General features: G+C 57.2%; 54 protein-coding genes, 1 tRNA gene and 2 pseudogenes (1 of these 57 running past the window's edge). 31 read left to right on the top strand and 26 right to left on the bottom strand.

Annotation, left to right across the window (positions count from 1 at the left end; all coding sequences use genetic code 11):
- The 17 genes and pseudogenes from fur to ftsH all read left to right on the top strand — a co-directional run.
- A protein-coding gene (gene fur / locus LG371_RS00285) for a ferric iron uptake transcriptional regulator (protein WP_067593529.1) crosses the window boundary here: on the top strand, positions 1 to 76 show its final stretch. The gene continues 353 nt to the left of window position 1, outside the view; the window shows 76 of its 429 coding nt (coding positions 354-429); its start codon lies beyond the left edge, outside the window; its stop codon occupies positions 74 to 76.
- 99 nt (positions 77 to 175) lie between these two features.
- A complete protein-coding gene (aat, locus tag LG371_RS00280) occupies positions 176 to 925 on the top strand; it encodes a leucyl/phenylalanyl-tRNA--protein transferase (RefSeq protein ID WP_225747449.1) in 750 nt (249 codons plus the stop codon).
- 124 nt (positions 926 to 1049) lie between these two features.
- A complete protein-coding gene (dapD, locus tag LG371_RS00275; RefSeq protein ID WP_067593535.1) occupies positions 1050 to 1871 on the top strand; it encodes a 2,3,4,5-tetrahydropyridine-2,6-dicarboxylate N-succinyltransferase in 822 nt (273 codons plus the stop codon).
- 120 nt (positions 1872 to 1991) lie between these two features.
- Positions 1992 to 2588 carry a bifunctional nicotinamidase/pyrazinamidase gene (gene pncA, locus LG371_RS00270; protein WP_067593536.1) on the top strand — a complete coding sequence of 199 codons (597 nt, stop codon included), beginning with the start codon at positions 1992 to 1994 and terminating at the stop codon, positions 2586 to 2588.
- Between the two features lie 143 nt (positions 2589 to 2731).
- Positions 2732 to 4432 (top strand): glutamine--tRNA ligase/YqeY domain fusion protein, encoded by a 1701-nt coding sequence (locus LG371_RS00265; RefSeq protein WP_067593539.1) that lies wholly within the window; start codon positions 2732 to 2734, stop codon positions 4430 to 4432.
- Positions 4433 to 4518: 86 nt separating this feature from the next.
- Positions 4519 to 4806: a hypothetical protein gene (locus LG371_RS00260; RefSeq protein WP_225747448.1), complete on the top strand. Its 288-nt coding sequence runs from the start codon at positions 4519 to 4521 to the stop codon at positions 4804 to 4806.
- 242 nt (positions 4807 to 5048) lie between these two features.
- A pseudogene (locus LG371_RS00255) lies at positions 5049 to 5497 on the top strand (Fe-S cluster assembly transcription factor).
- Positions 5498 to 5525: 28 nt separating this feature from the next.
- Positions 5526 to 6740, top strand: a complete 1215-nt coding sequence (locus tag LG371_RS00250) for an IscS subfamily cysteine desulfurase (RefSeq protein WP_225747446.1) — start codon at positions 5526 to 5528, stop codon at positions 6738 to 6740.
- Positions 6741 to 6744: 4 nt separating this feature from the next.
- Entirely contained in the window at positions 6745 to 7182 is a 438-nt protein-coding gene (locus LG371_RS00245) for a hypothetical protein (RefSeq protein WP_225747445.1), read from the top strand.
- Between the two features lie 208 nt (positions 7183 to 7390).
- Positions 7391 to 7522: a hypothetical protein gene (locus tag LG371_RS12180; RefSeq protein WP_255593005.1), complete on the top strand. Its 132-nt coding sequence runs from the start codon at positions 7391 to 7393 to the stop codon at positions 7520 to 7522.
- A gap of 182 nt (positions 7523 to 7704) precedes the next feature.
- On the top strand, positions 7705 to 8088 hold the full coding sequence (iscU, locus tag LG371_RS00240; RefSeq protein WP_067593552.1) for a Fe-S cluster assembly scaffold IscU: 384 nt from the start codon (positions 7705 to 7707) through the stop codon (positions 8086 to 8088).
- 1 nt (position 8089) lies between these two features.
- Entirely contained in the window at positions 8090 to 8356 is a 267-nt protein-coding gene (locus LG371_RS00235) for a DksA/TraR family C4-type zinc finger protein (RefSeq protein WP_067593555.1), read from the top strand.
- A gap of 75 nt (positions 8357 to 8431) precedes the next feature.
- The gene (locus LG371_RS00230) at positions 8432 to 8938 is read left to right on the top strand and encodes a hypothetical protein (protein ID WP_225747444.1); all 507 of its coding nucleotides are present in this window, start codon (positions 8432 to 8434) and stop codon (positions 8936 to 8938) included.
- 7 nt (positions 8939 to 8945) lie between these two features.
- Positions 8946 to 9194 carry a recombinase RecA gene (locus tag LG371_RS00225; protein ID WP_067593561.1) on the top strand — a complete coding sequence of 83 codons (249 nt, stop codon included), beginning with the start codon at positions 8946 to 8948 and terminating at the stop codon, positions 9192 to 9194.
- Positions 9195 to 9300: 106 nt separating this feature from the next.
- Positions 9301 to 9621: an iron-sulfur cluster assembly protein IscA gene (gene iscA, locus LG371_RS00220; RefSeq protein ID WP_067593564.1), complete on the top strand. Its 321-nt coding sequence runs from the start codon at positions 9301 to 9303 to the stop codon at positions 9619 to 9621.
- Positions 9622 to 9814: 193 nt separating this feature from the next.
- Positions 9815 to 10435, top strand: coding sequence for an RlmE family RNA methyltransferase (locus LG371_RS00215; protein WP_067593567.1), 621 nt, complete (start codon positions 9815 to 9817; stop codon positions 10433 to 10435).
- Between the two features lie 63 nt (positions 10436 to 10498).
- Positions 10499 to 12544, top strand: a complete 2046-nt coding sequence (ftsH, locus tag LG371_RS00210; protein WP_225747443.1) for an ATP-dependent zinc metalloprotease FtsH — start codon at positions 10499 to 10501, stop codon at positions 12542 to 12544.
- Positions 12545 to 12645: 101 nt separating this feature from the next.
- Here the strand turns inward: ftsH and LG371_RS00205 are convergent, their stop codons facing one another.
- Both LG371_RS00205 and LG371_RS00200 read right to left on the bottom strand, forming a co-directional pair.
- Positions 12646 to 13146 (bottom strand): hemerythrin domain-containing protein, encoded by a 501-nt coding sequence (locus LG371_RS00205; protein ID WP_225747442.1) that lies wholly within the window; start codon positions 13144 to 13146, stop codon positions 12646 to 12648.
- Between the two features lie 105 nt (positions 13147 to 13251).
- Positions 13252 to 13452, bottom strand: coding sequence for a bacterioferritin-associated ferredoxin (locus LG371_RS00200; RefSeq protein ID WP_225747441.1), 201 nt, complete (start codon positions 13450 to 13452; stop codon positions 13252 to 13254).
- 287 nt (positions 13453 to 13739) lie between these two features.
- Here LG371_RS00200 and lspA point away from each other — a divergent pair, with 287 nt between their 5' ends.
- Together lspA and ispH are read left to right on the top strand one after the other, a co-directional pair.
- On the top strand, positions 13740 to 14234 hold the full coding sequence (gene lspA / locus LG371_RS00195) for a signal peptidase II (RefSeq protein WP_067594303.1): 495 nt from the start codon (positions 13740 to 13742) through the stop codon (positions 14232 to 14234).
- Between the two features lie 49 nt (positions 14235 to 14283).
- Positions 14284 to 15264, top strand: a complete 981-nt coding sequence (gene ispH, locus LG371_RS00190) for a 4-hydroxy-3-methylbut-2-enyl diphosphate reductase (RefSeq protein WP_225747440.1) — start codon at positions 14284 to 14286, stop codon at positions 15262 to 15264.
- Between the two features lie 306 nt (positions 15265 to 15570).
- Here ispH and LG371_RS00180 read toward each other — a convergent pair whose 3' ends face one another.
- The 4 genes from LG371_RS00180 to leuE all read right to left on the bottom strand — a co-directional run bounded on the left by LG371_RS00180 (position 15571) and on the right by leuE (position 19573).
- Positions 15571 to 16113 (bottom strand): hypothetical protein, encoded by a 543-nt coding sequence (locus tag LG371_RS00180; RefSeq protein WP_067593581.1) that lies wholly within the window; start codon positions 16111 to 16113, stop codon positions 15571 to 15573.
- Between the two features lie 270 nt (positions 16114 to 16383).
- Complete coding sequence (groL, locus tag LG371_RS00175; protein ID WP_067593584.1) at positions 16384 to 18027, bottom strand: chaperonin GroEL; 1644 nt, start codon at positions 18025 to 18027, stop codon at positions 16384 to 16386.
- 52 nt (positions 18028 to 18079) lie between these two features.
- Positions 18080 to 18367, bottom strand: a complete 288-nt coding sequence (locus LG371_RS00170; RefSeq protein ID WP_067593587.1) for a co-chaperone GroES — start codon at positions 18365 to 18367, stop codon at positions 18080 to 18082.
- Between the two features lie 555 nt (positions 18368 to 18922).
- Positions 18923 to 19573, bottom strand: coding sequence for a leucine efflux protein LeuE (leuE, locus tag LG371_RS00165; RefSeq protein ID WP_067593590.1), 651 nt, complete (start codon positions 19571 to 19573; stop codon positions 18923 to 18925).
- A gap of 93 nt (positions 19574 to 19666) precedes the next feature.
- Here leuE and LG371_RS00160 point away from each other — a divergent pair, with 93 nt between their 5' ends.
- From LG371_RS00160 to cah, 3 genes and pseudogenes are all read left to right on the top strand, one after another.
- Positions 19667 to 20590, top strand: a complete 924-nt coding sequence (locus LG371_RS00160) for a LysR substrate-binding domain-containing protein (RefSeq protein ID WP_067593593.1) — start codon at positions 19667 to 19669, stop codon at positions 20588 to 20590.
- A 103-nt stretch (positions 20591 to 20693) separates the two neighbouring features.
- A pseudogene (locus tag LG371_RS00155) lies at positions 20694 to 21346 on the top strand (IS1595 family transposase).
- A gap of 412 nt (positions 21347 to 21758) precedes the next feature.
- On the top strand, positions 21759 to 22517 hold the full coding sequence (cah, locus tag LG371_RS00150) for a carbonic anhydrase (protein WP_370632652.1): 759 nt from the start codon (positions 21759 to 21761) through the stop codon (positions 22515 to 22517).
- Between the two features lie 116 nt (positions 22518 to 22633).
- Here cah and LG371_RS00145 read toward each other — a convergent pair whose 3' ends face one another.
- From LG371_RS00145 to uvrB, 3 genes are all read right to left on the bottom strand, one after another.
- A complete protein-coding gene (locus LG371_RS00145) occupies positions 22634 to 23182 on the bottom strand; it encodes an SMI1/KNR4 family protein (protein ID WP_225747438.1) in 549 nt (182 codons plus the stop codon).
- A gap of 300 nt (positions 23183 to 23482) precedes the next feature.
- Positions 23483 to 24391, bottom strand: a complete 909-nt coding sequence (locus tag LG371_RS00140; RefSeq protein ID WP_225747437.1) for an HNH endonuclease — start codon at positions 24389 to 24391, stop codon at positions 23483 to 23485.
- Between the two features lie 31 nt (positions 24392 to 24422).
- The gene (uvrB, locus tag LG371_RS00135) at positions 24423 to 26450 is read right to left on the bottom strand and encodes an excinuclease ABC subunit UvrB (protein WP_225747436.1); all 2028 of its coding nucleotides are present in this window, start codon (positions 26448 to 26450) and stop codon (positions 24423 to 24425) included.
- 134 nt (positions 26451 to 26584) lie between these two features.
- Here uvrB and LG371_RS00130 point away from each other — a divergent pair, with 134 nt between their 5' ends.
- Complete coding sequence (locus LG371_RS00130) at positions 26585 to 26773, top strand: hypothetical protein (RefSeq protein ID WP_225747435.1); 189 nt, start codon at positions 26585 to 26587, stop codon at positions 26771 to 26773.
- Between the two features lie 4 nt (positions 26774 to 26777).
- On the opposite strand, the gene LG371_RS00125 is transcribed toward LG371_RS00130, so the two are convergent.
- The 3 genes from LG371_RS00125 to LG371_RS00115 are packed head-to-tail and all read right to left on the bottom strand — an operon-like array spanning position 26778 to position 32850.
- Positions 26778 to 28265: an efflux transporter outer membrane subunit gene (locus LG371_RS00125; RefSeq protein ID WP_370632651.1), complete on the bottom strand. Its 1488-nt coding sequence runs from the start codon at positions 28263 to 28265 to the stop codon at positions 26778 to 26780.
- Positions 28266 to 28321: 56 nt separating this feature from the next.
- Positions 28322 to 31567, bottom strand: coding sequence for an efflux RND transporter permease subunit (locus LG371_RS00120; RefSeq protein WP_225747433.1), 3246 nt, complete (start codon positions 31565 to 31567; stop codon positions 28322 to 28324).
- 14 nt (positions 31568 to 31581) lie between these two features.
- Positions 31582 to 32850, bottom strand: coding sequence for an efflux RND transporter periplasmic adaptor subunit (locus LG371_RS00115; RefSeq protein WP_225747432.1), 1269 nt, complete (start codon positions 32848 to 32850; stop codon positions 31582 to 31584).
- A 255-nt stretch (positions 32851 to 33105) separates the two neighbouring features.
- Between LG371_RS00115 and LG371_RS00110 the strand changes: the two genes are divergently transcribed.
- From LG371_RS00110 to LG371_RS00100, 3 genes are all read left to right on the top strand, one after another.
- Positions 33106 to 33780: a TetR family transcriptional regulator gene (locus tag LG371_RS00110; RefSeq protein WP_225747431.1), complete on the top strand. Its 675-nt coding sequence runs from the start codon at positions 33106 to 33108 to the stop codon at positions 33778 to 33780.
- A 152-nt stretch (positions 33781 to 33932) separates the two neighbouring features.
- Positions 33933 to 35312 (top strand): chloride channel protein, encoded by a 1380-nt coding sequence (locus tag LG371_RS00105; protein WP_225747430.1) that lies wholly within the window; start codon positions 33933 to 33935, stop codon positions 35310 to 35312.
- Positions 35313 to 35590: 278 nt separating this feature from the next.
- On the top strand, positions 35591 to 37834 hold the full coding sequence (locus tag LG371_RS00100) for a TonB-dependent siderophore receptor (RefSeq protein WP_067592919.1): 2244 nt from the start codon (positions 35591 to 35593) through the stop codon (positions 37832 to 37834).
- Positions 37835 to 37941: 107 nt separating this feature from the next.
- On the opposite strand, the gene LG371_RS00095 is transcribed toward LG371_RS00100, so the two are convergent.
- From LG371_RS00095 to hscB, 8 genes are all read right to left on the bottom strand, one after another.
- Complete coding sequence (locus tag LG371_RS00095; protein ID WP_225747429.1) at positions 37942 to 38187, bottom strand: CsbD family protein; 246 nt, start codon at positions 38185 to 38187, stop codon at positions 37942 to 37944.
- Between the two features lie 184 nt (positions 38188 to 38371).
- A complete protein-coding gene (locus tag LG371_RS00090; RefSeq protein ID WP_067592925.1) occupies positions 38372 to 38659 on the bottom strand; it encodes a putative quinol monooxygenase in 288 nt (95 codons plus the stop codon).
- Positions 38660 to 38864: 205 nt separating this feature from the next.
- A complete protein-coding gene (gene gcvP / locus LG371_RS00085; RefSeq protein ID WP_067592928.1) occupies positions 38865 to 41717 on the bottom strand; it encodes an aminomethyl-transferring glycine dehydrogenase in 2853 nt (950 codons plus the stop codon).
- Positions 41718 to 42149: 432 nt separating this feature from the next.
- Entirely contained in the window at positions 42150 to 42752 is a 603-nt protein-coding gene (locus LG371_RS00080; protein WP_225747428.1) for a CoA pyrophosphatase, read from the bottom strand.
- Between the two features lie 241 nt (positions 42753 to 42993).
- Positions 42994 to 43458, bottom strand: a complete 465-nt coding sequence (recX, locus tag LG371_RS00075) for a recombination regulator RecX (protein WP_067592934.1) — start codon at positions 43456 to 43458, stop codon at positions 42994 to 42996.
- The gene (locus LG371_RS00070; RefSeq protein ID WP_225747427.1) at positions 43445 to 44143 is read right to left on the bottom strand and encodes a phosphoglycolate phosphatase; all 699 of its coding nucleotides are present in this window, start codon (positions 44141 to 44143) and stop codon (positions 43445 to 43447) included. Before LG371_RS00070 ends, recX begins: the two co-directional genes overlap by 14 nt.
- Positions 44144 to 44240: 97 nt before the next feature.
- Entirely contained in the window at positions 44241 to 45023 is a 783-nt protein-coding gene (locus LG371_RS00065) for a BPSS1780 family membrane protein (RefSeq protein WP_225747426.1), read from the bottom strand.
- 100 nt (positions 45024 to 45123) lie between these two features.
- Positions 45124 to 45624, bottom strand: coding sequence for a Fe-S protein assembly co-chaperone HscB (gene hscB / locus LG371_RS00060; RefSeq protein ID WP_067592943.1), 501 nt, complete (start codon positions 45622 to 45624; stop codon positions 45124 to 45126).
- Positions 45625 to 45897: 273 nt separating this feature from the next.
- Between hscB and prmA the strand changes: the two genes are divergently transcribed.
- The 4 genes from prmA (at position 45898) to LG371_RS00040 (ending at position 49001) form a co-directional block, all read left to right on the top strand.
- Positions 45898 to 46794, top strand: a complete 897-nt coding sequence (gene prmA, locus LG371_RS00055; protein ID WP_225747425.1) for a 50S ribosomal protein L11 methyltransferase — start codon at positions 45898 to 45900, stop codon at positions 46792 to 46794.
- 139 nt (positions 46795 to 46933) lie between these two features.
- A complete protein-coding gene (locus tag LG371_RS00050) occupies positions 46934 to 47758 on the top strand; it encodes a zinc-ribbon domain-containing protein (RefSeq protein ID WP_225747424.1) in 825 nt (274 codons plus the stop codon).
- Between the two features lie 99 nt (positions 47759 to 47857).
- A complete protein-coding gene (locus LG371_RS00045; RefSeq protein ID WP_225747423.1) occupies positions 47858 to 48403 on the top strand; it encodes a DUF924 family protein in 546 nt (181 codons plus the stop codon).
- A 172-nt stretch (positions 48404 to 48575) separates the two neighbouring features.
- Positions 48576 to 49001 carry a hypothetical protein gene (locus LG371_RS00040; RefSeq protein ID WP_225747422.1) on the top strand — a complete coding sequence of 142 codons (426 nt, stop codon included), beginning with the start codon at positions 48576 to 48578 and terminating at the stop codon, positions 48999 to 49001.
- Positions 49002 to 49104: 103 nt separating this feature from the next.
- Here the strand turns inward: LG371_RS00040 and LG371_RS00035 are convergent, their stop codons facing one another.
- Entirely contained in the window at positions 49105 to 49908 is an 804-nt protein-coding gene (locus LG371_RS00035) for a cytochrome c5 family protein (RefSeq protein WP_067592958.1), read from the bottom strand.
- Positions 49909 to 50125: 217 nt separating this feature from the next.
- Here LG371_RS00035 and LG371_RS00030 point away from each other — a divergent pair.
- A tRNA-Arg gene (locus LG371_RS00030) sits at positions 50126 to 50202 on the top strand.
- 82 nt (positions 50203 to 50284) lie between these two features.
- Here the strand turns inward: LG371_RS00030 and LG371_RS00025 are convergent.
- From LG371_RS00025 to LG371_RS00005, 5 genes are all read right to left on the bottom strand, one after another.
- Positions 50285 to 50941 carry a protein-L-isoaspartate O-methyltransferase gene (locus LG371_RS00025; protein ID WP_225747421.1) on the bottom strand — a complete coding sequence of 219 codons (657 nt, stop codon included), beginning with the start codon at positions 50939 to 50941 and terminating at the stop codon, positions 50285 to 50287.
- A gap of 175 nt (positions 50942 to 51116) precedes the next feature.
- The gene (locus tag LG371_RS00020; protein WP_225747420.1) at positions 51117 to 53399 is read right to left on the bottom strand and encodes an NADP-dependent malic enzyme; all 2283 of its coding nucleotides are present in this window, start codon (positions 53397 to 53399) and stop codon (positions 51117 to 51119) included.
- Positions 53400 to 53566: 167 nt separating this feature from the next.
- Complete coding sequence (locus LG371_RS00015; RefSeq protein WP_225747419.1) at positions 53567 to 54154, bottom strand: FixH family protein; 588 nt, start codon at positions 54152 to 54154, stop codon at positions 53567 to 53569.
- Between the two features lie 5 nt (positions 54155 to 54159).
- The gene (ccoG, locus tag LG371_RS00010) at positions 54160 to 55608 is read right to left on the bottom strand and encodes a cytochrome c oxidase accessory protein CcoG (protein ID WP_225747418.1); all 1449 of its coding nucleotides are present in this window, start codon (positions 55606 to 55608) and stop codon (positions 54160 to 54162) included.
- A gap of 286 nt (positions 55609 to 55894) precedes the next feature.
- A partial coding sequence (locus LG371_RS00005; RefSeq protein ID WP_225747417.1) for a Sua5/YciO/YrdC/YwlC family protein occupies positions 55895 to 56081 on the bottom strand: 187 nt, incomplete at its 5' end.

Genomic DNA, 56081 nt, shown 5'->3' with positions numbered 1-56081 from the left:
CGGCTACCGCATCGTGGATCACGCGCTGTATCTCTACGGCGTGTGCAGCGCCTGCCAGCAGAAACACCATCTTTAGGAGACGACCGCCCGGCGGCGGCTTGCCGTTTTCAGGTAGCTTTTTCGCGGAAGCAGCTCAATGCTTTGGCGATAGAAACCGCAGGCCGGGGTTCATTTAATGACCAATCAAAACCATACAGATATTCCGCTGCTCGCGGCGGACTGCCTGCAATTTCCCGACCCGCGCCCGGCCATCGCCGCACATGAGGGCTTGGTGGCGCTGAGCCGGGATTTGTCGGCAGAGCGGCTGCTGGCAGCATACAAACAGGGCATCTTCCCGTGGCATGAGGAGGGTGGCCTGTTTTTTTGGTTTGCCACCGCGCCGCGCACTGTGCTCTACCCCGAGCGGCTGCACATCGGCCGCTCGCTGGCCAAAACGCTGTGGCACAAGCCCTATGCGGTTACCGCCAATCAAAACTTCCTGGCCGTGATTGCCGCCTGCGCCGCCACGCCGCGGCCGGGGCAGGGCGGCAGTTGGATTGCGCCGAATTTTCAGGTAGCCTACACCGAGCTGCACCGGCTCGGCCGCGCGCATTCGTTTGAATGCTGGTATCCCGATGAAGACGGGCGGCTGGTGTTGGCCGGCGGGCTCTACGGCGTGCAGATCGGGCGGGTGTTTTTCGGCGAATCGATGTTTGCCTGGCAGAGCGATGCTTCCAAAATCGCCTTTGCCTGCGCGGTGCCGTTTCTGCAACGCTGCGGCATCAGGCTGATCGACTGCCAGCAGGATACGCCGCACCTGGCGCGTTTCGGCTCGCAAACCGTGCCGTTCGACGACTTCCAGGCGGCCCTCTCCGAGCTGACGGCGCAGCCGCTGGACAAGCCGATTACTTCGCACCTGCTCAAGCGGCAGGGCATAAACTGGTGAAGGCAGTTCGCAAGAAGCGTTTTGCATGGCACAATACGCCCCTTTCAGGCTACCTGAAAAATCCGATTGATCGTTTTCAGGTAGCCTTCCCTTTCCCCATCCAACCCAATCATAAGGAAAAACCATGTCATTACAAAACACCATCGAAACCGCATTTGAACAGCGCGCCGAAATCACCCCGGCCAGCGTTTCCGCCGAAGTGAAGGAAGCTGTGCTGGAAACCCTGTACCGTTTGGATTCCGGCAGCCTGCGCGTGGCCGAGCGGCTGGGCGTGGGGGAATGGAAGGTAAACGAGTGGGCGAAGAAGGCCGTGCTGCTCTCTTTCCGCATTGCAGACAATGAAGTATCCAGCGACGGCGTGAGCAAGTATTTCGACAAAGTGCCCACCAAGTTTGCCGATTGGATTCCGCAGCAGTTTCAGGTGGCCGGCTTCCGTGCGGTGCCCGGTGCGGTGGCCCGGCGCGGCAGCTTTATCGGCAAGAATGTGGTGTTGATGCCTTCTTATGTGAACATCGGCGCCTATGTGGACGAAGGCACGATGGTGGACACTTGGGCCACCGTGGGCTCCTGCGCGCAAATCGGCAAAAACGTGCACCTGAGCGGCGGCGTGGGCATCGGCGGCGTGCTGGAGCCTTTGCAGGCTTCGCCCACCATCATTGAAGACAACTGCTTCATCGGCGCACGCAGCGAAATCGTGGAAGGCGTGATTGTGGAAGAGGGCAGCGTGATTTCCATGGGCGTGTATATCGGCCAATCCACCAAGATTTTCGACCGCGAAACGGGCGAAATTCACTACGGCCGCGTGCCTGCCGGCTCGGTGGTGGTGTCCGGCAGCCTGCCGAGCAAAGACGGCTCGCACAGCCTCTACTGCGCCGTGATTGTGAAAAAGGTGGATGCGCAAACCCGCGCCAAAACCAGCGTGAACGATTTGCTGCGCGGCGTGTGATGCACTGATTTGCTGCTATAATGTTTTTCAGGTAGCCTTTCTTCGCGAACAGGCTACCTGAAAACATTAGTTTCAGCGAAGCTAAAAATATCCGCCTCACTCCACACAAAAGGAACCCCCATGCGCGCACTGCTCCTAATCGATATCCAAAACGACTTCATGCCAAGCGGCCGCCTGCCCGTGGCCGGGGGCGACGCCATCGTTGAGCCGGTAAACCGCATCATCGGCGATTACCCGCTGGTGGTCGCCTCGCAAGACTGGCACCCCGCCGGCCACGAAAGCTTCGCCTCTGCCCACCCCGGCAAACAGCCTTTCGACATCATCAACCTGCACGGCCTGGAGCAAGTGCTGTGGCCGGACCACTGCATTGCCGGCAGCAGCGGCGCCGAGTTTCACCCCGCGCTCAACACCGCGCCCATCGCCGCCGTGTTCCGCAAAGGCATGGACAAGCACACCGACAGCTACAGCGCCTTCTACGACAACGGCCGCCGCCACAACACCCGGCTCGCCGACTACCTGCGCGCCCACGGCGTAACCGATATCGATGTGGTGGGATTGGCTGCTGACTTCTGCGTGTATTTCAGCATTGCCGACGCGCTCTCCGAAGGCTTCCGCGTGCGCCTGCTGGAGCACGCCACACGCGCCATCGATGCCGAAGGCTTCGCCAAGAAAAAGGCCGAGCTGCTCGCGCACCCCAATTTCTCGCTGGCGGATTAGCCCTCAGCCCGCCATATTTTTCAGGTAGCCTTGGATGACATAGAGGCTACCTGAAAAATTTTAGCCCATGCCGCATCTGACAGCCGCCCGCGCTTTCGGGTAAAATCCGCCCCATATCATTATTTTTCAGGTAGCCCCAAACCATGCTCAACAAAGACCAATTCGCCGACAACCACTTCATCCGCACCATCATCGAAGACGACCTCAAAAGCGGCAAACACACCGCCATCCAAACCCGCTTCCCGCCCGAACCCAACGGCTACCTGCACATCGGCCACGCCAAATCCATCTGCCTGAACTTCGGTTTGGCCTATATTTATGACGGCCTGTGCAACCTGCGTTTCGACGACACCAATCCCGAAAAGGAAAACGACGAATACGTCAATGCCATTAAAGAGGATGTCGAGTGGCTCGGTTTCCATTGGGCAGGCGAGCCGCGTTTCGCATCCAACTATTTCGACCAGCTTTACGACTACGCCGTCGGTTTAATCAAAGACGGCAAAGCCTATGTCGATGATTTGACACCCGAAGAAATGCGCGAATACCGAGGCACGCTCACCGAAGCGGGCAAAAACAGCCCCTACCGCGACCGCAGCGTCGAAGAAAACCTCGACCTGTTTACGCGCATGAAAAACGGCGAATTCCCCGACGGCAGCAAAACCCTGCGCCTGAAAATCGACATGGCATCAGGCAACATCAATATGCGCGACCCCGTCATCTACCGCATCCGCCGCGCCCACCACCACAACACCGGCGACAAATGGTGCATCTACCCGATGTACGACTACACGCATTGCATTTCCGATGCCATTGAAGGCATCACGCATTCCCTGTGTACGCTCGAATTTGAAGCCCACCGCCCGCTTTACGACTGGGTGTTGGACAACATCCCCGCGCCGCACGCCACCCGCCCGCGCCAATACGAGTTTTCCCGTTTGGAGCTTTTGTATTCCATCACCTCCAAACGCAAGCTGAACCAGCTCGTTGCCGAAGGCCACGTTTCCGGCTGGGACGACCCGCGCATGCCGACCATTTCCGGTATGCGCCGCCGCGGCTACACGCCCGAAGGCCTGCGCCTGTTTGCCAAACGTGCGGGTATTTCCAAATCTGAAAACGTGGTCGATATGAGCGTGTTGGAAGGCGCAATCCGCGAAGAGTTGGAAAACTCCGCGCCGCGCATGATGGCCGTGCTCAACCCGATTAAGGTAACGCTCACCAATTATAATGAAGCTCAAACCGAAAGCCGCACCGCGCCCTACCACCCGAACAACGAAAGCATGGGCAGCCGCAGCCTGAAAATCGCCCCCGAGCTGTATATCGAAGCCGACGATTTCAGCGAAAACCCGCCCAAAGGCTGGAAACGCCTGACTTTGGGCGGCGAAGTGCGCCTGCGCCACAGCTATGTGATGAAGTGCGACGAAGTGGTGAAAGACGCGGCGGGCAATATCGTCGAGCTCAAATGCAGCATCGACTACGACACGCTGGGCAAAAACCCCGAAGGCCGCAAAGTGAAAGGCGTGATCCACTGGGTGGCCGCCGACACCGCCGTGCCCGTAACCGTGCGCCTCTACGACCGCCTGTTCACCGTGGAGCGCCCCGACGCCGTGCGCGGCGAAGACGGCCAATATCTGCCGTTTACCCAATTCCTCAACCCCGAATCGGCCAAAGAAATCACCGCCTACGCCGAGCCCGCGCCCTTTGCCAACGGCCTGCCTGCCGAAAGCCGCTGGCAGTTCGAGCGCACCGGCTACTTCGTTACCGACCGCAAAGACCACACGGCCGAGAAACCGGTGTTCAACAAAACTGTCGGCCTGCGCGACACTTGGCAGGCAAAATCCCAATAAGCCCGGCCGCATAGCAGGGCAGGGCAAAGGCTACCTGAAAACGGCTTGAATAGTTTTCAGGTAGCCTGAATCATTCCGCGATAACTATGATGAAAGCACCGTCATCCAAAGCATTGGATTATCTCGCCTATATCGGTATCGGCTGCATGCTGATTGGGTGGCTGACCGATTTCTCGTTTTCTGCCTGGCTGGGCATTCCGTGGGCGATATTCACGTTTGCAGGCGTAACCGTGCTGATGCCTTTTGTGCCCAAAATCTGGCAGCGCATGCCGGCCGGCGCATTGTGGTTTGCCACCATCCCGCTCGGCTTCGGCGTGATTTATGCGGTGAACACGATGTGGTTTCTCCAAATATTGGAAGGTTTCTCCAATTAAACGGGATTTGCTTTCGGCATTTGGCATTTTCAGGTAGTCTGTTTATCTGGTTTGGAAAAATGAGGGCTTGGGCTACCTGAAAAAGGAGAAGCCAACCATGCATCTCGAAGGCTACCTGAAAACGCGTCAAACCGTTTTCAGGTAGCCTTTTGCATTGAGAAAAACTAAGCCCGCTATACTTGACTAAATTACTTGGGTATTAGACAATCCGCCTCCCAAGACGCAGTACACACACCAGCCCTATGCGATTGACCACCAAAGGCCGTTTTGCCGTAACCGCCATGCTCGATTTGGCACTGTACGGGCGCGAAAACCCCGTCAGCCTCAACGCCGTGAGCGGCCGGCAGCATATTTCCCTCTCCTATTTGGAGCAGCTTTTCGGCAAGCTGCGGCGCGCCGGCCTGGTGGAGAGCGTGCGCGGGCCCGGCGGCGGCTACCTGCTCAGCAGAAAGCCCGAGCTCATCAACATCGGCGAAATCATCCACGCCGCCGAAGACAAGCTCGACGCCACCCATTGCGGCGGGCAAAGCAACTGCCGCGAAGGCATGCCCTGCCTCACCCACGATTTGTGGGAAAACCTAAACCGCACCATCAACGACTACCTGCACAGCGTTTCCCTGCAAGACGTGCTTGATAAAAAGCAAACCCGCCACATCATACCGCCACAGTAGATTTAACCCATATCCGATAACCACACACCACCAACCAAAGAGCCAATCATGACCAAACACGCCCCCATCTACCTCGACTACGCCGCCACCACCCCCGTTGACCAACGCGTGGCCGCAAAAATGATCCCCTATCTGACCGAAACCTTCGGCAACCCCGCCTCCAACAGCCACGCCTTCGGCTGGGTGGCGGAAGAGGCCGTGGAGAAAGCCCGTGCCGACATCGCCGCCCTGATTAACGCCGACCCGAAAGAAATCGTCTTTACCAGCGGCGCGACCGAGTCCGACAACCTCGCCATTAAAGGCGCGGCGCACTTCTACCAATCCAAAGGCAAGCACCTCATCACCGTCAAAACCGAACACAAGGCCGTGCTCGACACCATGCGCGAACTGGAACGCCAAGGCTTTGAAATAACCTATCTCGGCGTGAAAGAAAACGGCCTGATTGATTTGGACGAGCTCAAAGCCGCCATCCGCCCCGACACCATCCTGATTTCCGTGATGTGGGTGAACAACGAAATCGGCGTGGTGCAGGACATTCCCGCCATCGGCGAAATCTGCCGCGAACGCAAAATCATCTTCCATGTGGATGCCGCCCAAGCCTGCGGCAAAGTGCCGGTGGATGTGGAAGCCGGCAAAGTGGATTTATTGTCCATGTCCGGCCACAAAGTCTATGGACCCAAAGGCATCGGCGCGCTGTATGTGCGCCGCAAACCGCGCGTGCGCCTCGAAGCGCAAATGCACGGCGGCGGCCACGAACGCGGCTTCCGCAGCGGCACCCTGCCGACCCACCAAATTGTCGGCATGGGCGAAGCCTTCCGCATCGCCAAAGAAGAACTCGAACAAGACATGGCGCACTACCGCAAACTGCGCGACATCTTCCTCAAAGGCATCGAAGGCATCGAAGAAGTCTATATCAACGGCGACCTCGAACACCGCGCTCCGAACAACCTGAATGTCAGCTTCAACTTCGTGGAAGGCGAAAGCCTGATTATGGCAGTGAAGGAACTCGCCGTATCCAGCGGCTCGGCCTGCACATCGGCCAGTCTCGAACCCAGCTACGTTTTGCGCGCGCTCGGCCGCAACGACGAATTGGCGCATTCATCGCTGCGCATCACCTTCGGCCGCATGACCACCGAAGAAGAAGCTGCCTACGCCGCCGAGCTGATTAAATCCAAAATCGGCAAACTGCGCGAACTGTCGCCCTTGTGGGAGATGTTTAAGGAAGGGATTGATTTGAATACGGTGGAATGGGCAGAGCATTAAGAATATGGAACAGCAAATTATTGAACTTGGAGTTCGGTTAACGGAAACATTAACCAAAAACACTGCTTCTGCAATTTTAGCGAAAATACAATCTATAAAAATAAAAAAGGATGATAAAGAAACAATTAATCAATTAGAGGAAATTATACAAGATTTAATTGCTGATAAAAATGAATTAACTCAGATTGCTCAGGCATATCAACAAGAAATATCTGCTCAAAAAATTAATGAGAGTGAATTAAATTATATTACTTCTAGTTTAATTCCTAAGATTCAATCTTTGATGGAAGCTAATGGACAAAGTCATGAAGAATTAAATAATGCAGTGAAGATTTTATCTCCATTAGTTTCGAAAGAAACATTAACAATTCTTCAGTTATTAGGGTTTAATTTTAAAAAGGCTATTGGAGAGCCATTGACTTCTTTGGTTAGAGAGAGATGATTTTAACTAAATTGCCACCAGATACAGAGTTACAGAAACTACAGATTCACTTGCAACTAGAGCAGTTGCAAGTGATAAGTCAGAATCTAGAGTTGCTACATAAATCTAATGACTCTTGAATTGAGTAAGCATAACTTGGGTTGTAAACTCAACAAAAAGAAAACTCCTTTTTTATGTAGCCTGAAGACTAACAAACCAAGGACACTCCATGAGCCAAAAAGACGATTTAGATCTCGACAACCTCGATAGCCTGCTTGAAGACTTTGACGGCGTAACCGTAGAAGGCGGCGTCGATTCCGAAAACGACGACGGCTGCGAAGGCGGCGCGTGCAAAATCTAGCTGCCCCGTTTGCACTGCTTGGCAGTGGATATTTTTAGCTTCGTTGAAGCTGCGATTTAGCTTCGCAGAAACTCAGCCTTGCTTCGCAGGACATCGATCCACTTCGTTGAAGCTACGTTTTCAGGTAGCCTCCACACCTAAACACCACAAACCACCACATCTCAAACAAAAAGGAAACCATCATGGCATACAGCGACAAAGTCATCGATCATTATGAAAACCCCCGCAACGTCGGCACGTTCGACAAAAACGACCAATCCGTCGGCACCGGCATGGTGGGCGCGCCCGCCTGCGGCGACGTGATGCGCCTGCAAATCAAAGTGAACGACCAAGGCATCATCGAAGATGCCAAATTCAAAACCTACGGCTGCGGCTCCGCCATCGCTTCCTCCAGCCTGATTACCGAATGGGTGAAAGGCAAAAGCTTGGATGACGCACTCGCCATTAAAAACAGCGAAATCGCCGAAGAGCTGGAACTGCCTCCCGTGAAAATCCACTGCTCCATCCTCGCCGAAGACGCCGTGAAAGCCGCTGTGGCCGACTACAAAAAGAAACACGGAGCCTAAGATGGCCGGCGGCTGGGCGCCCGACGGCGCGGAACAGGCGCAAATCGACGCCAATTTAGACGACGCACTCGCCGCCGCCCGGCAAAACCTGCCCAGCGGCGAGAGCGCCCGCGAATGCGACGAATGCGGCGAGCCGATACCCGAAGCCCGCCGCCAAGCCCTGCCCGGCGTGCGCCTGTGCATTGCCTGCCAAGAAGAAGCCGACAAACAGCAGCAGTTCCGCCTCGCCTACAACCGTCGCGGCAGCAAAGACAGCCAGCTCAAATAGGCTACCTGAAAAAGGCTACCTGAAAATCCGCCGCACACCTCAGCCGATTTCCCCGTTTCACTTCGAAAGCCCACCATGAAAACACTCGCCCTCACCGCCGCCGTCTTCCTGCTCGCCTCAGGCTGCGCCATCGAAAATTTCGACAACGGCATCCCCGTCAAAACCGGCCAGCGCACCCTGTCCAACCGCGCCACCAACGCCATGAGCGCCATGCTCGTGCGCAACTCCTGCCGCAAAGTCGAAGCCGCCAACTACCCGCTGCCCGCCGGCACACCCAACGGCGCCTTCACCTCCAAACGCAACGCCCGCTACTACCGCACCGTTGCCCGCAACGGCTACGCCTCGCAGTATCTGGAAACCTTCTACGCCAACGGCAAAACCAGCGCCCGCGTCGAGCTCAACGCCAACGGCCTGGCCGAAGGCTGGTCGAACGGCTACGACGAACAAGGCAGGCTGCGCACCCGCATGCTCTACCGCGACGGCTACACCACCCGCTCGCAAGCCTACAACACCCAAAACGGCCAAATCGAGCGCGACAACCTCATCGACTGCGCCGCCGGCACCATCACCCCCGCCCGCTAAATCCGCCATGTTCTCCGCCGAAGAAACCCAATCTCTGCTCGCCGAAAAAGGCATCGGCAAAACCGTATTGCAGCGTTTGCAGCAAATGGGCTTGGACAGCGTGGCCAAGCTCGCCGCCGCCGAAGTAAACGACATGCTGGAGCAGGGCGCCGCGCTCACCGGCAGCAGCTGCTGGAAAAACAGCCCGCAATCCCGCGCCGCCATGCAAACCGCCGTGGCTTGGGCCAAGCGGCGGCAGGCGGAAAGCGCAGAGTAGGGCGGAAGGCTATCTGAAAATATCGGCACCTGCGAAGCAAGGCGCAGGCCGCACACAAACTATTTTTCAGGTAGCCTCACAACAGATTAAACCATAAGGAAACCATATGATTACCCTCACCCAAAAAGCCGCCGACCACATCAGCAGCTTCCTTTCCAAGCGCGGCAAAGGCGAAGGCATCCGCGTGGGCGTGAAAACCAGCGGCTGCTCCGGCATGGCCTACACGCTTGAATTTGTGGATGAAGTGCAGCCGGAAGACGTGGTGTTTGAAGGGCACGGCGTGAAAGTGTTCGTCGATCCCAAAAGCCTGGTGTATCTCGACGGCACCGAGCTGGACTACACCAAAGAAGGTTTGCAGGAAGGCTTCAAGTTCGCCAACCCCAACGTGAAAAACGAATGCGGCTGCGGCGAAAGCTTTAATGTCTAAACCGTTTAGCCAAACACAAAAAGGCTACCTGAAAATTTTATAGCGGATTCACTTAACTTTCGCTATGGCTTTGCAGAACCCCGCCTTTCTGTGGGAAGCCCGTTTTCAGGTAGCCTTATCGGCTACCTGAAAAACTTCGGCAGCCTTTTGCCCGTTCGGCTACAATGCAGCCGTTTTTTGCTTGGGATTTCCTATGCCGCCCCGTTCCAAATCATCCAAAACCTGGCTCAACGAGCACGTGAACGACCCTTATGTGCACCAAGCGCAGAAAGACGGCTACCGTGCCCGCGCGGCATACAAATTGCTGGAGATCAACGAGAAAGACAAGCTGATCAAAAACGGCACGGTGCTGGCCGATTTGGGCAGTGCGCCGGGCAGCTGGTCGCAGGTGGCGGCGAAGCTGGCGGGCGCGCAGGGGCAGGTGTTCGCGCTCGATATCCTGCCGATGGAGCCGGTGGCGGGTGTGTCGTTTATCCAAGGCGATTTCCGTGAAGACGAAGTGTTGGCGCAGCTGGAAAACCTGCTCGGCGGCCGTGAGCTAGACCTTGTAATTTGCGATATGGCACCCAATATGTCGGGCAATGCGGTAACCGACCAGGCGCGCAGCTATGTGTTGTGCGAGCTGGCTTTGGATTTTGCCGCCGAGCACCTGAAAACGGGCGGCAATATGCTGGTGAAAGTGTTTCAGGGCGCGGGTTTTCAGGAATATATGCAGGCCATGCGCGGGGTGTTTGCCCAAGTGTTGGTGCGCAAGCCCAAGGCTTCGCGCAGCCGTTCCAGCGAAGTGTATCTTTTGGGGAAAAATAAAAGATAGCGTTGGCATTTGTATTTTCAGTAGTTTTTATTTTTGTTGGCATTAAATTAGGAGCTGGTTACCGTGCGTAACACCGTCAGAACGATTTTGGTTTGGCTGTTTTTGGCCGGGGTGTTGATTGCCTCGACTCAAACACTGCTGGGCGGAAGAGAAAACAAACAACAAATCAACTATTCGCAGTTTATCCAGCAGGTAAACAAAGGCGAAATCGCCAAAGTGGACATGGAAGGAACGCTGCTGAACGGCTATGTGCTCAGAGGCGAGCGCACCGATAAAACCAAGTTCTACACCAATGCGCCGATAGACGACAAACTCTTGACGCTGCTGCAAGAAAAGAACGTTGATTTCCGCTATATCCCGGAAGAGAAACAGGGCATGCTAACCGGCCTGCTGTTCAACCTGCTGCCGGTGATGCTGCTGATTGGCGCGTGGTTTTACTTTATGCGCATGCAGAACGGCGGCGGTGGCAAGGGCGGGGCGTTTTCCTTCGGCAAGAGCCGCGCGCGCCTCTTGGATAAGGATGCCAACCGTGTAACCTTTGCCGATGTGGCCGGCTGCGACGAAGCCAAAGAAGAAGTGCAGGAAATCGTAGACTACCTCAAAGCGCCGAACCGCTATCAGAGCTTGGGTGGCCGCGTGCCGCGCGGCATTTTGCTGGCCGGCAGCCCGGGTACGGGTAAAACCTTGCTGGCCAAGGCGATTGCCGGTGAGGCCGGTGTGCCGTTTTTCAGCATTTCCGGCTCGGATTTTGTGGAAATGTTTGTTGGCGTGGGCGCTTCCCGCGTGCGCGATATGTTTGAGCAGGCTAAGAAAAACGCGCCCTGCATCATCTTTATCGACGAAATCGACGCAGTCGGCCGCCAGCGCGGTGCAGGCTTGGGCGGAGGCAACGACGAGCGCGAGCAAACCTTGAACCAGCTCTTGGTGGAAATGGACGGATTCGAGAGCAATCAAACCGTTATCGTGATTGCCGCCACCAACCGCCCCGACGTGCTCGACCCGGCCTTGCAGCGCCCCGGTCGTTTCGACCGCCAAGTGGTGGTGCCGCTGCCGGATATCCGCGGCCGCGAGCAGATTTTGCAGGTGCACGCCAGAAGAGTGCCGCTGGATGCTTCGGTGGATTTGATGTCGTTGGCGCGCGGTACGCCCGGTTTTTCCGGCGCCGATTTGGCCAACCTGGTGAACGAAGCCGCACTGTTTGCCGGCCGCCGCAACAAAATCAAGGTGGATCAAAGCGATTTTGAAGACGCCAAAGACAAGATCTACATGGGCCCGGAACGGCGCAGCATGGTGATGCACGAAGACGAAAAACGCGCCACCGCCTACCACGAGGCCGGCCATGCCATCGTGGCCGAGAGCCTGCCGTTTACCGATCCGGTGCACAAAGTTACCATCATGCCGCGCGGCCGGGCATTGGGTTTGACTTGGCAGCTGCCCGAGCGCGACCGCATTAGCATGTATAAAGACCAAATGCTCAGCCAGCTTTCCATCCTGTTTGGCGGGCGCATTGCCGAAGATATTTTCGTGGGCCGCATTTCCACCGGGGCTTCCAACGATTTCGAGCGGGCCACGCAGATGGCGCGAGAAATGGTCACGCGTTATGGCATGAGCGAGAAAATGGGCGTGATGGTGTATGCCGAAAATGAGGGCGAAGTGTTCCTTGGCCGCAGTGTAACCCGTTCTCAGCACATTTCCGAAAAAACCCAGCAGGAAGTGGACGCCGAAATCCGCCGTATTCTAGACGAGCAATATGCGGTGGCTTATAAGATTTTGGACGAAAACCGCGATAAGATGGAAACCATGTGCAAGGCCTTGATGGAGTGGGAAACCATTGATCGAGACCAAGTGCTGGAAATCATGGCGGGCAAGCAGCCCAGCCCGCCCAAAGATTACAGCCACAATGTGCGCGGCAACGGCGAGGGAGAAGCCCAGCCGCAGGAAGGCCAAGAGCCGGAAGGTGTGGCCGAGCCTGCCGATGTGCCCGACGAGTTGCCGCAAACCGCCAAGCTGGCGCATGAAGATGCGCCGGTAGCGGAAACTGTGGTGGCCGACAGTGCGGTTGAGGCGGAAGTTTCCAGCTTGCCGGCAGATCATTCGAGCGACAAATAAGCCATAGAAGGGGCTACCTGAAAATATTTCGGCTTCGCAGAAACTTTGCTGTGCTGCTTTTTCAGGTAGCCTCTTGCTTTGTATGCGCAGGTTTACTAGTTTCAGCCTTGCCGTCTGGCGGCCATGCGTTTGCCGATGGCTTGCAGCTCGGCTTGGGGGATTTTTTGTTCGCCGAGCTTGAACAGCTGCTCTTCGCGCGGGATGTGGAAGTCGTAGCCGGCGGTAAAGCGGGCAATCAGCTCGGGGTTGAGCGGGATGCCGTCGGCGAGGCTGGCGAGGTGTTGGTTGAGTTCATCCCAGTTGCGGTGCAGGGTGTCGTGTTCGGCTTCGAGCGCTTGGATGAGGGGGCGGGCTTCGGGGGCGTGGCGCAGCAGCAGGGGGAAGAAGTCTTCTTCGTCTTGGTGGTGCAGCGGGGCGGCGACGTTGAAGTAGTGCCGGATTTGGGCGATGCTCTGGTCGGCCACGTTGTTGTAGCCGTGCTGTTTCAGGTAGCCTTCCAGCATGTTGAGCTGGCCGCAGAAGCGCTGCACTTTGCCGTGGCAGGCGCGGAGCATGGCGGTGGGCTGTTCGAAGGTGACGGATTGGGTGTTGAATAGATCCATGGTGTTTCCCTGTGATGAGGCTACCTGAAAATATGGGCTTCTGCGGTGCTGAAAATGAAATGCTGCCGTGTGTGGGCAGCATTGTCAATGATGGGGTGGGGCGGCTTATTGCAGGTTGCCGTTGGCGGCGGGGGCAGCTTGTTGGTCGCCGTGTTTGCCGAGGTAGGCTACGGCCAAATCGGCGCAGCAGCCGCAGCAGGTGGCCACGCCGAGGGTGGCTTGCAGGTCGCTCAGGCTGTTGGCGCCGGCGGCGACGGTTTCTTGGATTTGGCGGTCGGAAACGGCATTGCAAACGCAGACGAACATGATGTGCCTCTATCGGGTGGTTGTGCTTGGATGAGAATCAGTATTGTTGCGATATGGTAATGGAGATTATTTATGATTGCAATAGTCTGCTGCGATGCTGTGGCTGTTTTTGTTTCATTGAAGCCCAAGTTTTAGCTTTGCGGAAACTTTGCCTTGGCTGCATTAAGGAATCGCTTTCAGGTAGCCTTTTGGATATGGGGCGAAACGGGTGTGGCGGGGCGATAAGTTTGGCCGCTGGCGGGCGCTTTATAGTAAAATGCGCCCACTTTTATCTGCTGAAATATGAAATGAGTACGAATAAGATTGCATGGTTCCGACTGTGGCCGTATGCGCTGCTGGCGGGTTTGGTGGTGTTTGCCGACCAGTGGAGCAAGCTGTGGGTGTTGGATCATGTGGTGTTCAACTGGCGTATTCCGGTGATCAAGGGTTTTTTCGATATCACCCATGTATACAACCCGGGCGCGGCATTCAGCTTTTTGGCCGGGGCTTCGGGCTGGCAGAAGTATTTGTTTGCCGGTTTGGCGGTGGTGGTGACGCTGTATTTGGTGTCAGGGATGCGCGCGCAGAAGTTCGGGCGCGTGGGTAATGTGGCGGCGGCGATGATTATCGGCGGTGCTATCGGCAATGTGATCGACCGCATCAACTACGGTCATGTGGTGGATTTCCTGCTGTTTTATTGGCAGAACCACTACTACCCGGCGTTTAATGTGGCCGACAGTTTCATCTGCATTGGCGCAGCATTGTTCGTTATTGACGGTTTGCGTCAGGGTAGGCACGAATAAGAATATAGGCAGAGATAGGCTACCTGAAAACGATGTCGCGCAGCCAAGGATGAGTTCCTGCAAAGCTAGACATCACAGCCACACACAAGGACAAAACATGACGAAAACCATCATGCTGGCCAACCCGCGCGGCTTTTGCGCGGGCGTGGACCGGGCCATCAATATTGTAGAGCGGGCGCTGGAGCAGTTTGGCGCGCCGATTTATGTGCGGCACGAGGTGGTGCACAACAAATTCGTGGTGGACAATTTGCGCGCAAAAGGCGCGGTTTTTGTGGAAGATTTGGTGGACGTACCGCCCGGTGCCACGCTGATTTATTCGGCGCACGGCGTATCCAAGGCGGTGCAGCAGGAGGCGGCGGAGCGCGGCTTCCGCGTGTTTGACGCCACCTGTCCGCTGGTCACCAAGGTGCACCGCGAAGTGGCGCGGTTGGACGAAAACGGCTACCAAATCATCATGATCGGCCACGCCGGCCATCCGGAAGTGGAAGGCACGATGGGGCAGTTGGCGCCGGGCAGCATGCTTTTGGTGGAAACGGCGGCAGATGTGGCGCGCTTGCAGGTGCGCAATCCAGACAAGCTGGCGCATGTGAGCCAAACCACGCTGTCGATTGATGAAACCAAAGAAATCATCGATGCCCTGCGCGCGCGTTTTCCCAACATCAAAAGCCCGCGGAAGGAAGATATTTGCTATGCCACCACCAACCGGCAGGAGGCGGTAAAGCAGCTGGCGGCGGAGTGCGACGTGGTGGTGGTAGTGGGCTCGCCCAATTCTTCCAACAGCAACCGTTTGCGCGAAGTGGCGGCGCAGCAGGGCGTGGACGCTTATATGGTGGACAATGCAGGCTACCTGAAAAAAGAATGGTTTGCCGGCAAGGAGCAGGTGGGGATTGCCGCCGGGGCTTCGGCGCCGGAAGTGTTGGTGCAGGAGGTGGTGGATACCGTGCAAGGCTGGGGCTATGCCACGGTGCGGGAAAGCGCGGGGGAGCAGGAAAGCATTGTGTTTGTGCTGCCCAAAGAATTGCGCGGTTAAGCCGCTACGGCTCAATATTTCATCCCCTGTTGCGGCTGATGCCGGGCAGGGGATGAAGTTTTTAAACCAGGGCTGTGCTGCCTCGCTTTGTTTTGATTGAAACTGAATCCATTATGGCGGATGCATAGTGGATGAAATTTAAATCAGGACAAGGCGACGAAGCCGCAGACAGTACAGGTAGTACGGCAAGGCGAGGCAACGCAGTCCTGGTTTAAAGTTAATCCACTATATTTTCAAATCTTGCAGGCAAAAAGCAGGCTACCTGAAAAATCATGGTAGCCTGAATGAACAGCTAGAGAGTAACTTTTACTGGGTGCAGATACTGCTTTCGAGCACCGGCGGAATGTCGCCGGCACAAGCCCAAATCAATTGCCCCTGAGCCTGCATCGGTAGCAGCAGTACGGCACGTTCGGCAGTGCCGCCGGCAGGAACGGCGGTAATCGCGCCCTGGCTGAGGGTGATGCTTTGCCAGAATGCTTTTTGGCCGGCGGGAACATCAATCGTTTCGTTGATTTCGTTCAGGCGCGTACCTTTGGCCAGGCGGGTTTCCACCCATACTTTGGCCATGTTCAGCGCTTCAACCGCTTGGGCATCGGTGATGAGGGGAGCGGCAGGGGCTTGCGGGGCACCGGTGCCGACTGTTTCTTCGGCAGCCGGATCGGCCAAGCCGACCAAGCCGACCAAGCCTTTGGCCTGCTCGATGATGTCCGGGTTCAGATAGGCATAAGCGCCGCCGCCAATCAGCAGGGCAGCCAACAACAAACCGACGATACGGCCTGCGCCGCCTCCGCTGTTTCTGTTGCGGGATTGTTTGCGGTTGCGTGAAAGTTTTCTGGTTGCAGTAGCCATGTAAAGGGTATCCTGAGTAGATTCTGTGTAATTGGAATTAGACGGAAGATAAAGTTCTCTAAATGGATAAGCATGAACCATGCCAAAGTTGGATTACTGGGCAGGGAGTGCTGAAAAATTGTTTTTCACTATTGATTGCAATGAATAATTTAATCCAGGCAACACAAGGCAAACATGCTATGAAGAATAGAGGCTACCTGAAAAACGGCAGGGCATAAAAAAGCACCCTCAAAGCGAGGGTGCTTTCGCATAGCGCGGGCTACAGGCCGATTACATCATGCCCATTCCGCCCATGCCTCCCATTCCGCCCATGTCGGGAGCGGCGGGTTTGTCTTCCGGAATGTCGGCCACCATGCATTCGGTGGTCAGCATCAGGCCGGCGATGGAGGCGGCGTTTTGCAGCGCGAAGCGGGTTACTTTGGCCGGGTCGATCACACCCATTTCCAGCATGTCGCCGTAGCTGTCGTTGCCGGCGTTGTAGCCGAAGTTGCCGCTGCCTTCCAGCACTTTGTTCACCACCACGCTCGGCTCGCCGCCGGCGTTGGCCACGATTTGGCGCAGCGGGGATTCAACCGCGCGCAATACGATTTGCACGCCGGCTTCCTGGTCGGCATTGGCGGTTTCCACCTTGCTCAGGGCAGAGCGGGCACGCAGCAGGGCCACGCCGCCGCCGGCCACCACGCCTTCTTCCACGGCAGCACGGGTGGCGTGCAGCGCGTCGTCCACGCGGTCTTTCTTCTCTTTCATTTCCACTTCGGTGGCTGCGCCCACTTTGATCACGGCCACGCCGCCGGCCAGTTTGGCCACGCGTTCTTGCAGTTTTTCTTTGTCGTATTCGCTGGTGGCGGTTTCAATCTGGGTACGGATTTCGCCCACGCGGGCTTCCACGGCGGCTTTGTTGCCCAAGCCGTCGATAATGGTGGTGTTTTCTTTGCCCACTTCGATGCGTTTGGCCTGGCCCAAATCTTCCAGCGTGGCTTTTTCCAAAGACAAGCCCACTTCTTCGGCAATCACGGTGCCGCCGGTGAGGATGGCGATGTCTTGCAGCATGGCTTTGCGGCGGTCGCCGAAGCCCGGTGCTTTCACGGCCACGGTTTTGAGGATGCCGCGCAGGTTGTTCACCACCAGAGTGGCCAAGGCTTCGCCTTCCACGTCTTCAGCGATAATCAAGAGCGGGCGGCTGGTTTTGGCCACTTGCTCCAACACCGGCAGCAGGTCGCGGATGTTGCTGATTTTCTTGTCGAACAACAGCACAAACGGGCTATCCAGCTCGGCCAGCTGTTTTTCCGGGTTGCTCACGAAATAGGGGGAGAGGTAGCCGCGGTCGAACTGCATACCTTTCACCACTTCCACTTCGTTTTCCAGCGATTTGCCGTCTTCTACGGTGATCACGCCTTCTTTGCCCACTTCGTTCATCGCCTGGGCGATGATGTTGCCGATGGATTCGTCGGAGTTGGCGGAAATGGAGGCCACTTGGGCGATTTCCTTGGATTTTTCCGGCACCGGCTTGGAAATGTTCTGCAACTCGGCTACCAGGGCGGCTACGGCTTTGTCGATACCGCGTTTCAGGTCGGTCGGGTTCATGCCGGCGGTTACGTATTTCATGCCTTCGGCCACGATGGATTGCGCCAGAACGGTGGCGGTGGTGGTGCCGTCGCCGGCCACGTCGTTGGTTTTGGAGGCAACTTCTTTCACCATCTGCGCGCCCATGTTTTCAAACTTGTCTTTCAGTTCGATTTCTTTGGCCACGGTTACGCCGTCTTTGGTGATGTGCGGGCCGCCGAAAGCGCGATCCAGCACCACATTGCGGCCTTTCGGGCCGAGGGTAACTTTCACGGCGTTAGACAGGGTGTTTACGCCGTTTACCATTTTCTGACGGACTTCGTTGCCGAACTGTACATCTTTTGCTGCCATGTGTATGACTCCTAAAATAAAAAATCAGAAATTATTGTCTTGATGGGTTTGCTTATTCGATGATGCCGAAGATGTCTTCTTCGCGCATCACCAGCAGCTCTTCGCCGTCCGCTTTCACGGTTTGGCCGCTGTATTTGCCGAAAATCACGCGGTCGCCCACTTTCACATCGAGCTTGCGGCGCTCGCCGCCTTTGCCCATTTTGCCGGCACCCACGGCAATCACTTCGCCCATATCGGGCTTCTCGGCGGCAGAGCCGGGCAAAACGATGCCGGAAGCGGTTTTTTCTTCGGCTTCCAGGCGCTTGATGACTACGCGGTCGTGCAGGGGACGAATTTTCATAAATCTTCTCTCCAAATTGAATGTGATGATTTGTTGCTACCCGGTTGAGGGTAAACAGAAATGTGCCGGCCAAAGCGCGGCACGCTGCTTATGCGGCGAAGGAAATAGGGCTGACGGCGGCGAATTCAAGGGCGGGAGGTGAAAAATATTCGGCGGGCAGATTGAGCGGCGGGGCGGGAGGTTTTTAACTTCGTTGAAGCTGATGCTTTCAGGTAGCCTTTGAGGCGGACGAGGCTACCTGAAAATGCTTCGGGCGGCTTGATTGGTTTTCAGGTAGCCTCTTTGCATGGCGGGCTGGGTTGGCTGAAAATCAAACGGCATTTTAGCGGGCTTGGGCAGGGTGATTGGGAGGGGAGAACGTTTGGCTCAAAGGCTACCTGAAAACTGCGGAAGAGGATGTGGATAATTTTTCAGGTAGCCTGAAAGGGCGGGAAGCGTTTGCAGCGCTGGTTGGGATAGGGAAAAAGGCTACCTGAAAAATCGCGAGGAGAGACTACCGATAGGAGTTTGAACACAAAGAACGGCGCGATTTTCCAGGTAGCGAGGAGGAGAGGGTTAGATGGCGGTGGCGAGCCACAGTTTGGCGGCGAAGAAGATAAACAGGGCGCCGGCGCTGCTTTTGCCCAATGCGGCGGCACGGCTGTATTTGGTGCCCACGCGGCCCACGGAATCGGCCATCAGAATCAGCGTGCTCATGCACAGCAGGCTGCACAGCTGGAACGTGCCGCCCAGCACCAGGAAACTCAGCTGCGGATGTTCATAGCGGATGTTGATAAACTGCACCATGATGGCGGGGAAAAACAGCAGGCTTTGCGGATTGGCCAAGGAAATAATGAGCGATTTGCGGAACACTTGCAGCCTGGTGCTTTCGGCGGCGTGGCTGTCGGCTTTGGCTGCGGCGGTGTGGCGCAGTTTGAGCCAGCCTTCGCGCAGCAGCATCACGCCCAAATAAGCCAGGTAGGCGCCGCCGGCCAGTTGCAGCGCGGTAAACAGGGAAGGGTAGGCTTGCAGCAGGGCGCTGGCGCCGAAGGCGGAGGCCACAATCAAAATGCCGTTGCCGAGGAAGATGCCGGCGAAAGCGCTCCAGCCGGGTTTCCTGCCGTATTGGCCAGCCACCGACAGGCAGTAAATCATATTCGGCCCGGGCAGCAGCACCAGCAGCAGCACGGCCAAGATATAAGCGGAAAAGTTAATGATACCGAACATTTATGTGCTCCCATTAACAAGATGTGCACACTATACAGCCGCTGTCTTGATATATAAAATACTGCCTAAAGAAGCCTGTGATAGGGAAAACAGATGATAAATTTCCGCCTCATCCGCCATTTGTGGCTGTTTCTCGCCGTGGCCGAAGAAGAACATTTCGGCCGTGCCGCCGAAAAGCTGAATATGTCGCAGCCGCCGCTCACCGAGCAGATCAAACAGCTGGAGCACGCCTTGGGCATGGTGTTGTTTGAGCGTTCGCGGCGCGGCACCAAGCTCACGGCCGCCGGCTATTCCATCCTACCAGTCGTGCGCAAATTTGCCGAGCAGATGCAGCAGCTGCAAAGCTCCGTGTATGAAATTGCCGCCGGGCGCAGCGGCATTTTGCATATCGGCGCGATTGCCGTGTCGCTGGTGGAAGTGTTGCCGCCGCTGATCGAGCACATCCACCGGCACTATCCCAACATCAGCATACAGGTGCGCGAAATTGACAGCGGCGACACCGAAGCGCTGCTGCAATCGGGCGAAATCGACCTGGCCTTCACCCGCTTAGAAATCCCGTGGGACAGCACCATCCACCTGCACACCCTGCGCCGCGAGCCGCTGGCCGTGGTGTTGCCGAAAAGCCACCCTTTCGCCTCCCGCACGGCGGTGGATTTGAAAGACTTGGCCGGCGAAGGCTTTGTGATGTTTGAGCGTGCCATCAGCCCCGATTCTTTCGACACCCTGCTGGCCGCCTGCCACCGCGCCGGCTTTTCGCCCAATATCCTGCACGAGGTGCGCACCATCGCCCTGCAGGTGGCCTTTGCCGGCTGCGGGCAGGGCGTGGCGCTGGTGCCCGCTTCGTCGGCACGCTATCTGCCGAGCAACGCCGTGCTGTTGCCGCTGAACGACGATATTTGGATCACCAGCGTGGCGCTGGCCTGGCACGAGGGGCAGCACGACCCGCTGCGGGATAATGTGTTGGCCCTAGCACGGGCATATTTTGAAGATGGGGCGGAAGGGGGAAAGGCTACCTGAAAAAAGGGAGGGGGTTCAGGTAGCCTTGGATGGGTTGGGGCTACCTGAAAAGTTGATTGGGTTTGGGGCTGACGTAGATTAGCAGCTATGCTAGGCTACGAAAATGCAAATAATCAATTGTAAACTAAGTGGGAAAATACAAAAGAAACTGCTCGAGTTTTTGTACTCGAAGTTACCGCCCGTGCCGCTGCTGATATTTTGGGCATACAGCCCAACTCTGCTATCCTGTTCTACCACAAAATCCGCCAAGTCATCAGCCATCATCTGGCACTGGCGGCCGATGAAATTTTCGCCGGCCCGGTCGAATTGGACGAAAGCTATTTCGGCGGACGCCGCAAAGGCAGGCGAGGACGTGGTGCGGCAGGCAAGGTAGTGGTATTCGGCATCCTGAAACGGCAGGGACGGGTCTACACTATTGTGGTGGATAATGCCAAGTCTGAAACATTGATGCCTGTAATAAAAAGGAAAATTATGCCGGACAGCATTGTCTATACCGACAGCCTGAGCAGTTACGACAAGTTGGGCGTGAGTGGTTTTATCCATCACCGTATTAACCATTCCAAGGAATTTGCAGACCGTCAAAACCACATTAACGGCATTGAGAATTTCTGGAATCAGGCAAAACGTGTCTTACGCAAATACAACGGAATCGACCGCAAATCTTTCCTGCTGTTCTTGAAAGAATGCGAATTTCGGTTTAACTTCGGTACACCGTCCCAACAGCTTAAAATCCTGCGGAGATGGTGTGGAATTTAGGGCTAATCTACGTCAGCCCCTTGGGTTTTTACCACGCTGAAGTTTTATTTTCAGGTAGCCTTTTTGGGGGAAATAACAGAAGTGGGTAGGGAGTGTGGCACAGCCGCGCATGCGGAGATGGAATTTCAAGTAATGCGTGCGTGCCGATAGCACATAATTCTACACGTTGTATTCACGGTTCATACAGTATGCAGTTAGTGGGGAATACAGGCTACGGCTTGCTGTTTAACACTTACCTAAAATAAAGTAGGATTTATGGCGAAATGAATTCGCTTTAACTTCATTGCACTAATGGTTTGAAGGCAGGGAAAGCTTGACCGAATCATTTAATATAGCTATCTTTCTAAAAAATAAAAATATTTATATACGCACTGCAACGCTTTTCCCACTCCTTAATAGAAAGGATCTTGCAATGCCTCGTTTCCCCCGCACTTTACCGCGCTTGACCGCTGTCCTGCTGTTGGCCTGTACTGCTGTTTCCGCTGCCGCACACGGTGACCACACCCATTGGGGCTACACCGGACATGACTCTCCTGAAAGCTGGGGCAACCTGTCTGAAGAATTTCGTTTGTGCTCCACAGGTAAAAACCAATCGCCTGTAAATATTACCGAAACCGTTTCCGGCAGACTGCCTGCCATTCAAGTTAATTACCGTCCGAGTGCCGTAGAAGTTGAAAACAACGGTCACACCATCCAGGTTAATTATCCCGAAGGCGGCAACACCCTGACTGTGAACGGCCGCACCTACACCCTGAAACAGTTCCACTTCCACGTGCCGAGCGAAAACCAAATCAAAGGACGCACCTTCCCGATGGAAGCCCATTTCGTCCACTTAGATGAAAACAAACAGCCTTTGGTATTGGCAGTGCTGTATGAAGCCGGCAGAACCAACAACCGCCTGTCTTCCATCTGGAACGCCATGCCGATGACAGCAGGAAAAGTGAAACTCGACCAACCGTTCAATGCTTCATCACTGTTGCCGCGGAACCTGCAATACTACCGCTTTGCCGGTTCGCTGACCACGCCGCCATGTACTGAGGGCGTATCATGGTTAGTGTTGAAAACTTATGACCACATCGACCAGGCACAAGCGGAGAAATTCACCCGCGCCGTTGGTTCACACAACAACCGCCCTGTGCAGCCGCTGAATGCACGGGTTGTTATTGAATAAGCGGTAACGCCGCAAACGAAGAGGCCGTCTGAAAATTCAGGCGGCCTTGTTGTTTATTTGCGGGGTATATGGCACAACTATGCACGCAGCTGGTGGGGATGTAGGCTGCGGTTTGCTCAAAGAGTATCTTCTCCCTCGCTTTTCACGCAACGGATGATCCAATCTTCAAAATGCCGCCATTCGGCTTCTTCGGCATAGGTGGCGGGATTAGCGGCATCGTGGATAAAAATATCGAAGTTGGGCTCGGCACGGGATAGGTCAAAGCCGAACCAATCTCCCATGCTGTGATGCGCGCCGATGATAAAGATTTTGCCTATGTCGGGGTGTTCGTCAGGCGGTAGATCGTCAAGCTCTTCGCGTAATAGTTGTTGGTAATAGGCATTTTGCTCCTGCAGTTGGGCGAGGTTGTAGGTTTCTATTTTGGGCGTTTGCGATACGGTTTGATCTATTACGCTGGTGTACCACGAATTGAAAAAATCCCCCGTGCCGCATTGCTGTAAAAATAAATAATAGCTCTCAGGCAGCCTGTTTTGTGTATAGTCGCGTATTGCATACAATTCATCGGTTGAAAGGGGATGTACATTGAAATTCAGATGGTTTGCATGAGATGTTTGGTTGTTTGTCAGCCAGTATTGAAGTTGTTGCAGGGCTTGCGGATAGGTCATGATGGTAGGGGTCTTTTTAAAATGGATTTTGTTGGGTATTGAACCAACTGGAAGAAATAAGTTTTCTAGCCATTATATTCGTTGCCTGAAATGAAACAAAGGTCGTCTGAAAACGCTAAATAGGTTTTCAGACGACCTTTTTATTATATGGTAATTGGGCAAAATGCAGGTTGGGTTGCAAGCACAACATTTCGTGAAGTTTAATAGCTTTGTTGGGTCTCGACCCAACCTACGCTTGCTTATGTTATTATGGAGGTGTCGGCTTGCTTTACATAATATCGGTAGCATTACCAAAGTTATTCATAAGTGCAAGAAAAAATCAAATTGGCCAATAGCAAAAGGTGTAACTGTAATAATTGAATTAACATAATCTACACTTGTTACTATTCCTAATCCTGAGAAAGAATTATGCCCACCACTAGGACGAAAATGTACAAAAGCAGTTGTTGTTGTGATCCAACGTGGATTAATTGGGAAAAGTACTTTAAAAGTATTTAACTTAGTATAGATATGTGGGTCTTTATTCCAATCTCCAGTAAATTTAACATTCATTAGATCAGTTTCACTCGTCATGTCGAAATTGATATTTTTTGTCCTAAATCGGTTTTGTTCAAATGAAATAAGCCTACCTTCTAAGCCTTCATGTAAAATAATTTCTTCAATAGGAATTGAACTAATTTCTAATCTTGTCAATGTATTTTCAAAATAAAGCATTACATGATTTAGCTCATAACTTAAACTATGCAAGCTTCTATTCAAATCAAAGGAATTTAAATTTAATTCTTGACCTAAACGAGCTGCCTGCTCGGCAAGACGTGGTATATTTAAATAAAAGAATATAGAAAATCTTAATCTCCATGGTTTTTCTTGCAAAAATTTCTGAGCAATCCATTTAATATGATTTTCTTTTATATTTTTTAAATATTGAACAGAATAATCTTCAATATTATCAGCATCATCAATTTCTTTATGGTGTTCTTGACATAAAAGCATTAGATTATCTACATCATCACGTTCTTGTTGTGTAAGATCAGATTCTCCACGGGGAGCACTTTGTTTGGAACCAACAATATGTGCGATTTCTCCAACTAAAGTTAATTTCCGGCTATTACGTTCATTTTTCTTGATTAGCTCTCTCTTGCAAATACAACATCTTGCAGCACATTGCCCCCAAATAATTTTTGCAATTTTTGTAGATATAGACATCATTGAATCCTAATTGATAATCCTAATTAAAAATTTACTCAGCCCCAAACAACAAATTCTCCTTAATCCCCCGAATTCTATCCCGCAACACAGCCGCCTCTTCAAATTGCAAATCCCGAGCCGCCTGCTGCATGGCTTTTTCCAGTTTGGCGATTTCTTTAATCGCATCTTCTTCGTTGTGGATTTCACCGACTTTGACCTTGTTTTTGCCTTTCAGACGACCTTTGCCGCTGCCTTCTTCGTGGTACACGCCGTCGATGATGTCTTTGACTTGTTTTTTAATCTGCTGCGGTACGATGCCGTGTTCTTCGTTGAATTTCATCTGTTTTTCGCGGCGGCGTTCGGTTTCGTCGATGGCGGCTTTCATGGAATCGGTGATTTTGTCGGCGTACAGGATGGCCACGCCGTTCACGTTGCGCGCTGCCCTGCCGATAGTCTGAATCAGGCTGCGGTGGGAGCGCAGGAAACCTTCTTTGTCGGCGTCGAGGATGGCGACGAGGGAGACTTCGGGGATGTCTAGGCCTTCGCGCAAGAGGTTGATGCCGACGAGTACGTCAAACAAACCTAATCGCAAATCTCTAATGATTTCAACGCGCTCTACGGTGTCGATGTCGCTGTGCAGGTAGCGCACTTTGATGCCGAGTTCGCTGTAATAGTCGGTGAGTTGTTCCGCCATGCGTTTGGTGAGGGTGGTAACGAGTACGCGTTCGCCTTTTTGGATGCGGTCGTTGATTTCGCTCATTAAGTCATCGACTTGGGTGGCGACGGGGCGGATGATGATTTGGGGGTCGACCAGCCCTGTGGGGCGGACGACTTGTTCGACCACTTGTCCGGCGTGTTCTTCTTCGTATTTGGCGGGGGTGGCGGAAACGAAGACGGTTTGCGGCATGACTTTTTCAAATTCGTGGAATTTGAGCGGGCGGTTGTCGCGGGCGGAAGGCAGGCGGAAGCCGTAATCGACGAGGTTTTGCTTGCGCGATGCGTCGCCTTTGTACATGCCGCCGATTTGGGTAACGGTAACGTGGCTTTCGTCGATGAACATGATGGCGTTGCTTGGCAGGTAGTCCATCAGCGTGGGCGGCGGTTCGCCTTCTTTTTTGCCGGAGAAGTGGCGGGAGTAGTTTTCAATGCCTTTGCAGAAGCCCATTTCGTAGAGCATTTCGAGGTCGAAACGGGTGCGCTGTTCGATGCGCTGCTGTTCGACGGGGCGTTGTTCGCGGGCGAAAAATTCGATGCGTTCGCGCAGTTCTTCTTTGATGGACTCGCAGGCGCGCAAGACGGTGTCGCGCGGGGTAACGTAGTGGCTGGACGGGAAGACGGTGTAGCGACCGACGCGCTGGTGCAGGCTGCCTGAAAGCGGGTCGAACATATCGAGGCGGTCGATTTCGTCGTCGAACAGGCTGATGCGCAGGGCGTTTTCGGAGCTTTCGGCGGGATAGACGTCAATCACGTCGCCGCGCACGCGGAAGCTGCCGCGTTTGAAGTCCAAATCGCCGCGTTCGTACTGCATGGAAACGAGCGTGGCGATGATGTCGCGCTGCTCGATGGTGTCGCCTTCTTTGACGGACAACACCATTTGTTGGTATTCGGTCGGGTCGCCGATACCGTAAATGGCGGACACGGTGGCGACGATAATCACGTCGTCGCGCGTCATCAGGTTTTTGGTGGCGGAAAGGCGCATCTGTTCGATGTGTTCGTTAATCGCGCTGTCTTTTTCGATGAACAAGTCGCGGCTGGGAACGTAGGCTTCGGGTTGGTAATAGTCGTAGTAGGAGACGAAATATTCCACCGCGTTTTCGGGGAAAAACTCGCGCATTTCGGCGTAGAGCTGGGCGGCGAGGGTTTTGTTGTGCGCCATGATGATGGCGGGGCGGCCGCTTTGGGCGATGACGTTTGCCATGGTGTAGGTTTTGCCCGAACCGGTTACGCCGAGCAGGGTTTGATAGGCCAGGCCGTCTTCCAAGCCTTCCAATAATCCTGCAATCGCAGTCGGCTGGTCGCCGGCGGGCGGGAAGGGCTGGTGGAGTTTGAAGGGGGAATTTGGGTATTGGATGATGTCCATGAGGCTACCTGAAAAATGGCAGATGGGTAAACGGGGCGGGCAAAAGGGAGATTATAACGCTAATTGATTAGTAGACCGGGAGCGGGGAGGCTACCTGAAAAGTTTCTATGCGGCTCAAATTTTTCAGGTAGCCTTTGATTGTTGGCATGGTGATACCGATTGAGGGCTGGCGGCTTAAAGGCTACCTGAAAAATAGAAAGGTGCGGCGATTGGATTGGGGGACACGGTTTTCAGGTAGCCTCAAGCTCGCTTGGGATGCGGGCAAAAGAACTGCCGGCCATGCTGTGGTGTTGCGGCATGGCCGGCAGGCTGGGGCTGCCTGAAAAATTATTTGCTGCTGCCGGCTTCGGCAGGGGCGGATGCGTTGCCGGCGGCTGCGTTTGCAGCGGGCGCGGCTTCGCTGTATTGCTTGAGGCCGCCGCCGAGGGCTTTATACAGGTCGGCCAGGTTTTCCAGCATATTGAGCTGGGTAGCGAGCACGGCGGAATCGGCGGAGTAGCTGCTGCGCTCGGCATCAAGCACTTCCAGCGAGCTGGACACGCCGTGGCGGTAGCGCAGGTTGATCAGGCGCAGGCGGTCGTTGTAGGCCTTTTGGGTTTGCAGGCGGGAATCGTATTGCTGCTGCAGGGTTTCGCGCGCCACCAAGGCGTTGGATACGTCTTGGAAGGCAGACTGCACGGCTTTTTCATAGGCGGCCACGGCAGACTGCTGGCGCAGTTTGGCCACGTCGAGGCTGGCGCGCAGGCTGCCCCAGTTGAAGATGGGCACGTTGATGGTGGGCGAGAACACCCAGGTGCGGTTTACGCCGTCGAACAGGCGCTTCATCTCGGTGCTGCCGGTGCCGATGGTGCTGGTGAGGCTGATGCTGGGGAAGAAGGCGGCGCGGGCGGCGCCGATGTTGGCGTTGGCCTGGCGCAGGTTGTGCTCGGCGGCGCGGATGTCAGGGCGGTTTTGCAGCACGTCGGAGGTGAGGCCGGCTGGCAGCTTGGTGATGCGGAACTGCTTATCCAGCGGCAGGCCGGCGGGCAGGTTGGCGGGCACGGGCTGGTTGATGAGGGTAACTAGGGCGTTGTGCGCCTGCTCGCGGGCGCGCAGGGCGGCGGCGTAGTCGGCTTTGGCCGATTCGATCAGGCCTTCCATTTCGCGCAGGTTGACGGCGGAAATCACGCCGGCGTTGTGCTGGATTTGGTTGAGGCGGTAGGTTTGCTCGCGGGTTTGCAGCACGCGTTGCGCCAACTTCATGGATTCTTCGGCGTAGCGTTCGTTGAAATAGGCTTTGGCCACGGAGGAAACGAGCGAGAGGTGGGCGGAATCGCGGGCGGCCACGCTGCTGAAGTAGCTTTGCAGGGCGGCGCGGTTGTTGCTGCGGGCTTTGCCGAAAAGGTCGATTTCGTAGGAGGCGATGCCGAGGCCGACGTTGTAGGATTCGGCGATGTAGGATTGGCCGGTGCTGCTCAAATCTTGTGCCACGCGGGCGCGCTGGCCGGTGCCGCTGGCGTTGATGCCGGGCAGGGAGGCGGCGCGGGTGATCACGTATTGGGCGCGCACGGCTTCGGCGTTGAGCGCGGCCATGCGCAGGTCGGGGTTGTTTTTCAGCGCCAGGGTAATCAGCGATTTGAGGCGCGGGTCGGCAAAGTAGTCTTCCCAGCCGGTGTCGGCGGCGCGGCTGACGCTTTGGCCGGCGGCGGTGTCGTAGCGGAATTGGGCGGGCACGTTTACTTCGGGCTGACGGTAGCTTGGCGCCAGGGTGCAGGCGGAAAGCAGCAGGGCGGAGGCGATGCCGGCCGCAATCGGTTTCAAATTGGTTTGCATAATGGGTCCTTGTATTTTTCAGGTAGCCTCATGCGGGGCAGAGGCTACCTGAAAAAAGCTTAGTCGTGGTGCAGGTCTTGTTTCTCTTCGTCGCTGAGGCCGCGTTCGGCTTCGGAAACGTACATGTCGGCCAGCTCGTGGCTGATGTTGCTGTGGGCGGCCGTGATTTCGGTTTCATGCTGGGTGGGCTTGAACAGCTTGCGCACCAGTACGTAGAACAGCGGCACGAGGAACACAGACAAGAGCGTGCCGATGGTCATCCCCCAGAATACGGTGGTGCCGATGGCGCGTTGGCTGGCGGAGCTGGCGCCGGAAGCGATATACAGCGGCACCACGCCCAAGATGAAGGCGAAGGAGGTCATCAAAATCGGGCGGAAACGCAGATGCGCGGCAGCAAGGGCGGATTCCATGGCGGTTTTGCCCTGGGCTTGCAGGTCTTTGGCAAACTCGATAATCAGAATGGCGTTTTTCGCGCTCAGGCCGATTACCGTAATCATGCCCACCATGAAGTAGATGTCGTTGAAATACACCTCCTGCGTGCGGAGCAGGCCGTTAAACATATTGCGGCCGAACACGCCGAGCACCACGCCGAGGAAGCCCAAAGGCGCCACCAGCAGCACGGCGGCCGGAATCGACCAGCTTTCATACAAGGCGGCCAACACCAGGAACACGGCTACCAGCACGAAGATATACAGGGTGGTGCGCTGGGAGGCGCCGCTGGCCTGTTCGCGCGATTCGCCGGCCCATTCCACGCTGTAGCCGTCCATCTGCGATACGATGCGTTCCACTTCGGCCATAGCGTCGCCGCTGGCAAAGCCGGAGTTTACCGCGCCGCTGATCGACATGGAGGGATAGCCGTTGAAGCGGGTGCTCTGCTCCATGCCGGCCTCCCAAGAGGCACTCACCACGGTGGAGAGCGGCACGGCCACGCCTTGGCTGTTGGGCACAGTCATGGCCAGAATCTGCTCAGGCTGCATGCGCGCCTGCGCATCGGCCTGCACGTAAACGCGCTGCAAACGGCCTTTGTTGGGGAAGTCGTTGATATAGGAGCCGCCCAATGCGGTGCTCAAAGCAGCACGGATGGAAGCCATGCTGATGCCTTGTGCGGCGGCGGCTTCGCGGTCGATCGACAACTTGAGCTGCGGCGCGTCTTCCAGGCCGGAAGAGCGGGTGTCGCCGAACATCGGGTTTTTACGCATTTCGGCAATCAGCTGGTTGCGGGCGGCAACCAGGGCCTGGTGGCCGTGGTTGTTACGGTCTTGCAGGTGGAATTCCAAGCCGCCGTTGCCCAGCTCGCGGATGGGCGGCGGGTTCACAGCAATGGCGAAACCGTCGCGGATTAGACCGCTGCCCATAAAGGCGCCAGTGAGTTTTCTAGTAACGCTGGTGGCATCTTGGCCCGCGCCTTTGCGTTCGTCCCAGTTTTTCAAAATCACGAAGCCCAAGGCCATGTTTTGGCCGCTACCTGAAAAGCTGAAGCCGGATACGGTGAACACGTCTTTCACTTCGGGCATGCCCATGGCGATTTTTTCCACGTTCAGCAAAGTGGCGTCGGTGCGCTCTTTGGTGGCGCCGGCAGGCAGCTGGATGCTCACCATCAGGTTACCCTGGTCTTCGGTGGGCAGGAAGGAAGACGGAATGCGGGTGAACAGGAAGGCGGCCACAGCGATGAGGGCAGCATACACAATCACCATCCGGCCGGCACGCAGCAGCAGGGCGGCCACCCAGCTTTCATAGCGTTTGTTGCCGGCATCGAATTTGCGGTTGAACCAGCCGAAGAAGCCGGTTTTTTCCTCGTGGTGGCCTTTGGCTACAGGCTTGAGCAGCGTGGCGCACAAAGCAGGCGTAAGCGACAGCGCGAGGAAGGCGGAGAAGGCGATGGAAATCACCATGGTGATGGCGAACTGTTGGTAGATTTTGCCGGTGGCGCCGCTGAACATGGCCAGCGGTACAAACACGGAAATCAACACGGCGGTAATGCCGACCACGGCGCCGGAAATCTGGCCCATGGCCTTATGCGTGGCTTCTCGCGGCGGCAGCCCTTCTTCCGACATGATGCGTTCTACGTTTTCCACCACCACGATGGCGTCGTCCACCACGATACCGATCACCAGCACCATGGCAAACATGGTGAGCACGTTGATTGACATGCCGAGATAGTAGATGCCGGCAAAACCGCCCAAAAGCGAAATTGGCACCACGATGGTGGGAATCAGGGTGTAGCGGATATTTTGCAGGAACACGAACATCACAATGAACACCAACACCATGGCTTCCACCAAGGTGTGCACCACTTGGTTGATGGAGATTTCTACGAAGGTGGAGGTGTCGTAGGGTGCATTCCATTTCATGTCGCCGGGGAAGTAGTTTTCCAGCGTGTTCATGCGGTCTTTCACCAAGGCGGCGGTGGCGGTGGCGTTACCGCTGTTGGAAAGCATCACGGCTAAGCCGACGGTGGGCGTACCGTTCAGGCGGGTGCTGGAAGAATAATCTTCCGAACCCAGCTCGATTTTGGCTACATCGCGCAGGTATACGTTGGCGCCGTCGGTGGTGCTGCGCAGAATGATGTTGCCGAATTGCTCAGGAGTGCTGAGCTGGCCTTCGGCGGTGATGGTGGCGGTGATGGTTTGCCCTTGGTTGGCCGGCAGCGAGCCGAGCGAACCGGCGGAAATCTGCGCGTTTTGGGCGCTGATGGCAGAAGAAACATCGGCAAACGATAGATTGAAATTTTGCAGTTTCTGCGGATCCACCCACACACGCATGGCGCGCTGAGAAGCAAATAGGCGCACCGCGCCCACGCCTTCCAAGCGTTGCAGCTCGGGCACGATGTTGCGCTGGGCGTAGTCGGCCATTTCTTCCAAGCTTTGGCTGGTGGAAGAGAGCGCCACCACCATCAGGAAGTTGGAGCGGGATTTCGATACGTTCACACCGTATTGCTGCACGGTGGTGGGCAGGCTGGACAACACTTCGTTCAGTTTGTTGTTTACCTCAATCTGCGCCACGTCTTCGTTGGTGTCGGGGGTAAACGTGAGCGTTACCGTGCCCCTACCGCTGGAGTCGGCAGAAGTGGACATATAATCCAAGCCTTCCACGCCGTTCATGTTGCGCTCAATCACGGCCAGCACGCTGTCTTCCATCACTTGGGCGGAAGCGCCGGGGTAGGTGGCGGTAAGGTTGAAGGTGGGCGCGGCCACAGACGGATACTGCGATACCGGCAGCTTCTGAATGGCCAGCACACCTGCCAGAATAATGAAAATAGAGATAACCCACGCAAACACGGGGCGGTCGATAAAGAATTTAGCCATTTATAGCAGCCCCTTTATTTGGCTTCGGAAGCGGGTTTGGCAGTGGAAGCGGTCGCAGGAGCCGAGGCGGCGGCAGGCTGTTTGGCCGGTGCGCTAGCGGGCGCGGCTGGAGCAGGCTGCTGTTGCGGCTGCGAAGCCTGCCATTCCTGTACCTGTACTTTCTGCGCACCCATCATGCCGGCAATCATGGTGCCGTCCACGGCCACTTTGTCACCGTCTTTCAGGCCGCCGCTAACAATCCAGTTGTTGCCGCTCTGGCCGGCAATGGCCACTTCCTGCGGGCGCATCGAACCGTCGGCAGCCACCACGATTACCGTATCTTTCTCGCCACGGGTAACCGCACGCTGCGGAATCAGGTAGGCACGGCTCATCTGCGCCTGTGGCAGGCGCACCTGCACATACAGGCCAGGCAACAGGATGTTATCTTCGTTTGGCACTTCCACGCGCAGGGAAACTTGGCCGGTGGTCTCGTTCACGGTCGGGTCGGTGAAGAGCAGGCGGCCTTTTTGCGGATATTCGCTGCCGTCTTCCATGATGATGGACACTTCCACTGCGCCGTTTACCGCGCTCATCTGGCCTTCGGCAATCTGGCGGCGCAGTTTCATCACTTCCAGCGCGGATTGGGTAACGTTTACATACATCGGGTTGGTTTGCTGGATGGTGGCCAGCACGGTGCTGCTGCCGGCAGTGAGCAGTGCGCCTTCAGATACGTTGGAGCGGCCGATGTAGCCAGAAATCGGCGCGGTGATGCGGGCGTGGTTCACGTTTACCTGAGCTGAGCGGATGGCGGCGCGGGCAGCGTTCACATTGGCCGCGGCCGAGCGCTGGGCGGCCACGGCGGCATCGTATTCCTGTTTGCTGATGGCATCGGCGGCCACCAAGGGCTGATAGCGTGCCAAATCGGCATTGGCTTTGGCTTGGGCGGCTTCGGCAGCGGCCAATTGGGCGCGGGCGCTGGCCAAGCCGGCGGAATAGGTGGCATCGTCGAGCTGGTAGAGCGCTTGGCCGGCCTGCACGTAGCTGCCTTCTTGGAACAGGCGGCGCTGGATGATGCCACTCACTTGCGGGCGGATTTCAGCGGAACGGAAGGATTCCAAGCGGCCGGGCAGGCTGGTGCTGATGGTGGTGTCTTCCGCTTTCACGGTGAGCACGCTCACCACCGGCGCGGGGCCGCCCTGTTGCTGTTGTTCGTTTTCCCCGCAGGCAGACAGAGCCAAAACCGATGCAAGTGCGATTGCGCTCAGTTTGAAGCCCGTTTTCCCTGATATGTTGAAAGATGTCATTATGGTGGCCTTATGAAAGTGTCGTTTAATTAACGAATTATGGCTGCTTGTGAGCCTTGGTGGCATAAGCAGCCGCAGAGAATAAGGCCGGCATTTTACGTGCATTGATGTATGTTGTCTATGATGGTTTACAAAAAACATAGCAAAACGCCAAAAAGCAACATTGCCGGCAGAGCGGGCGGGCGGGCCACTTGAAAGCAAACTCTAGGCATGACAAAATTCGATAATAAATAAACCAGATACAATAAAATAACGATGCGAAAAACCAAAGTTGAAGCACAAAAAACACGCAACTATCTGCTAAGGGCAGCGCTGGATACGTTCTATTTGCGCGGCATCAGCCGTTCATCTCTAAATGAAATTGCGCAGACCGCCGGCGTAACGCGCGGGGCGCTGTATTGGCACTTTAAAAACAAAGAAGACTTGTTTGAGGGCTTGTTTCAGCAGGTGTTTGCTGAATTGTCGAACGAATTGGCGCACGATGTGGAAACCCAGCCGCCCGATATTTGGGAAAGCTTCGAAGTGGCCACCATCAATATGTTTCAGCGGCTGGAAACCGATGAAACCATGCGGAAGTTCTGCAATATCATCCATTTAAAATGCGAATACACCGAGCAGAACCATTCGGTGGTGAAAATTATGCGCAGCTATCAGGATATGTGGCAGCGCCTGCTTACCGATACGCTCACGCTGAGCCTGCAAAAGAAACAGCTGCCGGAGGATTTGAATGTGAATCTGGCGGTGGTGTTTATGATGTCAGTGATTAGCGGGCTGATGAATATTTGGCTGAATATGCCGGAGCAGTTCAGCATCGGCAAAACCGCGCCGCATATCATTCGGGCGGCGATGGGGGCGTTGAAATATTCGCCGGATTTGTGTTCGCCGTCTGGCAAACAATTGCCGCTGAGTATGCGCCAGTATCGCGCTTAGGCTGATGCGCGAGTGAGGCTACCTGAAATTTCAGGTAGCCTTTTGGTTTTCTTTGGGCTACATTGCAGCAGCTTGAGGCTACCTGAAAATATGGTTTCAGCGAAGTGAAATATTTTCCTGTGTTTGTTGTGAATCTCAAAAATCTTGTTCTCATGAAATCCCTTTCTCCCAAATTGATTGTTTCCCTGCTGGCGGTGGGTGTGGCGGCGGGCATCACGGGCATTGTGCTGACGCTGCTGCTGCATGCGGTGCAGCATTGGGTGTTCGGCTATCCGGCGGATGTGGTGTTGCCGTATCGGGTGATGGTGGAGGAGAGCTCGCCGCTGCGGCGTTGGCTGGTGTTGCTGCTGTGCGGCGGGGTGGTGGGCGCGGGCTGGGTGTGGCTGCACCGCAAGGCGGCGCCGTTGGTGCCGATTAAAACGGCGGTGGTGAGCGGGCGGGAAATGCCGCTGGCGGCAACACTGCTGCACGGTTTGTTGCAGATTGTTACGGTGGCTTTGGGCTCGCCGCTGGGGCGGGAGGTGGCGCCGCGGGAAATCAGTGCGGCGCTGGCGGAGCGGTGGGCGAAGTGGCGCGGGCTGGATGCGGAGGAGCGGGGGGTGCTGCTGGCTTGTGCTTCGGGGGCGGGCTTGGCAGCGGTGTATAACGTGCCGCTGGCGGCGGCAGTGTTTGCGCTGGAAACGCTGATGTTGTCGTGGTCGCGGGATCGGTTGTTGGCGGCGCTGATTGCTTGCGGGACGGCGGTGTTGGTGGTGCGCGCGGGGCTAGGGGATGTGATTCAGTATCCGATGCCGGCGTTTCCGCTGCCGGATTGGGGGTTTAATGTGTGGGCTTTGGCAGTGGCGCCGTTGTTGGCTTTGGGGGTGTGGGGCTTTGAGCGGTGTATGGGGAGGCTACCTGAAATTCCGCGGCGCAGTGTGCGGATGGTGTGGGTGGCGTTGGCGGCGTTTGGGCTGATCGGGTTCTTGGCTTGGTGGTTTCCGGAGATTATGGGCAACGGGAAGGCGGGCAATCAGCTGAGTTTTGCGGGGGATTTGGATTGGCGCTATGCGCTGGGGCTGCTGGGGGCGAAGTGGGCGGCGCTGCTGCTGGCCACGCTGGCGGGGGCGTATGGCGGGCGGATTACGCCTTCGATGATGTTGGGCGGGCTGATTGCGTTTGCGGCGGCTTGCGGGTGGAATGTGCTGCTGCCGGGGGTGGACGCGGGGCGGCGGCGTTTGTGGGGGCGGTGGTGTTTTGGGTGTGGCGCAGAAAATGCCGGTAACAGCGCTGGTGTTTATGCTGGAGCTGTCGCGCCAATCGCCGGCGCTGTGGCTGCCGCTGTGTTTGTGTATGGGGCTAGCACTGGGGGTGTACCGTTTGCTGCCGGCGGGGGAGGGCGGCTGAGGCGGGCTGTGTGGGACGGGAAAAGGCTACCTGAAAAATGGTTTCAGCTTTGCAGAAACTTGCTTTGCTTGTTTCGCTGCGTTGAAGCTTGCGTTTTAGCTTCGCTGAAACTCAGCCTTGCTTTACAAGATATCGTTTTCAGGTAGCCTTTTGTGTGGGCGTGGTGGCTACCTGAAAATGGGGCAGGGCTGATGTGCGGGATTTTCAGGTAGCCTGTTCTGCGGCGGGTAAGTGTTTGTCTAAAAGAATAATTGTGTTTTTGGGTTGGGCGCGCAGGGAATAACCTTGGCGGCGGCTGTGGTTATTTATCAACAGCCGGGCTGTTAATAAGAATTAAATTTATTTGCACTCGTTTGCAAAAGATTATAATGCGCCGCGTTGTTCTATTCTATTGCTTACTTTGTTTAATTTAAAGGGAAAAATCATGCAGCATCCGTTCAAGCCCACCCTCATCGCCGCCCTGCTGGCTGCCGCCGTGCCGGCCTGGGCCGACCAAAGCCCCGAGCCGGCCGATTCCGCCGAGCTGGAAACCATCCAAATCACCGCCCGCAACCGCAGCACGCGCACTGAAAACAGAAACAGCTACACCACCTCCGCCATGCGCACCACCACCGGTCTGGCCCTGTCGCCCAAGGAAACGCCGCAGTCGGTGAGCGTGATCACCAAAACCCAGTTGGATGACCAAAACATCAGCCGTATTGAAGATGCACTGAAAACCACCACCGGCGTGAATGTATTCCGTGATAGCAACCGTTTCCGCTTTCAATCACGCGGTTTCTACATCAACCGTATTGAAGAAGACGGCATGGCAGTAACCGTGAGCGGCTCGATGTTGAATACCAACGCTGATCCGCACAGCCAAACCGATTTGGCGATTTACGACCACATCGAAGTGGTGCGCGGCGCCACCGGTCTAACGCAAGGCAACGGCGAGCCCGGCGGCACCATCAACGTGGTACGCAAACGCCCGACTTCTATGAGGCAGGCCAGTGCCAGCATCAGCGCCGACCGATTCGGCAGCGTGCGCGGCGTGGGTGATTTCTCCGGCGCACTCAATGAAGCCCGTACCGTGCGCGGCCGTGCTGTGGTGGCAGCCGAACGTAGCGACTCGTTTAAAGATGAGGTGGACGGTCGCAAATATGTGCTTTACGGCGTATTGGATGCAGACCTTGGCGAAAACACCAAAGCCACCGTCAGCGCAACTTATCAAAACGAACACTCTGTTCCCGACCGCTACGGCGTGCCGATGGCTTTGGGCGGAGGTGATGCGGGTTTCTCGCGCAAAACCTTCCTCGGTGCTGGCTGGAATACCGAAGAAACCAGCAAGCTTAACCTATTTGGCGAAGTGGAATATCGTTTTAATGAAGACTGGAAGCTGACAGGCAAAGTCAATTACACCAAATCCCGCTATATGACCGAATGGGCAGCCTTGGGCAACACTAATAACACTTACACAGGCTTGCCGGCAGATGGCACTTTAGCTGTGAGCGGCCGTGCCACGCGCATGGACAATGACGGTTCGCAGTTTGGTCTCCAAGCCAATCTGGTCGGCAAATATCGGCTGCTCAGCCGTGAGCATGATGCATTCGTTACCCTGAACCACACCCGCGAAAAACTGCATGCCCACTGGCGCCAGCACACCAGCACCGCCAATTTCAACGCCTACGATTTCCACCACAACATCGCTTATCCCGATTTCAACACTGGCCCATACCGTTTTCACGAATATGAAGACTACACGCTGACTACGCAGGGGATTGCTGCCGGCACGCGCTTCAATATCCTAGACAACCTGCACTTGATTGCCGGCACGCGCTACACCCGCTGGAAAAGCGATTATCACGACCGCTATGCCGGTACGAGCGGCGTATGGACTTACGACCCCAACTACAAAACCAAAAACCGTTTCGTTCCCTATTTCGGCCTGACTTGGGACATCAACCCCAACCACAGCCTGTATGCCAGCTACACTCAAATCTTCAACCCGCATCTGAGTGCGAGAGATGCGGTAGGCAAACCCCTAACCCCGATGACCGGCACCAATATCGAAGTGGGCTGGAAGGCCGACTGGTTTGGCGACAACAAGCTCAATACCGCATTGGCACTGTTCCACATCATCCAGAAAAACCGTTCGATCAGTTCTGCCGACCGCAGCCCCTATACCGGCCGTTATTACAATATTCCGCTAGGGCGCATCCAAAGCCACGGTTTTGATGCCGAAATTTCAGGTAGCCTCAATGAAAACTGGAAAATCTTTGCCGGCTATACTTTCAATACCAGCAAATACCGTACAACAGAAGGCTCGCAGGCATATTTCCAAGAAGGCGCCAACTACAACAGCTGGACGCCGAAGCATATGTTCCGGCTTTATACCAGCTACCGTCTGCCGTTCGGCGAACGCAGATGGACAATCGGCGGCGGTGTGAGTGCGCAGAGCAAAACCGGCAATCTCTACACCGGCACGTTGCAAAGTACCACCCAGGGCGGCTACGCTTTGTGGAATGCCAACGTGCAGTACGAGTTCAACGACCACATTAAGCTGAGCCTGATCGGCACTAACCTGACCGACAAACGCTATTACGAAAACAATCGCGTGCGGAGCAGGGGCATCAATAACTTCTTCGGCGAACCGCGCAACATCATGTTCAAGCTCGATTGGAAGCTGTAAGCCAAACGCTTAAGCAATAAGAAAGGCTACCTGAAAACGTAGCGCAGTGAAGTTTCTGCGAAGCTAAAATTTTCAGGTAGCCTTTTATCCGTGCAGGATGAAGCGGTTTAGAACTTGCCTTTGATCTCGTTGATCAGGCCTTCGGCTTTGCCTTTGGCTTCGTTCACCAGCTCTTCGGCAGATTTCTTGCCTTTTTCCAGCACATCGGCGGCTTGTTTTTCCACGTCGGCAATGGCTTCTTTGGCTTTGCCCACTCCTTCCTGAATCAGGCCTTCGGCCTGCAGCTTGCCGCTGCCTACGGCGTCGCCCACTTCTTTCTTCACTTTGCCTACGATTTCGTCGAAATTGCTCATATTGATGCTCCTTGGTAATGAGTGTGGAAAGGAATACGCACTATAACCCGCGCGGGCGGCGGCGTAAAACCGATTAACGCGGCTTTACGGTTTGCTTTGGATGTGCACACGGTGCCCCGCAAGCCAAAAGGCTACCTGAAAACCGTGTTGCAGTTTTCAGGTAGCCTTTTGGTTTGGCAGGGGGTTACTTAATCTGGGTGTAGAGCTGGATTACGGGCGGTTTTTCGCAGGCTTCCACTAGGATGGGCACGATGCGGGTAAAGTGGGCGGAGGCGGAGTGGGTGTCGAGCACGGCTTGGTTTTGCCACAGTTCGATGAAGCTCACTTGGTTGGGCTGCTGGGTGTTTTGGTAGAGGTGGTAGGAGAGGCAGCCGTTTTCTTTGCGGGTTTCGGCAATCAGCTCGTCGCAATGCTTGAGGAAGGCGTCGAGCTGGGCGGGTTTGACTTCAAATTGGGCTACTACGGTAATCATGGAGGTCTCCTTGATGAGGGTGGGAAAAATATAGTGGATTAAAATAAGAATGCTACCGCGTTGGCTCGCCTTGCCGTACTACTTGTACTGTCTGCGGCTCGCCGCCTTGTCCCATTCTTATTTTAATCCACTATAAAGAGGCTACCTGAAAACGGAAAACAGGGTTTCAGGTAGCCTCTTGCGTTCAGACTAACCTTGGAGGGGCTTAGTCTTCATAGTGCTCGATGCTGGGGCAGGAGCAGACGAGGTGGCGGTCGCCATACACGTCGTCGATGCGGTTTACGCTCGGCCAGAATTTGTTTTCGCGCACGTAGGGCAGCGGATAAACGGCTTCTTCGCGGCTGTAGGCACGGTTCCATTCGCCGGTTACGTCGGCGGCGGTGTGCGGTGCGTTCACCAGCGGGTTGTCGTCTTTCGGCCATTCGCCGCGCTGCACTTTGAGCGCTTCCTGCTTAATCTGCTTCATGGCGGCAATGAAGCGGTCGAGCTCGGCCTTGCTTTCGCTCTCGGTGGGCTCGATCATTAGCGTTCCGACCACGGGGAAGGACATGGTGGGCGAATGGAAGCCGTAGTCCATCAGGCGTTTGGCGATGTCCAGCTCGGTGATGCCGCTTTCGGCTTTGAGCGGGCGCAGGTCGATGATGCACTCGTGGGCCACGCGGCCGTTTTTGCCGGTGTAGAGCACGGGGTAGTCGGCGGAGAGCTGTTTGGCCACGTAGTTGGCGTTGAGCAGCGCGGTTTCGGTGGCGCGGCGCAGGCCTTCGGCGCCCATCATGCTGATATACATCCAGGTAATCGGCAGGATGCTGGCGGAACCATACGGGGCGGCGGCCACGGCGCTCATGCCGGGCGTGAAGCCTTCCACGGGGGCGACTGCGTGGCTCGGGGCGTAGGGGGCGAGGTGGGCTTTGAGGCCGATGGGGCCCATGCCCGGCCCGCCGCCGCCGTGCGGGATGCAGAAGGTTTTGTGCAGGTTCATGTGCAGCACGTCGGCGCCCACTTCGGCCGGCTGCATGATGCCCACTTGGGCGTTCATGTTGGCGCCGTCCATATACACTTGGCCGCCGTTTTCGTGGATGATGCGGCAGATGTCGCGGATGCCTTCTTCATACACGCCGTGGGTGGAGGGATAGGTGATCATCAGCGCGCCGAGGTGGTCTTTGTGTTGCTCGGCTTTGGCTTTCAGGTCGGCGATGTCCACGTTGCCGTGTTCGTCGGTGTCCACAATCACAATCTGCATGCCGGCCATATGGGCGGTGGCAGGGTTGGTGCCGTGGGCGGAACGCGGAATCAGGCACACGTTGCGCTCGGGGTGGCCTTGCGCTTCGTGGTAGCGGCGGATGGTGATCATGCCGGTGTATTCGCCTTGCGCGCCGGAGTTGGGCTGGATGCAGACGGCGTCAAACCCGGTTACGGCTTTGAGCTGCTCTTGCAGGCCGTGAATCATTTTCAGGTAGCCTTGAACCTGCTCGCGCGGGGCGAAGGGGTGGATTTCGGTGAACTCGGGCCAGGTGATGGGAATCATCTCGCTGGTGGCGTTCAGCTTCATGGTGCAGGAGCCGAGCGAAATCATGCTGCGGTTCATGGCCAGGTCGCGCTCTTCCAGTTTTTTCAGGTAGCGCAGCATTTCGTGTTCGGTGTGGTAGCTGTTGAACACGGGGTGTTGCAGGATGTTGCCTTGGCGCTGGAGTTTTTCAGGTAGCCTGCTGGCCGGGGCGTTTTCGGGCAGGGCGGCTGCCTTGCCGGTGAAGAGTTCGGCCAGCTGGGCAAATTCTTCGGCGGTGGAGGTTTCGCTGAAGGCGGCAGCCAGCACCTGATCGCCGATGCGCAGCAGGTTGTAGCCTTTGTCTAGCGCTTTCTGATACACGGTATCTGCCTGAGCCTTGCCGCCAAAATCTACGGCCACGGTGTCAAAGAACACGGAATGGAGCACTTTGCAGCCGGCTGCCTGCAACACGTCGGCAAAGGCGGAGGCCAGCGCGTGGATGCGGCGGGCGATGCGTTTTACGCCTTCGGGGCCGTGATACACGGCATACATGCCGGCTAGGTTGGCCAGCAATACTTGCGAGGTGCAGATATTGGAATTGGCTTTTTCGCGGCGGATGTGTTGTTCACGGGTTTGCAAAGCCATACGCAGCGCCGGTTTGCCTTTGGCATCCACGGATACGCCGATGATGCGGCCGGGGGCGGAGCGTTTGTCTTTGTCTTTGAAGGCGAAATAAGCGGCGTGCGGGCCGCCGAAGCCCATCGGGATACCGAAGCGCTGGGTGCTGCCCAAGGCGATGTCGGCGCCCAATTCGGCCGGCGCTTTCAAGAGCACGAGGCTCATGATGTCGGCAGCCACGGCCACAATCGCGCCTTTGGCTTTCACGGCGGCAATCACGTCGCCCAGGTCGGCCACGTCGCCGTCTTTGCCCACATATTGGAACAGGGCGCCGAAGTATTCGCCGTTGCGCGCGGTGTCGAAATCGCCCACCACCAGCTCGAAGCCGAAGAATTTGGCGCGGGTTTTGAGCACGTCGAGCGTTTGCGGATACACGCGCTCGTCCACAAAGAATTGGTTGGATTTGGATTTGCCCACGCGGCGCGCCATGGCCATAGCTTCGGCGGCGGCGGTGGCTTCGTCCAGCAGGGAGGCGCCGGCCAGCTCGAAGCCGGTGAGGTCGAGGCACACTTGCTGGAAGTTCAGCAGGGCTTCGAGGCGGCCTTGCGAGATTTCGGCCTGATAGGGGGTGTAGGCGGTGTACCAGCCTGGGTTTTCCAGCACGTTGCGCAGGATCACGTTGGGCAGGCGGGTGGGGTAGTAGCCCAGGCCGATGTAGCTTTTGTTGATGCGGTTTTCGCTGGCGATGCCTTTGAGTTTGCCTAAGGCATCGGCTTCGCTCAAGGCTTCGGGCAGCTTGATGGTGCCGGGCATGCGCACGTTGTGCGGCACGGTGTTTTCCAAAAAGCTGTCGATGTCTTTTTCGCCCAGGGCGGCCAGGAGCGCGGCGCGGTCGGACAGGCTGAGGTGGCGTCCGACAAAGTCGTTGCCGTGGAAGAGTTCGTTAAACTTCATGTTTCTGCATCCTTTCTACTGACTCAGTGTTGAGATGGAGGGGGATTGGAACAGACGGTTAATATTGTAGCGCAAAACGGGGTGGCTGCGGCGGGCGGCGGGTGGAAATATTTTTGTGTTGGGTCATGATAACTTTAATAAATGTCTTGCACGCGGCATTTTATGCTTGGCATGGGGCGGATTGGCAGCGGGGATTGCGCGGTGGGAGGGATGGGCAGGCGTGGGGCGTGAAGATTTCAGGTAGCCTGTAGTAAGGATTGGGAGGCTACCTGAAAAGTATTGGCAGCGGGTTTTCAGGTAGCCTTTGGGGTGTTGGGGCTACCTGAAAAATGGTTTTAGCAGGATGGCTGGTGTGTCGGCGGTTTGGGAAGGTGGCTTTTGCTTGTGTTTTAAGCGGGTTTTTGTTTCCAGGTAGCCTGAGATTTGGGGTGTTCAGCTGGTTTGGCAGTAATCGGCATGGATGTGGGCGAGGCGGTAGAGGATGGCGGCGGTGGCGCCCCAGATGGTGCGGTGATGGTATTGCAGCACGGGCATGACGGCGCTGAGGCCTTGGTGTTGGTAGGTTTCGAGGCGGTAGGCGGCGGGGTTGAGGGCGAGGCTGTTCGGCACGATGAAGGCTTCGGCCACTTCTTGCGGGTTGGGGCGGCAGGCGGGCTGCCGGCGGGCGGTGGCGAGTACGGGGGTAACTTGGTAGCCGCTGGGCAGGTAGCTGGGCGGGAGGCTGCCGTGGATTTGCCAGATGCCGGGCGGGATGCCGAGCTCTTCTTGGGTTTCACGCAGGGCGGCGGTGTGGCCGGCGTCGGCGGGGTCGATTTGGCCGCCGGGGAAGGAGATTTGGTTGCCGTGGTCGCGCAGGCTGCTGCTGCGCAGGGTGAGGAGGATGCCGCTGCCTTGCTCGGCGGGTACGAAGCCGACGAGTACGGCGGCGGGGGTGAAATGGCTGCGGAGCGGTTGCCAGATGAGGCGGCGCTGGCGGAAGCTTTCGGGCTCGGGGGCGGTGGCGGCGAAGTTGAGGAAGGTGGCGGGGTGGGGCATGGTGTGGTGTTGGGGTGTGGGCTACCTGAAAACTCTGCCATTTTCGGCAACTTCGTTTTAGCTTCGCAGAAACTTCGCTGCCTTCGGCAACGTCGTTCTCAGGTAGCCTGAACTTGGTTTGATTGGAAGGATTGAATGGATTGCAGGCTACCTGAAAAATGATGTTTGATGCAGCTAAGGCGCAGGTTTCTTCGGAAACGCTGTTTTCATTCCGCTGAAATTTGTGTTTTCAGGCAGCCTGTTATTCTGCCTGCTCTTCGTCTTCTTCCTGCCAGGCGTGGTCGAGGGCGTGGCGGATGGTGTCGCTGTCGAAGCCGCGGTAGGCGAGGAAGCGGGCGGCGCGTTGCTGCTCAGCAAAATCGGCGGGCGGCTGTTTGAACTTTTTGCGCAGCACGGCGCGGGCGGTGGCGCGTTCGTTGTCGAGGCTGGGCAGGGCGGCTTCGATGAGGCCGCTATCGAGGTTTTGCTGTTGCAGGCCTTGGGCGAGGCGCAGGCGGCCGTAGCGGCTGCCTTTGCTGTATACATAGCTTTCGGCGTAGCGCTGGTCGGATTGCCAATTGCGATCGGCGAATTCTTGCAGCAGCGCGTCGATTTCGGCGGGGTCTTCGGCGTAGGGGGCGAGCTTGCGCCGCAGCTCGGCCTGCGACATTTCGCGCCGCGAGAGCAGGGCGAGGGCGCGGCTGCGCAGGGATTTAACGGCGCTCATCGGCACGCAGGCGGTCGTAGATTTCGGGCAGGGTGGAAACGATCCAGTCGGCTCGGGTGGCGGGGTCTTCGGCCAGTTTGTCCATGTCGGCATAGCCGTAGCGCACGCCGATGGCAAAGCAGCCGGCTGCTTTGGCGGCGAGGATGTCGTTGCGCGAATCGCCCACCATGGCCATGTTTTCCGGCTTCACGCCCAATACTGCGGTGGCGTGCAGCAGGGGCTCGGCATCGGGCTTGCGCTGGGGCAGGGTGTCGCCGCCCACGATGAGGCTGAAGAGGTCGGCCAGGCCGAGGCGGCGCAGCAGCTCGGCAGCCCAGGCTTCGCGTTTGTTGGTGACCACGGCCAGCGGCAGGCCGAGGGTTTTGAGGAGCTGGAGGCCGGTTTGCACTTCGGGGTAGATGTAGGTGTGGCGGTCGAGGTGTTCGGAATAGTGTTGGGCAAACACGGCGAAGGCGCGCTGCCACACGTCGTCGGGGGCTTGGCCGTTGGGGTCGGCGGTGAGGGCGCGGTGCACGAGGGTGCCCACGCCGTCGCCCACGTAGGACATCATTTGCTTTTCTTCGAGCAGGGGCAGGTTTTCGCTGCGGCGGGCTTCGTTGGCGGCGGCGGCGAGGTCGGCGAGGGAATCGACTAGGGTGCCGTCGAGGTCGAAGGCGGCGGCGCGGATATCGGGGCGGGTGGTCATGGGATGGCCTCGGGGTTGGGGTGGGAAAAGATGGCGGATTTTAGCATGGGCGGGCGATAAGAAGGCTGCCTGAAAATTTTCAGGTAGCCTTTAGCCATTATTTGAAGAATAAATCGCGATACACGGTATAAGGCACCATCATCAATGTGGGCATCACCACCAGCAGGCCGAGCAGCAGGGGGATTGCGCCGGCAATCATCAATAACATCGACATCAGGCCGCATAATGCCGCGCCGACGATATTGCGGCTGAAACCTTGCCAGCTCAGCAGTATGGAGCGTTTGGGTGTTTCGTTTTCCAAGATAATCAAGGCTGGGGCGAGGAAGGTGAAGGCGGAATAAATGATGCCTAACAGCAAGGACAGCGCTATCACGGAAAGGTCGGCAGACATAATTTGCGCCTCATCCATATCTAGATTGGCGGCACTGCTGACATCGCCTGCTTGCCCGACCAGCAAGGCTACTAAGAGAAGGTTGCTAATCAAAGCCACTACCGCGCCGATTGCGCCGATAGTCAGCAGCGCTTTGGTGTTTTCCTGAAAGCCGATGAAAATCTGGCCGAAGTCGAAATCACCTTCTTCTTCCAATTGTTGGGCAATAAATGAAAAGCCGGCAACGACAAAGATGGCGAAGGCCGACTGCAACAGGCCGCCGATATATGGCAGCATGCTCAAGCCGATATTGATGGCGCCAACCAACAGCGCGGCGCCGATGAGCTTGCCCGGGCGCAGCTTGAACAAGCGCCAAGCATCGCCAATCCATGCTTTGGCATTGCCGGCCGGCACGGCCTGCGGCTCGGCCAGGTAGTCATTGTGGGCTGTGGAGTCTGGCTCGTTACTAATGCGCGGCGGGGCGTATCGGTTGAATTGCGGGTTGTCCATTATGGTTTTCCTTATTTGGTGGAAAGATGAGTGCAGGCTACCTGAAAATTTAGTGGCATCACATTGCGGCGATGGTTTTCAGGTAGCCTTGCACTGGTGTTTACAAAGCGGCGCGGATTTCTTGCCGCAGTTTGGCGAGGAAGCGGCCTTGCGGCACGAGTTCGGCGGCTTGGGCATAGTTTTCCTGCCGGAAGGCGGCGCTGAGTTTGGCCAGCAGCTGCGTTTCTTCGGCGGCCACTTGCGTATCCAGCGCGGCAAGGCGTTCGGCAGAGGCTTCGGCGCGGGCGTCGGCCAGCTCTTCGCGCCATTCCATCTGCTGCATGAGGAATTCGGGGTCGAAGGCGGTGCGTTCTTCGGAGTCGGCCTGGATGCCTCGCGCTTGCAGCAGCAGAACGGCGCGTTCCAGCGGCTGGCTGAGCTGGCGGTAGGCTTCGTTTACGGCGGCGGCCATCATCACGGCTTGTTTCTGCTCGAAGGCGGAGGCGGTGGCGGTTTTGTCGGGGTGGAAGCGGGCGGCGAGCTGGCGGTAGGTGTGTTCGAGTGCGGCGGGGTCGAGGTCGAACTGGAGGGGGAGGTTGAAGAGCTGGAAGGGGCGGGACATGGTGTGTTTTTCAGGTAGCCTTTGGAAGTGGGCATTGTATCGGCAAATAGCGGATTGCTCCAAATATCGTGAATTGGGATAAGAACGTTGCGGCGTTGGCCTGCCGCTTTGTCCCATTCTTATTTTCATCCATCATTAAGAGGCTACCTGAAAAATGAGGGCCGGGATTTTTCAGGTAGCCTGCCCGCGCGCAGGCAGGCACAGCCCCGGCTGGCGGATAGGCGGCGGCTTGCTATACAATACGCGCCCTTACCGTTTGAAAGAGTTGCGATTATGCCTTATCAACAAGCCAGTATTCCGGTAAACGCCGCGCATGCCGAGCAGTTTTCCGATGCGCTGATGGCCGCCGGCGCGCTGTCTGCCGCGATTGAAGACGCCTACGCCGGCACGGATGAAGAACAGGCCATTTTCGGCGAGCCGGGCGAGGAAACCGGCCAAATCTGGCAGCGCAGCCGCGTGATTGCCCTGTTTGACGAACGCGCCAACGTGGCCGCCGCCGTGTCTGCCGCCGCCGCCGAATGCCGGCTGGATGTGCCGGAATACCATATCGAGCAGCTGCCGGAGCAGGATTGGGTGCGGCTCACGCAATCGCAGTTCGACCCCATCCGCATTTCCGGTCGGCTGTGGATTGTGCCCACCTGGCACGACATTGCCGACCAATCCGCCGTAAACCTGAGGCTCGACCCCGGCCTCGCCTTCGGCACCGGTAGCCACCCCACCACCCGCCTGTGCCTGCAATGGCTGGATGAAAACATCCAAGCCGCCGACCGCGTGCTCGATTACGGCTGCGGCTCCGGCATTCTGGCCATCGCCGCGCTCAAGCTCGGCGCCGCCGCTGCCGACGGCGTGGACATCGACGAGCAAGCCATTGCCGCCAGCCGCAGCAACGCCCGGCAAAACGAAGCCGCCGCCCGCTTCTTCCTGCCCGACGACCTGCCCAAAACACAGCAATACGACGTGGTGGTGGCCAATATTCTGGCCAACCCGCTGCGCCTGCTGGGCGGCATGCTGGCCGCGCGCACCAAGGCCGGCGGGCGCATCGTGCTCTCCGGCATTCTGGCCGAACAGGCGCAGGAATTGGGCGGCATTTACAGCGAATGGTTCGACATGCAGCCCGCGGCGGAAGAGGGCGGCTGGGTGCGGCTCACCGGCGTGCGTAAAGCGGAGTAAACGCCCAATCAGCCCTTCGGCCGCCCCAAAATATACAAAAAACCGACAGTTAGCCGCTAAGAGGCTACCTGAAAATGGTAAAAGCGCATTAATTTTCTTAAAATAGCGGCCGAAACATCAGTATTGGAATGCCGAACACATGAAAACCGTGAAACTCAATTGCCCCCGCTGCCGCGCGGAGAACCACTATGCCGTAGCCGATTTGCAGGCGGCCAACGGCCGGGTGCAATGCAGCCAGTGCCGGCATGCCTTTACCGTGGCGCGCAAGCCCAAAGCCCAGCCTGCCGCCGCGCGGGTCGATGAAGGCATCCTGAAAGAAGACCTCATCCATGCCAAAATGCCGTTGCGCGAAAAGCTCGCCCGCCTCAAGCAGCAATCCGCCGCCCTGGCCGCCCGGCATGAAGCCGAAGAAGAGCGCGCCCCGTCGCAGAAAAACGCCGTGGCCGCCGAGCTCGACGAAATCGACAGCCGCCTGCGCCGCCAGCGCATGGCGCTCGACAACGATACCGGCCAGGCCATGCCGTTTAAGCTTTATGCCGACGAAGCCGCCTCCGCCGCCGTCAATACCGACGCCTCCGCCATCGAAGCCCTGCTGCAACGTTCCGCCGCCGCCCCGCCGCCGCCCGCCGTGCTGCCCAGCATCGACACCCTGCTCAAAAGCGCGCAATCCGCCGCCGCCGGCAACGGCCAAACGCAAAATATCCACATCCAGGCCGAAAGCCTGGTGTTCAACCTGGTATCCGGCCGCGAAGGCGGCGCGCTGCACCTGCCCACCGCCGCCGCCAAGCTGCCCGCCGTGATCGACCAGCCCGCTGCCGACAACGCCCCCGCGCCGGCTCCTGCCGCATCCGGCGGCGGTGCTGCCGCCACCCATAGCGAATTCAACTGGACGCTGGCCTCGCTGGTGGCGCTCACCGTGTTGATTATGCAGCTGTTTTACTATCTGCTGATTATGAAGCACTGATTGTTTTGTATGAAAGGTTTGCCAAAGGCTACCTGAAAAACTTCCGCAGCTTTTTCAGGTAGCCTTTATTTTGTTTAACCGATTGAGAAAGGAAGTGCGATGGCTATCCGCCCCGAAGAGGTGTTGGCATTTTGGTTTGCCGAGGAGAACAAGCCGTTTTGGTTTGCCAAGAGCGAGGATTTCGACCGGCAAATCCACGAACGTTTTGCCAAAGTGTGGGCGCTGGCGGCGCAGTCGGAATTGGATGCCTGGCGCGGCACCCTGCGCGGGCGGCTGGCGGAAATCATCGTGCTCGACCAATTCTCGCGCAACCTGCACCGCCACAGTCCGCTGGCCTTCGCGCAAGACAATATGGCCGTGGCGCTGGCGCAGGAAGCCGTGTGCCAGCCGGGTTTTGCCGAGATGCGGCCGGAAGAGCGCCATTTTATGCTGATGCCGCTGATGCACAGCGAAAGCCGCGCCATCCACCGGCAGGCGGTGGCGCTATTTACGCGCTACACCAATGAATATGCGCTGGATTTTGAAATCAAGCATCAGGCAATCATCGAGCGCTTCGGACGTTATCCGCACCGCAACGCCGTGCTCGGGCGGCAGAGCACGGTTGAGGAACGAGAATTTTTGCAGCAGCCGGGTTCGTCGTTTTAAGCACACGTTCTAGCGGGAGGTCGGAAAAAGGCTACCTGAAAAAAGCGCAGCGGAAAATATTGCCGGAGGGCAAGGAAGTGTGTTTTTCAGGTAGCCTGTTGCCGGGGCGAATGCTAGACTGCCTGCAGTTGCTCACTCTGCGGAATATCCGCGATGGATTAGGAGAAAAACGATGAAAAAGATGATGTTGGCCATGATGTTGCTCGCTTGCGGCGGCCTGGCTTCGGCTCAGCAATACGGTTCGGCGCAGCAGATACAGAGCTTGCGCGGCGAAACGGCGCAACTGCTGAAAACGGCGCCGTGCGCGTCCGACCGTGCGCTGATTGAGCGCTACCGGCTGGAAAATCTGGAAGGCAATATTTGGGAGGGGCTGTATGTGGAAGGCGACAGCCGCCCGAGCACGGCGCCGAGCGGCTATTTTCTGCTGAACCGGCGCGGCTTGCAGGCCTATATCGGCTGGGAGAAGCTGAACGGCGTGCGCTGCCGGCCGTTAAACGGCTACCGCGAAGCGCAGCTGTGCACGGCGCCGCGTGCCGACCAGCAGGCTGTGCGGGCGTTTGAGCGCAGGATGGTGGAATTTTTGAAGGCGGCGGGGTAGTGCGGCTTCCTGACTGATACGAAATAAAGGCTACCTGAAAATTTTGCTTCGCAGAAACTTGCGTTGCTCGTTTTCAGGTAGCCTTTTATATGGGCGGGATGGCTTACAGTTTGCCGCCGGATTGGTTGGCCATATACACCACAGCGGCTTCCACGTCGGCATCGCTCAGGTTGGCATCGCCGCCGCGGGCGGGCATGGTTTTGAAGCCTTGGATGGCGTGCTGCACCAGGGTGGCGCGGCCTTGTGCCAGGCGGGGCGCCCAGTCGTCGTTGTGGGTGATTTTGGGCGAGTTGGGGAAGGCGGAATTGGCGGCGTGGCAGGCGATGCACAGTTTGTTGAACACGGCTTCGCCGTTGGCGGCTGCGCTCTGGCCGGCGGGGGCGGAGGCGCCAGAAGCGGCGGCATCGCCTTTCTGCACGGCGGGGGCGGTGAAGTTGCCGCCGGATTGGTTGGCCATATAGGCCACGGCGCGGGCCACTTCGTCGTCGGTGAGGGTGGTGTCGCCGCCGCGTGCGGGCATTTGGCCGCCGTCGGGGCCGTTGAAGCCGTTCACGGCGTGGTTCACGAGGGTGTCGAAGCCTTTGGCGATGCGGGCGGTCCACTCGGCGTTGTGGGTGATTTTGGGGGCGAAGGCGACATTCACGTCGGCGCCGTGGCACTGGATGCAGACTTTGTTGAAAACCTGCACGCCTTCGCGCTCGCCCACGGGGGTGCCGTCGCCCATTTGCAGGCGGCCGACGGGCTGGATGCGGGTTTCCACGGCGCTGGGTGCCATGTCGGCCACTTCGCTGGAATAGCCGGTGGTGGCCAGTTTGACCAGTAGGAATAAAACAATCAGCAAAACGGCTAAGCCGCCGATAAAGGTAACGGCGGCGGAGCCTCTGATGCTGGCGGTGGTGGTGTTCATGGCGGGAGCCTCGCTGTTTTGGTAGTTATTGGAGACAACCGTACCCGGCGGGATGTGCCGCGTAGCGGTTTGTTAAGCGGTTTGTAATATTTTGCCAAATTATACTGAATTTGGCAGGTGCTTCCAATTGCAAATTTATATTCTGTGCCGGTGTGCCGCCCCGAGGCGACAAAATTTTTTGCCTTTGCGGCGGTTTTGCGTTACTCTTACGCGCTTCGCACCCATAGCTCAGTTGGATAGAGTGTCAGTTTCCGAAGCTGAAGGTCACAGGTTCGATCCCTGTTGGGTGCGCCAGTTTCTTTGAAAAAGCAGCCGTTTGGCTGCTTTTTTGTTTTTCAGGTAGCCTTTTTGCGCTGAGTGGGGCTACCTGAAAATTTTAGAAACGGAATGCGGAGGGCGTGTTTACTGCGGGGCTGCTCAGGGCGGGGGCAACGGTGTCGAACAATACGCTTTGTTCGAAGCCTTCGCTGCTGCGGCGCACGAGCAGGGCGCGCATCACGGGCTCTTGGCCGACGATGACGGCCATGCGGCCGCCGGCTGTTAATTTGTTGCGCAAGGTTTCGGGCATCACGGGGCAGGAGCCGCCCACGTAGATGGCGCTGACGGTGGCGATGGGCGGGTTGGCCAGGCCGTCGCCGGTGCGGTATTCGATGTTGGTGATGCCGAGGCGTTCGAGCACGGCGCGGGCTTTTTTCTGCTGGGCTTCGTCGGTGTCAACGGTGATGACGCGGCCGGCGAGTTTGGCGAGGATGGCGGTGGCGTAGCCGGAGCCGGTGCCGATTTCGAGCACGGTGTCGTCTTTGCCCAGCTTGAGGCTTTGAATCAGGCGGGCGACGATTTTGGGCTCGAGCATGGCGCCGCCGTTGGGCAGGGGCAGGTGGGCGTCGGCATAGGCGTAGGGCTGCTGCTCGGGGGAAACGAATTGTTCGCGCGGCAGCTCGGCCAATACGTCGAGGATGTCGAAATCGAGCACGTTCCACGGGCGGATTTGCTGCTCGACCATATTGAAGCGGGCTTGTTCAAAGTTGTTCATTGTCTGCTCCGGCGGCGGGATGGGTATGTGGTTTGGGGCGGGATTATAGCTGAAGCTGTCTTGATCCGATATATTTTGGATAAATTCGTTTGGCTGCTTCGGCCGTTAATAAAGGCTACCTGAAAACGGGGTTTCGGTTTTCAGGTAGCCTTTTGGCTGTTATGGATTCAGCGGCTTAGCCTTGGCGCTGTGCATCCACGGCGGCGAGCGCCACCATGTTGACTAAGCGGCGCACGGAGGCGAACTGGTTCACGATGTGTACCGGTTTCTTCATGCCCAGGAGGATTGGGCCGATGGTAACGCCTTCTGGGGTGGCGACGCGCAGCAGGTTGCAGCTGATGTTGGCGGCTTCTACGTTGGGCATCACCAGGAGGTTGGCGGCGCCTTTGAGGGTGGATTCGGCCAGGCTCTGCTGGCGCAGGCTTTCCACCAGGGCGGCATCGCCTTGCATCTCGCCGTCGATTTCCAGCTGCGGGTTGGCTTCGCGGATGAGCTCGAGGGCGCGGCGCATTTTGCTGGCGCTTTCGGAGGGCACGGAGCCGAAGTTGGAATGCGAGAGCAGCGCCACTTTGGGAGTAATGCCGAAGCGTTTGATTTCTTCGGCGCACATCAGGGTGCTCTGCGCAATCTGCTCGGCGCTGGGGTTGGCGTTTACATAGGTGTCGGCGATGAAGAGGTTATGGCCGCTGAAAATCAGGGCGTTCATGGCGCAGGCGGTGTGCTGCGGGTTGTTGTAGCCGACCACGTTGGAGATGATGCCGAGGTGGTGCTGGAAATGGCCGACGGTGCCGCACACCATGGCGTCGGCGTGGCCGAGCTCCAGCATCAGCGAGCCGATGAGGGTGGTGTTGGAAATCACGCGGCGTTTGGCCAGATCGGGGGTGATGCCGTTGCGCTGCTGGAGGCGGTAGTATTCCTGCCAATATTCTTTATAGCGCGGGTCGTTTTCGTTGTTTACAATTTCAAAATCGGTGCCCGGGCGGATGGTGAGCCCCATTTTCTGGATGCGCTCTTCGATCACGTTGGGGCGGCCGATCAGGATGGGGGAGGCGAGCTTGCCGGCCACAATCTGCTGGGTGGCGTGCAGCACGCGTTCGTCTTCGCCTTCGGCCAGCACCACGCGTTTGAGCTCGGTGCGCGCCTGGGCGAAAATCGGCTTCATAAACAGGCCGGATTTATACACAAATTCGTTCAGCTTCTCTTCATAGGCGGCGAAATCGGCAATCGGGCGGGTGGCGATGCCGGAATCCATGGCGGCTTTGGCCACGGCGGGCGCCACGCGGGCAATCAGGCGCGGGTCGAAGGGCTTGGGAATCAGGTATTCGGGGCCGAATTTCAGCTCGGCGCCCATATAGGCGGTGGCCACTTTGTCGTTCTGCTCGGCCATGGCCAAATCGGCGATGGCACGCACGGCGGCCAGCTTCATTTCTTCGTTGATGGTGGTGGCGCCCACATCCAGCGCGCCGCGGAAGATGAAGGGGAAGCAGAGCACGTTGTTCACTTGGTTCGGGAAGTCGGAACGGCCGGTGCCGATGATTACATCGGGGCGGGCGGCTTTGGCTTCCGGCGGCCAGATTTCCGGCTGCGGGTTGGCCATGGCCAGCACGATGGGCGAGGCGGCCATCTGTTTGAGCATATTGGTGCTCAGCACATTGGGGCCGGAGAGGCCGAGGAAGATGTCGGCGCCGGGCACGGCGTCGCCCAGGGCGCGCCAGCCGTTGTCGGCGATGGCGTAGCGCACTTTGCTTTCGTCCATGCGGTCGCGGTCGGCGCGGGTTTGGTAGATGACACCTTTGGAATCGCACACGGTGATGTTTTCGCGCTTCATGCCCAGGGCCACGAGCAAATCGAGGCAGGCGATGGCGGCGGCGCCGGCGCCGGAGCACACCAGGCGCACTTGGCCGATGTCTTTATTGACCACGCGCAGGCCGTTGAGGATGGCGGCGGCGGTGATGATGGCGGTGCCGTGCTGGTCGTCGTGGAATACGGGGATTTTGCAGCGTTCGCGCAGTTTTTTCTCAATATAGAAGCATTCCGGCGCTTTGATGTCTTCCAGGTTGATGCCGCCGAAGGTGGGCTCTAGGGAAGCGATGATTCCCACCAGTTTTTCGGGGTCAGTTTCGTTGATTTCGATGTCGAACACGTCGATGCCGGCAAATTTCTTAAACAGCACGCCTTTGCCTTCCATCACCGGCTTGCTGGCCTCGGCGCCGATGTTGCCCAAGCCGAGCACGGCGGTGCCGTTGGAGATTACGGCCACCAGGTTGCCGCGGGCGGTGTATTTGTAGGAATCTTGCGGGTTGGCGTGGATTTCCATGCAGGGGGCGGCCACACCGGGGGAATAGGCCAGAGAGAGGTCGTATTGCGTGGCCAGCGCCTTGGTGGGGGCTACCTGAATTTTGCCCGGCTGGGGATATTGGTGGAAATCGAGGGCGGCTTGTTTGATCATGTCGTCCATGTGAGGAGTCCTTATGATGAGAAGATAAAGAGGGGAAACCTGGGGCTACCTGAAAAGGCAAAGGCTACCTGAAAAATACCGGCCGCCAAACAGTTGAAACATGGTTTTGCCAGGCTTAAAGGCTACCTGAAAATCCGGCGGGGCGAGGTTGGTAACGCCCCGCGCCGCTATTTTTCGGCGGCAGGCGGATTGGGCGCCACCGGCTGCCGCTGCGGGATCAGGCTCAGGCTGTGGCCGTTTTGGGGATGCCAAACGCCCTGCACGCGCCATTTGCCGGAGCCGTCTTCCACGCGCACATACCAATGGTCGGTGGGGCGCAGCGGCTGGAAAACTGCCGCGTATTCTACCCGATTGGCGGCGCTTGCGGCACTGCCTTGGCGCTGCATTTCCACGGTTTGGTCGTATTGGTCGCGTGCGGGGTGCAGCCAGACGAGTTTGAGCGGGGTGTCGGGGTTGATTTGGCCGCTGAGCAGGATTTTGGCGCGGCTGTTGTCGGGGCTCACCAACACATCGGCGCGGATTTGGCGGCGCTCGGCTTCTTCGTCGCGCTCCATTTGCAGGGCGATGTTTTTGCCTTCACGGTAGTAGTCGTCGGTAACCAGCGAGGGGTTGTTGCGGTGGGCGGCCAGATAATAGGTGTAGAAGCCGGCCACCACCACGATGGCGGGCCCGGCCATCAGCAGCCACGGCCAAGGGTGTTTATACCACGGTTTGGCCGGCGTGCTGCCGGGGCGGGGCGGGCGGTGGTTGCTCATTGGGTTTACTCTCCGATGAATGTGCTTTTGGCGTTGATGGTGGCGGCTTCGGCAGCAGGTTTGCCTTCGGCGGCATAGTGGAAGGTGAACACGATGGGGTTGCTGCCTTTTTCGGCGTAGTCGGGAATCACGGCCACCTGAACGGGGATGGTGATGCTGTCGCTGCCGCTGATGCGCAGGCCTTCGGCAGGCAGGCCGGTAATTTTGATGTCTTCCAGGCCGGATACGCTGGCGGTGAGGATTTGCGGCTGTTCGCTGGCGTTGGTGATACGCAGGTTGTAGGCGTTTTCCAGCCAGCCGTCTTGGTTTTGGCGCACCATCACGCCGCGGTCTTTCACGATGTCGATGTGTACTTCCTGCCGCATCAGCAGGCCCACCGCCAAGCCCACGGCCACTGCGGCCAGCACCGCGCCGTAGCCCAACACGCGCGGGCGCAGCATGCGGCGCGGAATTTGTTTTTCCGGATAGTCTTTTTCCAGCGCGCCTTCGGTGGTGTAGCGGATGAGGCCGCGCAGGTAGTTCATTTTATCCATGATTTCGTCGCAGGCATCGATGCAGGCCGCGCAGCCGATGCATTCGTATTGCAGGCCGTCGCGGATGTCGATGCCCACGGGGCACACCTGCACGCACATGGTGCAGTTGATGCAGTCGCCCAGCTCGGTGTCTTCGCGGCTCACGTTTTTCTTGCGCGCGCCGCGCGGCTCGCCGCGGGCAGGGTCGTAGGAAATAATCAGCGTGTCGCGGTCGAACATGGCGCTTTGGAAGCGGGCGTAGGGGCACATGTATTTGCACACCTGCTCTCGCATGATGTGGGCAAACAGCCAGGTGAAGGTGCCGTAGAGCGCGGCCGCAATCAGCGCGGCGCCGGATACAGCCGACCAGTTGAGCGTGAAAATGTGCGCCACCAGCGCGCGGATGGGGCTGAACCAACCGGCAAAGGTGATGCCCGTCCAGGCGCAAACGGCGAAAATCAGCAGGTATTTGGTGAGCTTGATGCGGATTTTGGTGAAGTTCCACGGCGATTTGGCCAGCTTGAGGCGCTTGTTGCGGTCGCCTTCCACCAGGCGGTCGATCCACAGCATGATTTCGGTATATACCGTTTGCGGGCAGGCATAGCCGCACCACAGGCGCCCGGCAATGGTTGTCCACCAAAACAGGCCGAAGGCGGAGAGCAGCAAGAGGCCGGTGAGGTAGATTAAATCGTTGGGCACGAGGGTGAAGGCGAAAATGTGGAAACGCCGCCCGGGAATGTCGAACCACACGGCTTGGCGGCCGTGCAGGTTGAACCAGGGAATCACGTAAAACACGAATTGGGTGGCGAGGATGGCCAAGATGCGCAGGTTGGCAAAGCGGCCTTTGGCCTGCTTGGGATGGATGCGCTTGGCGCCTTGATACAGGGAAATCACCTGCTCTTTTGGGGCGGGCTGGGGCGCTTTGGCTGCAGGTTCCGTCATGGTGGTGTTCCTTTTTGGTGTCGCTATGTTGCGGCTTGTTTTTTGGTATGGATACTGCGGTTTGCGGGCGGGATTATACGCTGCGGGGGGATGGGTGTCAGCGGAATGCGGCAGGTGCGATTGGCGGGAGGAGGGCTACCTGAAAACGACTGCTTCCATGTTGCTTAAAACGAATAGGTGGGTTTTGGCCATACGCATAGCCAACGGCTAAAAAGGCTATCTGAAAAATCCGCAACCGATTTCGGGCGGAGTATTTTTTCAGGTAGCCTTTTTGCCTGCCGCACGTTCAGCGCAGCCGTTTGCCGGTTTCGGCGTCGATGATGCGGCTGGGCTGTTTGGCGCCACCGCAGCGGCCGGGCAGCACCCATACTTTGCGGCCGAAGCAGCGTTGCACTTCGCGCTGTTGGCGCAGGGCGCGGCGGCCGCTTTTGTTGCAGGAGGTGGAAACGAGGGGGGTGCCGAGGGCGGCGCAC

It is taken from the genome of Eikenella sp. Marseille-P7795 (assembly GCF_916618725.1).
Lineage (GTDB): Bacteria > Pseudomonadota > Gammaproteobacteria > Burkholderiales > Neisseriaceae > Eikenella > Eikenella longinqua.
The sequence above is the reverse complement of the archived record's forward strand: the minus strand, read 5'-3'. Positions and strand labels throughout refer to the sequence as shown.

Excerpts from the sequence above, each read along its gene's own strand:
- LG371_RS00100 (WP_067592919.1), top strand. The coding sequence starts at position 35,591 with ATGCAGCATCCGTTCAAGCCCACCCTCATCGCCGCCCTGCTGGCTGCC.
- LG371_RS00225 (WP_067593561.1), top strand. The coding sequence starts at position 8,946 with ATGTTCTCCGCCGAAGAAACCCAATCTCTGCTCGCCGAAAAAGGCATC.
- LG371_RS00095 (WP_225747429.1), bottom strand. The coding sequence starts at position 38,187 with ATGAGCAATTTCGACGAAATCGTAGGCAAAGTGAAGAAAGAAGTGGGC.
- cah (WP_370632652.1), top strand. The coding sequence starts at position 21,759 with ATGCCTCGTTTCCCCCGCACTTTACCGCGCTTGACCGCTGTCCTGCTG.
- groL (WP_067593584.1), bottom strand. The coding sequence starts at position 18,027 with ATGGCAGCAAAAGATGTACAGTTCGGCAACGAAGTCCGTCAGAAAATG.
- LG371_RS00110 (WP_225747431.1), top strand. The coding sequence starts at position 33,106 with ATGCGAAAAACCAAAGTTGAAGCACAAAAAACACGCAACTATCTGCTA.
- leuE (WP_067593590.1), bottom strand. The coding sequence starts at position 19,573 with ATGTTCGGTATCATTAACTTTTCCGCTTATATCTTGGCCGTGCTGCTG.
- LG371_RS00120 (WP_225747433.1), bottom strand. The coding sequence starts at position 31,567 with ATGGCTAAATTCTTTATCGACCGCCCCGTGTTTGCGTGGGTTATCTCT.
- LG371_RS00070 (WP_225747427.1), bottom strand. The coding sequence starts at position 44,143 with ATGACCACCCGCCCCGATATCCGCGCCGCCGCCTTCGACCTCGACGGC.
- LG371_RS00105 (WP_225747430.1), top strand. The coding sequence starts at position 33,933 with ATGAAATCCCTTTCTCCCAAATTGATTGTTTCCCTGCTGGCGGTGGGT.
- LG371_RS00215 (WP_067593567.1), top strand. The coding sequence starts at position 9,815 with ATGCCGCCCCGTTCCAAATCATCCAAAACCTGGCTCAACGAGCACGTG.
- recX (WP_067592934.1), bottom strand. The coding sequence starts at position 43,458 with ATGAGCGCCGTTAAATCCCTGCGCAGCCGCGCCCTCGCCCTGCTCTCG.
- LG371_RS00035 (WP_067592958.1), bottom strand. The coding sequence starts at position 49,908 with ATGAACACCACCACCGCCAGCATCAGAGGCTCCGCCGCCGTTACCTTT.
- LG371_RS00050 (WP_225747424.1), top strand. The coding sequence starts at position 46,934 with ATGAAAACCGTGAAACTCAATTGCCCCCGCTGCCGCGCGGAGAACCAC.
- LG371_RS00235 (WP_067593555.1), top strand. The coding sequence starts at position 8,090 with ATGGCCGGCGGCTGGGCGCCCGACGGCGCGGAACAGGCGCAAATCGAC.
- LG371_RS00140 (WP_225747437.1), bottom strand. The coding sequence starts at position 24,391 with ATGATGTCTATATCTACAAAAATTGCAAAAATTATTTGGGGGCAATGT.
- hscB (WP_067592943.1), bottom strand. The coding sequence starts at position 45,624 with ATGTCCCGCCCCTTCCAGCTCTTCAACCTCCCCCTCCAGTTCGACCTC.
- pncA (WP_067593536.1), top strand. The coding sequence starts at position 1,992 with ATGCGCGCACTGCTCCTAATCGATATCCAAAACGACTTCATGCCAAGC.
- LG371_RS00080 (WP_225747428.1), bottom strand. The coding sequence starts at position 42,752 with ATGCCCCACCCCGCCACCTTCCTCAACTTCGCCGCCACCGCCCCCGAG.
- LG371_RS00250 (WP_225747446.1), top strand. The coding sequence starts at position 5,526 with ATGACCAAACACGCCCCCATCTACCTCGACTACGCCGCCACCACCCCC.
- lspA (WP_067594303.1), top strand. The coding sequence starts at position 13,740 with ATGAGTACGAATAAGATTGCATGGTTCCGACTGTGGCCGTATGCGCTG.
- LG371_RS00045 (WP_225747423.1), top strand. The coding sequence starts at position 47,858 with ATGGCTATCCGCCCCGAAGAGGTGTTGGCATTTTGGTTTGCCGAGGAG.
- LG371_RS00015 (WP_225747419.1), bottom strand. The coding sequence starts at position 54,154 with ATGAGCAACCACCGCCCGCCCCGCCCCGGCAGCACGCCGGCCAAACCG.
- iscA (WP_067593564.1), top strand. The coding sequence starts at position 9,301 with ATGATTACCCTCACCCAAAAAGCCGCCGACCACATCAGCAGCTTCCTT.
- LG371_RS00065 (WP_225747426.1), bottom strand. The coding sequence starts at position 45,023 with ATGGACAACCCGCAATTCAACCGATACGCCCCGCCGCGCATTAGTAAC.
- LG371_RS00230 (WP_225747444.1), top strand. The coding sequence starts at position 8,432 with ATGAAAACACTCGCCCTCACCGCCGCCGTCTTCCTGCTCGCCTCAGGC.
- LG371_RS00200 (WP_225747441.1), bottom strand. The coding sequence starts at position 13,452 with ATGTTCGTCTGCGTTTGCAATGCCGTTTCCGACCGCCAAATCCAAGAA.
- LG371_RS00160 (WP_067593593.1), top strand. The coding sequence starts at position 19,667 with ATGATAAATTTCCGCCTCATCCGCCATTTGTGGCTGTTTCTCGCCGTG.
- LG371_RS00245 (WP_225747445.1), top strand. The coding sequence starts at position 6,745 with ATGGAACAGCAAATTATTGAACTTGGAGTTCGGTTAACGGAAACATTA.
- ccoG (WP_225747418.1), bottom strand. The coding sequence starts at position 55,608 with ATGACGGAACCTGCAGCCAAAGCGCCCCAGCCCGCCCCAAAAGAGCAG.
- dapD (WP_067593535.1), top strand. The coding sequence starts at position 1,050 with ATGTCATTACAAAACACCATCGAAACCGCATTTGAACAGCGCGCCGAA.
- LG371_RS00025 (WP_225747421.1), bottom strand. The coding sequence starts at position 50,941 with ATGAACAACTTTGAACAAGCCCGCTTCAATATGGTCGAGCAGCAAATC.
- ispH (WP_225747440.1), top strand. The coding sequence starts at position 14,284 with ATGAGTTCCTGCAAAGCTAGACATCACAGCCACACACAAGGACAAAAC.
- iscU (WP_067593552.1), top strand. The coding sequence starts at position 7,705 with ATGGCATACAGCGACAAAGTCATCGATCATTATGAAAACCCCCGCAAC.
- prmA (WP_225747425.1), top strand. The coding sequence starts at position 45,898 with ATGCCTTATCAACAAGCCAGTATTCCGGTAAACGCCGCGCATGCCGAG.
- gcvP (WP_067592928.1), bottom strand. The coding sequence starts at position 41,717 with ATGAAGTTTAACGAACTCTTCCACGGCAACGACTTTGTCGGACGCCAC.
- LG371_RS00115 (WP_225747432.1), bottom strand. The coding sequence starts at position 32,850 with ATGACATCTTTCAACATATCAGGGAAAACGGGCTTCAAACTGAGCGCA.
- LG371_RS00265 (WP_067593539.1), top strand. The coding sequence starts at position 2,732 with ATGCTCAACAAAGACCAATTCGCCGACAACCACTTCATCCGCACCATC.
- LG371_RS00090 (WP_067592925.1), bottom strand. The coding sequence starts at position 38,659 with ATGATTACCGTAGTAGCCCAATTTGAAGTCAAACCCGCCCAGCTCGAC.
- uvrB (WP_225747436.1), bottom strand. The coding sequence starts at position 26,450 with ATGGACATCATCCAATACCCAAATTCCCCCTTCAAACTCCACCAGCCC.
- LG371_RS00020 (WP_225747420.1), bottom strand. The coding sequence starts at position 53,399 with ATGGACGACATGATCAAACAAGCCGCCCTCGATTTCCACCAATATCCC.
- LG371_RS00040 (WP_225747422.1), top strand. The coding sequence starts at position 48,576 with ATGAAAAAGATGATGTTGGCCATGATGTTGCTCGCTTGCGGCGGCCTG.
- LG371_RS00145 (WP_225747438.1), bottom strand. The coding sequence starts at position 23,182 with ATGACCTATCCGCAAGCCCTGCAACAACTTCAATACTGGCTGACAAAC.
- LG371_RS00170 (WP_067593587.1), bottom strand. The coding sequence starts at position 18,367 with ATGAAAATTCGTCCCCTGCACGACCGCGTAGTCATCAAGCGCCTGGAA.
- LG371_RS00260 (WP_225747448.1), top strand. The coding sequence starts at position 4,519 with ATGATGAAAGCACCGTCATCCAAAGCATTGGATTATCTCGCCTATATC.
- LG371_RS00205 (WP_225747442.1), bottom strand. The coding sequence starts at position 13,146 with ATGGATCTATTCAACACCCAATCCGTCACCTTCGAACAGCCCACCGCC.
- aat (WP_225747449.1), top strand. The coding sequence starts at position 176 with ATGACCAATCAAAACCATACAGATATTCCGCTGCTCGCGGCGGACTGC.
- LG371_RS12180 (WP_255593005.1), top strand. The coding sequence starts at position 7,391 with ATGAGCCAAAAAGACGATTTAGATCTCGACAACCTCGATAGCCTGCTT.
- LG371_RS00180 (WP_067593581.1), bottom strand. The coding sequence starts at position 16,113 with ATGGCTACTGCAACCAGAAAACTTTCACGCAACCGCAAACAATCCCGC.